54 protein-coding genes, 6 tRNA genes and 1 other RNA gene (1 of these 61 cut by a window edge) are annotated in these 57,671 nt (G+C 42.0%); 30 read left to right on the forward strand and 31 right to left on the reverse strand.

The window, feature by feature from the left end; all coding sequences use genetic code 11:
* Positions 1 to 92: 92 nt before the first annotated feature.
* Both FTT70_RS00555 and sdsA read right to left on the reverse strand, forming a co-directional pair.
* Positions 93 to 2,153, reverse strand: coding sequence for a site-specific recombinase (locus tag FTT70_RS00555; protein WP_004972279.1), 2,061 nt, complete (start codon positions 2,151 to 2,153; stop codon positions 93 to 95).
* A 12-nt stretch (positions 2,154 to 2,165) separates the two neighbouring features.
* Positions 2,166 to 3,143 carry an All-trans-nonaprenyl-diphosphate synthase gene (sdsA, locus tag FTT70_RS00560; protein ID WP_104853134.1) on the reverse strand — a complete coding sequence of 326 codons (978 nt, stop codon included), beginning with the start codon at positions 3,141 to 3,143 and terminating at the stop codon, positions 2,166 to 2,168.
* A gap of 472 nt (positions 3,144 to 3,615) precedes the next feature.
* Between sdsA and rplU the strand changes: the two genes are divergently transcribed.
* The 8 genes from rplU to FTT70_RS00600 all read left to right on the forward strand — a co-directional run bounded on the left by rplU (position 3,616) and on the right by FTT70_RS00600 (position 10,216).
* Positions 3,616 to 3,927, forward strand: a complete 312-nt coding sequence (gene rplU / locus FTT70_RS00565; protein ID WP_004972275.1) for a 50S ribosomal protein L21 — start codon at positions 3,616 to 3,618, stop codon at positions 3,925 to 3,927.
* A 19-nt stretch (positions 3,928 to 3,946) separates the two neighbouring features.
* Positions 3,947 to 4,201 (forward strand): 50S ribosomal protein L27, encoded by a 255-nt coding sequence (gene rpmA, locus FTT70_RS00570; protein WP_004760935.1) that lies wholly within the window; start codon positions 3,947 to 3,949, stop codon positions 4,199 to 4,201.
* A gap of 230 nt (positions 4,202 to 4,431) precedes the next feature.
* Entirely contained in the window at positions 4,432 to 5,130 is a 699-nt protein-coding gene (gene lolA / locus FTT70_RS00575; protein WP_180095954.1) for an outer membrane lipoprotein chaperone LolA, read from the forward strand.
* A 131-nt stretch (positions 5,131 to 5,261) separates the two neighbouring features.
* A complete protein-coding gene (locus tag FTT70_RS00580) occupies positions 5,262 to 5,600 on the forward strand; it encodes a hypothetical protein (RefSeq protein ID WP_004972270.1) in 339 nt (112 codons plus the stop codon).
* Between the two features lie 420 nt (positions 5,601 to 6,020).
* Positions 6,021 to 6,818, forward strand: coding sequence for an RsiV family protein (locus tag FTT70_RS00585; RefSeq protein WP_180168175.1), 798 nt, complete (start codon positions 6,021 to 6,023; stop codon positions 6,816 to 6,818).
* Between the two features lie 120 nt (positions 6,819 to 6,938).
* Positions 6,939 to 8,210, forward strand: a complete 1,272-nt coding sequence (serS, locus tag FTT70_RS00590; RefSeq protein WP_104853137.1) for a serine--tRNA ligase — start codon at positions 6,939 to 6,941, stop codon at positions 8,208 to 8,210.
* Between the two features lie 63 nt (positions 8,211 to 8,273).
* Positions 8,274 to 9,644, forward strand: a complete 1,371-nt coding sequence (gene cysG, locus FTT70_RS00595; protein ID WP_004972262.1) for a siroheme synthase CysG — start codon at positions 8,274 to 8,276, stop codon at positions 9,642 to 9,644.
* Between the two features lie 92 nt (positions 9,645 to 9,736).
* Complete coding sequence (locus FTT70_RS00600) at positions 9,737 to 10,216, forward strand: tRNA (cytidine(34)-2'-O)-methyltransferase (protein ID WP_004972260.1); 480 nt, start codon at positions 9,737 to 9,739, stop codon at positions 10,214 to 10,216.
* 194 nt (positions 10,217 to 10,410) lie between these two features.
* On the opposite strand, the gene FTT70_RS00605 is transcribed toward FTT70_RS00600, so the two are convergent.
* The 6 genes from FTT70_RS00605 to rpoD form a co-directional block, all read right to left on the reverse strand.
* On the reverse strand, positions 10,411 to 11,805 hold the full coding sequence (locus tag FTT70_RS00605) for an APC family permease (protein ID WP_131260687.1): 1,395 nt from the start codon (positions 11,803 to 11,805) through the stop codon (positions 10,411 to 10,413).
* A 267-nt stretch (positions 11,806 to 12,072) separates the two neighbouring features.
* On the reverse strand, positions 12,073 to 13,257 hold the full coding sequence (locus tag FTT70_RS00610) for an iron-containing alcohol dehydrogenase (RefSeq protein WP_019837059.1): 1,185 nt from the start codon (positions 13,255 to 13,257) through the stop codon (positions 12,073 to 12,075).
* A gap of 1 nt (position 13,258) precedes the next feature.
* Complete coding sequence (locus tag FTT70_RS00615; protein ID WP_026438100.1) at positions 13,259 to 13,792, reverse strand: hypothetical protein; 534 nt, start codon at positions 13,790 to 13,792, stop codon at positions 13,259 to 13,261.
* A gap of 75 nt (positions 13,793 to 13,867) precedes the next feature.
* Entirely contained in the window at positions 13,868 to 14,524 is a 657-nt protein-coding gene (gene lipB, locus FTT70_RS00620; RefSeq protein ID WP_004972253.1) for a lipoyl(octanoyl) transferase LipB, read from the reverse strand.
* A 152-nt stretch (positions 14,525 to 14,676) separates the two neighbouring features.
* On the reverse strand, positions 14,677 to 14,970 hold the full coding sequence (locus FTT70_RS00625) for a YbeD family protein (RefSeq protein WP_004972250.1): 294 nt from the start codon (positions 14,968 to 14,970) through the stop codon (positions 14,677 to 14,679).
* Between the two features lie 113 nt (positions 14,971 to 15,083).
* Positions 15,084 to 16,970 carry an RNA polymerase sigma factor RpoD gene (gene rpoD / locus FTT70_RS00630; RefSeq protein WP_004972247.1) on the reverse strand — a complete coding sequence of 629 codons (1,887 nt, stop codon included), beginning with the start codon at positions 16,968 to 16,970 and terminating at the stop codon, positions 15,084 to 15,086.
* A gap of 373 nt (positions 16,971 to 17,343) precedes the next feature.
* Between rpoD and FTT70_RS00635 the strand changes: the two genes are divergently transcribed.
* Positions 17,344 to 17,553 carry a PA3496 family putative envelope integrity protein gene (locus FTT70_RS00635; RefSeq protein ID WP_004972246.1) on the forward strand — a complete coding sequence of 70 codons (210 nt, stop codon included), beginning with the start codon at positions 17,344 to 17,346 and terminating at the stop codon, positions 17,551 to 17,553.
* A gap of 68 nt (positions 17,554 to 17,621) precedes the next feature.
* Complete coding sequence (locus FTT70_RS00640; RefSeq protein ID WP_004972244.1) at positions 17,622 to 18,146, forward strand: YecA family protein; 525 nt, start codon at positions 17,622 to 17,624, stop codon at positions 18,144 to 18,146.
* Between the two features lie 105 nt (positions 18,147 to 18,251).
* On the opposite strand, the gene FTT70_RS00645 is transcribed toward FTT70_RS00640, so the two are convergent.
* From FTT70_RS00645 to FTT70_RS00665, 5 genes are all read right to left on the reverse strand, one after another.
* A complete protein-coding gene (locus FTT70_RS00645) occupies positions 18,252 to 18,794 on the reverse strand; it encodes a hypothetical protein (RefSeq protein WP_131260684.1) in 543 nt (180 codons plus the stop codon).
* 225 nt (positions 18,795 to 19,019) lie between these two features.
* Complete coding sequence (locus tag FTT70_RS00650; protein WP_004972241.1) at positions 19,020 to 19,436, reverse strand: ABZJ_00895 family protein; 417 nt, start codon at positions 19,434 to 19,436, stop codon at positions 19,020 to 19,022.
* Between the two features lie 48 nt (positions 19,437 to 19,484).
* The gene (locus tag FTT70_RS00655; protein WP_004972240.1) at positions 19,485 to 20,099 is read right to left on the reverse strand and encodes a DedA family protein; all 615 of its coding nucleotides are present in this window, start codon (positions 20,097 to 20,099) and stop codon (positions 19,485 to 19,487) included.
* 75 nt (positions 20,100 to 20,174) lie between these two features.
* Positions 20,175 to 20,462 carry a hypothetical protein gene (locus tag FTT70_RS00660; RefSeq protein WP_096901025.1) on the reverse strand — a complete coding sequence of 96 codons (288 nt, stop codon included), beginning with the start codon at positions 20,460 to 20,462 and terminating at the stop codon, positions 20,175 to 20,177.
* Positions 20,463 to 20,804: 342 nt separating this feature from the next.
* Positions 20,805 to 21,737 (reverse strand): rhodanese-related sulfurtransferase, encoded by a 933-nt coding sequence (locus FTT70_RS00665; RefSeq protein WP_180061200.1) that lies wholly within the window; start codon positions 21,735 to 21,737, stop codon positions 20,805 to 20,807.
* Between the two features lie 218 nt (positions 21,738 to 21,955).
* On the opposite strand from FTT70_RS00665, the gene FTT70_RS00670 reads away from it, so the two are divergent.
* Complete coding sequence (locus tag FTT70_RS00670) at positions 21,956 to 22,441, forward strand: DUF1289 domain-containing protein (protein WP_180005774.1); 486 nt, start codon at positions 21,956 to 21,958, stop codon at positions 22,439 to 22,441.
* A 96-nt stretch (positions 22,442 to 22,537) separates the two neighbouring features.
* Here the strand turns inward: FTT70_RS00670 and panD are convergent, their stop codons facing one another.
* The 11 genes from panD to FTT70_RS00725 form a co-directional block, all read right to left on the reverse strand.
* Positions 22,538 to 22,918: an aspartate 1-decarboxylase gene (panD, locus tag FTT70_RS00675; RefSeq protein ID WP_004972232.1), complete on the reverse strand. Its 381-nt coding sequence runs from the start codon at positions 22,916 to 22,918 to the stop codon at positions 22,538 to 22,540.
* A 146-nt stretch (positions 22,919 to 23,064) separates the two neighbouring features.
* Positions 23,065 to 23,646, reverse strand: a complete 582-nt coding sequence (gene pth / locus FTT70_RS00680; RefSeq protein ID WP_004972230.1) for an aminoacyl-tRNA hydrolase — start codon at positions 23,644 to 23,646, stop codon at positions 23,065 to 23,067.
* Between the two features lie 18 nt (positions 23,647 to 23,664).
* Positions 23,665 to 23,961 (reverse strand): 50S ribosomal protein L25, encoded by a 297-nt coding sequence (gene rplY, locus FTT70_RS00685; protein ID WP_004972228.1) that lies wholly within the window; start codon positions 23,959 to 23,961, stop codon positions 23,665 to 23,667.
* A 101-nt stretch (positions 23,962 to 24,062) separates the two neighbouring features.
* Positions 24,063 to 25,016: a ribose-phosphate pyrophosphokinase gene (locus tag FTT70_RS00690; RefSeq protein WP_004972226.1), complete on the reverse strand. Its 954-nt coding sequence runs from the start codon at positions 25,014 to 25,016 to the stop codon at positions 24,063 to 24,065.
* Positions 25,017 to 25,052: 36 nt separating this feature from the next.
* Positions 25,053 to 25,127: transfer RNA gene (locus FTT70_RS00695), tRNA-Gln, on the reverse strand.
* A 93-nt stretch (positions 25,128 to 25,220) separates the two neighbouring features.
* Positions 25,221 to 25,295 (reverse strand) — tRNA-Gln (locus tag FTT70_RS00700).
* A gap of 19 nt (positions 25,296 to 25,314) precedes the next feature.
* A tRNA-Gln gene (locus FTT70_RS00705) sits at positions 25,315 to 25,389 on the reverse strand.
* 27 nt (positions 25,390 to 25,416) lie between these two features.
* A tRNA-Gln gene (locus tag FTT70_RS00710) sits at positions 25,417 to 25,491 on the reverse strand.
* Entirely contained in the window at positions 25,490 to 26,320 is an 831-nt protein-coding gene (ispE, locus tag FTT70_RS00715) for a 4-(cytidine 5'-diphospho)-2-C-methyl-D-erythritol kinase (protein ID WP_179994698.1), read from the reverse strand. The genes FTT70_RS00710 and ispE overlap by 2 nt, the downstream gene beginning before the upstream one ends.
* 19 nt (positions 26,321 to 26,339) lie before the next feature.
* The gene (lolB, locus tag FTT70_RS00720; RefSeq protein WP_004972223.1) at positions 26,340 to 26,918 is read right to left on the reverse strand and encodes a lipoprotein insertase outer membrane protein LolB; all 579 of its coding nucleotides are present in this window, start codon (positions 26,916 to 26,918) and stop codon (positions 26,340 to 26,342) included.
* Between the two features lie 3 nt (positions 26,919 to 26,921).
* Entirely contained in the window at positions 26,922 to 28,637 is a 1,716-nt protein-coding gene (locus FTT70_RS00725) for a tetratricopeptide repeat protein (RefSeq protein ID WP_180168176.1), read from the reverse strand.
* Between the two features lie 78 nt (positions 28,638 to 28,715).
* On the opposite strand from FTT70_RS00725, the gene hemA reads away from it, so the two are divergent.
* On the forward strand, positions 28,716 to 29,990 hold the full coding sequence (gene hemA / locus FTT70_RS00730; RefSeq protein ID WP_104853143.1) for a glutamyl-tRNA reductase: 1,275 nt from the start codon (positions 28,716 to 28,718) through the stop codon (positions 29,988 to 29,990).
* Positions 29,991 to 30,058: 68 nt separating this feature from the next.
* Here the strand turns inward: hemA and FTT70_RS00735 are convergent, their stop codons facing one another.
* Positions 30,059 to 32,029: a DNA primase gene (locus FTT70_RS00735; protein WP_096901021.1), complete on the reverse strand. Its 1,971-nt coding sequence runs from the start codon at positions 32,027 to 32,029 to the stop codon at positions 30,059 to 30,061.
* 198 nt (positions 32,030 to 32,227) lie between these two features.
* The gene (locus FTT70_RS00740) at positions 32,228 to 33,208 is read right to left on the reverse strand and encodes an outer membrane protein assembly factor BamD (RefSeq protein WP_180168177.1); all 981 of its coding nucleotides are present in this window, start codon (positions 33,206 to 33,208) and stop codon (positions 32,228 to 32,230) included.
* Positions 33,209 to 33,279: 71 nt separating this feature from the next.
* Here FTT70_RS00740 and rluD point away from each other — a divergent pair, with 71 nt between their 5' ends.
* From rluD to FTT70_RS00755, 3 genes are all read left to right on the forward strand, one after another.
* On the forward strand, positions 33,280 to 34,332 hold the full coding sequence (gene rluD / locus FTT70_RS00745; RefSeq protein WP_004972212.1) for a 23S rRNA pseudouridine(1911/1915/1917) synthase RluD: 1,053 nt from the start codon (positions 33,280 to 33,282) through the stop codon (positions 34,330 to 34,332).
* Between the two features lie 71 nt (positions 34,333 to 34,403).
* Positions 34,404 to 35,147, forward strand: a complete 744-nt coding sequence (gene pgeF / locus FTT70_RS00750; RefSeq protein WP_167845845.1) for a peptidoglycan editing factor PgeF — start codon at positions 34,404 to 34,406, stop codon at positions 35,145 to 35,147.
* Between the two features lie 39 nt (positions 35,148 to 35,186).
* On the forward strand, positions 35,187 to 35,756 hold the full coding sequence (locus FTT70_RS00755; protein ID WP_004972210.1) for a flavodoxin family protein: 570 nt from the start codon (positions 35,187 to 35,189) through the stop codon (positions 35,754 to 35,756).
* Positions 35,757 to 35,834: 78 nt separating this feature from the next.
* Here FTT70_RS00755 and smpB read toward each other — a convergent pair whose 3' ends face one another.
* Positions 35,835 to 36,311 carry an SsrA-binding protein SmpB gene (smpB, locus tag FTT70_RS00760; RefSeq protein WP_004972209.1) on the reverse strand — a complete coding sequence of 159 codons (477 nt, stop codon included), beginning with the start codon at positions 36,309 to 36,311 and terminating at the stop codon, positions 35,835 to 35,837.
* Positions 36,312 to 36,490: 179 nt separating this feature from the next.
* Here smpB and coaD point away from each other — a divergent pair, with 179 nt between their 5' ends.
* The 4 genes from coaD to FTT70_RS00780 all read left to right on the forward strand — a co-directional run bounded on the left by coaD (position 36,491) and on the right by FTT70_RS00780 (position 37,802).
* Entirely contained in the window at positions 36,491 to 36,982 is a 492-nt protein-coding gene (coaD, locus tag FTT70_RS00765) for a pantetheine-phosphate adenylyltransferase (RefSeq protein WP_004972207.1), read from the forward strand.
* A 1-nt stretch (position 36,983) separates the two neighbouring features.
* A complete protein-coding gene (locus FTT70_RS00770) occupies positions 36,984 to 37,247 on the forward strand; it encodes a YfhL family 4Fe-4S dicluster ferredoxin (RefSeq protein ID WP_004972206.1) in 264 nt (87 codons plus the stop codon).
* Positions 37,248 to 37,274: 27 nt separating this feature from the next.
* An RNA gene (gene rnpB / locus FTT70_RS00775) (RNase P RNA component class A) lies at positions 37,275 to 37,652 on the forward strand.
* A 73-nt stretch (positions 37,653 to 37,725) separates the two neighbouring features.
* A tRNA-Met gene (locus FTT70_RS00780) sits at positions 37,726 to 37,802 on the forward strand.
* Positions 37,803 to 37,840: 38 nt separating this feature from the next.
* Here FTT70_RS00780 and FTT70_RS00785 read toward each other — a convergent pair.
* Positions 37,841 to 38,254: a hypothetical protein gene (locus FTT70_RS00785; protein ID WP_096901016.1), complete on the reverse strand. Its 414-nt coding sequence runs from the start codon at positions 38,252 to 38,254 to the stop codon at positions 37,841 to 37,843.
* A 193-nt stretch (positions 38,255 to 38,447) separates the two neighbouring features.
* Between FTT70_RS00785 and FTT70_RS00790 the strand changes: the two genes are divergently transcribed.
* A tRNA-Met gene (locus tag FTT70_RS00790) sits at positions 38,448 to 38,524 on the forward strand.
* 143 nt (positions 38,525 to 38,667) lie between these two features.
* Here FTT70_RS00790 and FTT70_RS00795 read toward each other — a convergent pair.
* The 3 genes from FTT70_RS00795 to gltA all read right to left on the reverse strand — a co-directional run bounded on the left by FTT70_RS00795 (position 38,668) and on the right by gltA (position 42,634).
* Positions 38,668 to 40,293, reverse strand: coding sequence for an NAD+ synthase (locus FTT70_RS00795; RefSeq protein WP_167845846.1), 1,626 nt, complete (start codon positions 40,291 to 40,293; stop codon positions 38,668 to 38,670).
* A 355-nt stretch (positions 40,294 to 40,648) separates the two neighbouring features.
* Positions 40,649 to 41,164: a hypothetical protein gene (locus FTT70_RS00800; protein ID WP_004972203.1), complete on the reverse strand. Its 516-nt coding sequence runs from the start codon at positions 41,162 to 41,164 to the stop codon at positions 40,649 to 40,651.
* A gap of 195 nt (positions 41,165 to 41,359) precedes the next feature.
* Positions 41,360 to 42,634: a citrate synthase gene (gltA, locus tag FTT70_RS00805; protein WP_180168178.1), complete on the reverse strand. Its 1,275-nt coding sequence runs from the start codon at positions 42,632 to 42,634 to the stop codon at positions 41,360 to 41,362.
* Positions 42,635 to 43,791: 1,157 nt separating this feature from the next.
* Here gltA and sdhC point away from each other — a divergent pair.
* The 10 genes from sdhC to pgaA form a co-directional block, all read left to right on the forward strand.
* Positions 43,792 to 44,190 carry a succinate dehydrogenase, cytochrome b556 subunit gene (gene sdhC / locus FTT70_RS00810; RefSeq protein ID WP_026438062.1) on the forward strand — a complete coding sequence of 133 codons (399 nt, stop codon included), beginning with the start codon at positions 43,792 to 43,794 and terminating at the stop codon, positions 44,188 to 44,190.
* Positions 44,190 to 44,555, forward strand: coding sequence for a succinate dehydrogenase, hydrophobic membrane anchor protein (gene sdhD, locus FTT70_RS00815; RefSeq protein WP_004972200.1), 366 nt, complete (start codon positions 44,190 to 44,192; stop codon positions 44,553 to 44,555). Before sdhC ends, sdhD begins: the two co-directional genes overlap by 1 nt.
* Before the next feature lie 12 nt (positions 44,556 to 44,567).
* Positions 44,568 to 46,466 (forward strand): succinate dehydrogenase flavoprotein subunit, encoded by a 1,899-nt coding sequence (sdhA, locus tag FTT70_RS00820; RefSeq protein ID WP_180168179.1) that lies wholly within the window; start codon positions 44,568 to 44,570, stop codon positions 46,464 to 46,466.
* 14 nt (positions 46,467 to 46,480) lie between these two features.
* Positions 46,481 to 47,191: a succinate dehydrogenase iron-sulfur subunit gene (locus FTT70_RS00825; RefSeq protein ID WP_004972196.1), complete on the forward strand. Its 711-nt coding sequence runs from the start codon at positions 46,481 to 46,483 to the stop codon at positions 47,189 to 47,191.
* An 883-nt stretch (positions 47,192 to 48,074) separates the two neighbouring features.
* On the forward strand, positions 48,075 to 50,897 hold the full coding sequence (locus FTT70_RS00830) for a 2-oxoglutarate dehydrogenase E1 component (RefSeq protein WP_096901045.1): 2,823 nt from the start codon (positions 48,075 to 48,077) through the stop codon (positions 50,895 to 50,897).
* A 16-nt stretch (positions 50,898 to 50,913) separates the two neighbouring features.
* Positions 50,914 to 52,128: a 2-oxoglutarate dehydrogenase complex dihydrolipoyllysine-residue succinyltransferase gene (gene odhB / locus FTT70_RS00835; protein ID WP_004972191.1), complete on the forward strand. Its 1,215-nt coding sequence runs from the start codon at positions 50,914 to 50,916 to the stop codon at positions 52,126 to 52,128.
* A gap of 60 nt (positions 52,129 to 52,188) precedes the next feature.
* Positions 52,189 to 53,622, forward strand: coding sequence for a dihydrolipoyl dehydrogenase (lpdA, locus tag FTT70_RS00840; RefSeq protein ID WP_131260672.1), 1,434 nt, complete (start codon positions 52,189 to 52,191; stop codon positions 53,620 to 53,622).
* A gap of 174 nt (positions 53,623 to 53,796) precedes the next feature.
* Complete coding sequence (gene sucC / locus FTT70_RS00845) at positions 53,797 to 54,963, forward strand: ADP-forming succinate--CoA ligase subunit beta (RefSeq protein WP_070153939.1); 1,167 nt, start codon at positions 53,797 to 53,799, stop codon at positions 54,961 to 54,963.
* 11 nt (positions 54,964 to 54,974) lie between these two features.
* Positions 54,975 to 55,868 (forward strand): succinate--CoA ligase subunit alpha, encoded by an 894-nt coding sequence (sucD, locus tag FTT70_RS00850; RefSeq protein WP_004972185.1) that lies wholly within the window; start codon positions 54,975 to 54,977, stop codon positions 55,866 to 55,868.
* A 279-nt stretch (positions 55,869 to 56,147) separates the two neighbouring features.
* Positions 56,148 to 57,671 carry the 5' portion of a poly-beta-1,6 N-acetyl-D-glucosamine export porin PgaA gene (gene pgaA, locus FTT70_RS00855; protein WP_180095968.1) on the forward strand. It continues 879 nt past the right edge of the window, so 1,524 of the gene's 2,403 nt are visible here — the first part of the coding sequence; it begins with the start codon at positions 56,148 to 56,150; the stop codon falls past the right edge of the window.

A 57,671-nucleotide genomic window follows, 5' to 3' on the forward strand; every position in this document is an offset into this window, starting at 1 on the left:
ATAAAGTGTACTAGTCAGTACACTTTATTTCAAGCCAATGTAAATGAGAAGAATTTCTTTTTTTGTTACTTTGTGCGCAATGTAAATGTGCACTAAATTTTAGCATTTCGTTCAGTATTTGAGGATGAATCGTCATCCACTGTAATTGGTTGTTTCGGTGGCCAAAAGAAATCACTTGGACGGGTTAAGAAGTGAGTCAGCACCAATTTTGCCAAAGGTTTCCACTGTTCAAAACGTACCCGACGCGCACGCAATGCCACAATAATGGTTAAAGTAAAGCTGACAAATAAGTTGGTTAAACCAATTAGCAGTACGCCTAAAAAGGACACAATAATCAGGCCAATTTCAGGTGAGCCATTAATATTCATTAAACCCTGAATAAAGTTGGCAGAAGCGAAGGCAATGTGGCGAATATCAATCGGTAAACCCAAAATATAACCCAGTGTGGCGGTACTGCCGAGCATAATCCCGAACAGGAAATTACCTGCCAAAGCCCCTAAGTTTCGTTCTATATAATTGGCAAATATATTGAGACGTTCTTGCCCGAGTAGCTTTTTTAAATGCAGATGGGCTTTTAGGCGTGGCCCGACTTTACGATACACGGCCATGTTATCGAAATAACCTGCAATCAAACCAGACAGAAATAAAAATACCCCTGCAATGGCGGCATGTGGAATGGCAAGTGAAGTAAACGGATTCAAGTCGTGCAGCATATTGGATGCTTTGGCATGTGACATCAACGGTTCATGCAACATGGCATCCCAACTAAAAGCAATTAAGGCTGCGACTGGAATGGCAATCGAGATATTGCCCAAAATGGCGACGAACTGCGTGCGGATAATATTAATAATTAAGGCAGCAAGTTCGGCAATTTGTGCCATTTTAGAGCCTTTACGATGCTGTACCGTAGAAGCCAATGCTGCAGCAGTCATTGCGGGTTGTTTGGTGGCAACAGTAAAGTGCAAGACATGAATCAGCATAAAACCAAATGAATAAATCATGCTGTTGATGATGGCCTGCATCATCGGAGCGAGCACTAAACGCGAGGCGAGGGTTTTTAAAGTCGCCATCGTGGCAATTAAAACACCTGCACCTGCCGCAGCTTTATACATGCCCCAAAAGCCGTCTTTGTCGGTACTTACATAATGCTCACCCGTTTTACTAGCATTTTCAGTGACTTGTAAGGCAATTAACTCACTGTTTTCTGCAAGCAAGGAGCGTACACTGCGTTCGCTATACAATGCCGCAGTTACATCTACCAGTAATTGTCCTGCCGAAACATAACGGACTTTGTCTTGCGCCACGATTAAATTTAGCAACAGCTCAATCCGCTCTAAACATTGTTCCAGTAAAGACAATAAATAAGTCAGGCTGATACTGACGCCAGTACGTTTAGTCGCACGACGAATTTTACTGCTGACATCATGACATTGGTCAATCATTACCAAAGCTTGAGAGGCATCGGGTGGTTGAATGGCACTGATTTGATCGTGTTGTTGATCGGCAACTTTATAAAGCTGAATAAACTCGTTGATTTCGCGGTTTTGTGCCAAAAAAGGTGAATCATATTCACTTAGTTCAGGATAGGCACTAATAAATTCAGGATATAAACCAATGCCGCTGACCCGATATGACAGCACTGTTAGAGCTTTAATAATTTCACTGCGAATCAGGCGTTTTTGTGTTTGTCCGCCATGTCCGCGATTCAGTAAAGTAAATAATTGCTGCCATTCGGTATCTTCAATATTGTCGAGCCAGTATTTATCACTACGTAGTGGAAAAACTCGACGGACTAAATCTTGCAGTTGGCTTTCATCATTAATCAGCGGTAAAAAGTGCGCGCCCAAACGCTGAAACAACTGATTCCAAAAACCATCGAGCGATAAAATTCCCGTGTCGGCATATAAACTGGTTTGTTTGTATTGATTGATTAGACGTAAAACAAAATGTTGCAAGGTTGAGCTGGCATCGGGTGTCAGCAGCAAGGCTTGTAAGAAAGCTTGAAACTTTTGATGAGTTTCTTCTAAATCTTGAGTGTCACTAGGACGGATACGATTGACCAGTTCAATCAGCAGATTTTCATCCAGAACAGCTTTTGGTGTATCCAGCTGTTCTTGCATTTTTCTAAATAAATCGTTGAGTTTTATATGCATAAGCTGCTTAAATTATTGAATGCGATGTAAAGCCAATAAGGCTAAATTCTTTAAGGCCTGACGATACTCCGAGTCTGGCAGTGCTTCTAAAGCGGCAATAGCGGCTTCTGTTTCTTCTGTGGCACGTTGGCGGCAATAATCGAGAGCGCCAGAGGACTGCACAATGGCAATAACCTGATCGAGGTCAGAAGTACCACCTGTCGCAATACTGCGACGAATAATTTGGTGTTGTTCGCCAGTGGTATTTCTTAATGCAGAGATTAAAGGCAAAGTTGGTTTGCCTTCCATTAAATCATCGCCAATATTTTTACCTAATGTTTCAGCGTCTGACGTGTAATCTAAAATATCATCAATAATTTGGAAGGCATTGCCAAAGTGTCCTGCAAATAAACGCAACGGCTCGCGGTACTGTGGCGTGCCTGTTAAAATTGCTGCACCTTCGGTGGCAAGTTCAAATAAACGTGAAGTTTTGCCGTGAATAATGTCTAAATAAATTTGTTCTGTGGTGTCGGGTTGATGCTGTGCCTGTAATTGTAAAACTTCACCTTCGGCAATTTCACAAGTCCCTGTAGAAAAGTCTTTCAGCAATACCAAATCGTTTAAATCGACCAATAAGTCAAAGGCGCGGGAAATTAAAAAGTCACCGACTAAAACCGCTGTTTGGTTATTCCAAGTGGCGTTAGCAGTAGGTCGACCACGACGTAAACCAGACTCATCCACCACATCATCATGCACCAAAGTTGCGGTATGCAGCATTTCAATAATTGCAGCCAGTTTACGTTGACGCTCTAAATCTTCTGCACCACAAGCTTTGGCAGCAAGTAAGCACATAATTGGACGCATGCGCTTACCGCCAGCTTCGACCACATGCTTACTAACCGCCATCACTAACGCGACTTTAGAGGTAATCCCTTCATTAATAAATGTATCCATCGCGGCAAAATCAGAAGCAACAGGGGCGAGAATGTCTTGCTTAAAGTCGATGGTCATGTGAAGAGAAACCTCAATAATATTGAATGACAACTTAGTTGAATCAGTTGTAACTTATGTTACAGCCAAGAAAACTGCTTAAGTCTGCGAAAATAACGCAATGAATGCAATAGTTAGGCACCTGCCAAATGCTGTAATTGTTAATTCTACTAGAAAACGAAGTCAATAACTTTGTGGGTAAATTCAGTTATTTGCTCAAGTTGGGCATGATTTTAACAAGCACAGCAGTTTACGCCAACACAATCTGTCTGTATTGATTGATCCATTGAATATGGATGAGGCTGCAGAAAGTCATTTACGCGGCTGGGTATTAAATAATCAACCTTGTTGTGCAATAATTGCCGTAAATGGCTTGTTGTTTGTGCGAATATCGCTTAAAATCTTTGCCCTTGAATAACCCCCAGTGGCGTTCGTTTTAAGATCGATATATCCCTTTATCGGCACGACGACACGGGCATGTTTGGAGTACATTATGTACGCAGTAATCCAAAGCGGTGGTAAACAGCACCGTGTTGTTGAGGGTGAAACCCTTAAAGTTGAATTATTGAAAGCTGAAACTGGCGCAACTATTACGTTTGATGACGTATTAATGGTTGTAAACGGTGACAACGTTCAAATCGGTGCTCCAGTTGTTGCTGGCGCTAAAGTAACTGCAGAAGTGGTTGGTCATGGTCGTCACGACAAAATCCGTATTGTTAAAATGCGTCGTCGTAAACACTACCGTAAGCAACAAGGTCACCGTCAATGGTTTACCGAGTTGAAAATTACTGGTATTGCAGGCTAATCACTAGGAGTAAATAGACATGGCAACTAAAAAAGCCGGTGGATCGACTAAGAACGGTCGTGATTCGAATCCTAAGATGTTAGGTGTTAAAGTTTACGGTGGTCAAACTGTAACTGCTGGTAACATCATCGTTCGTCAACGTGGTACAGAATTCCACGCTGGTGCAAACGTAGGTATGGGCCGTGACCATACTTTATTTGCTACTGCTGACGGCGTAGTAAAATTCGAAGTGAAAGGTCAATTTGGCCGTCGCTACGTATCTGTTGAAGCGTAAGCTGAAATAGTGAAAAAACCCACAAGTGATTGTGGGTTTTTTTATGCTTGTATGATGGAAAATTAGGGTCAAAGGATAACTTTTAGTTCTTCATCATGATGGATAAATTTCTACATTTTATATTAATAAGCATACAAAACTTCTTATTTTCTATCATATTAGCGCCAGAAATTGGTTTAAGATGGGACATCCAAAACATTGCGATTGAGCAAATATAAAAAGGTGAATCTATGAATATGCTTCGTAAAACGATGTGTGCTGTGGCATTGGGTGCAACCACTTTAGCGCCAATCATGAGTACTACAGTGTTTGCTGCGCCAGTGGCAGCATCGGAGCAACAAGCGACAGCAAACCTTGTTAAACAATTGAATGGTATTAAAAGTTTTACCGCCAATTTTGAGCAAACCACAAAAGTTAGCAACAATGGCAAGGCTTTGCCAAACCGTGGTTTATCGGCACAGCACATGAACCAGAATTTTAAAGGGGTTATGAAAGTTGAGCGTCCGGGTAAATTCTTTTGGGAAACCACCAGTCCAGCCAAACAAACAATTGTGACTACGAGTAAAACCGTATGGATTTATGATCCAGACTTACAGCAAGCGGTACGCCAAAGCCTAGATGATCAAGTGGCAAATACGCCTGCGTTGTTGCTTTCGGGCAATACCAATCAAATCATGCAGTCGTATCGTGTGACCCAGCCGAATAAATCAAAAACCTATTACACCTTATATCCAAAAAGTGATGATGGCGTATTTCAAAGTTTAACCATTAGTTTTGGTGCACGTAACGCGCCAACCTTAATGATTTTGCAGGATTCATTGGGACAAACCACGCATGTGCGTTTTAACAATGTGAAAGTCAATGCCCAAATTCCTGCATCGACCTTTAACTTCACACCGCCAAAAGGTACGGACATTATTGATCAATAATCGAATGCTTCCCTACGTTGTTTTTTAAGCATAATTTGCTGTCCCTTTCTAGCCTTCTCCCACAGGGAGAAGGCTCTTTTAATCCCAATTTGGTTTATCGCTCATAATTTTTAGCTTATGAAAGGACTCTGATGTCAATTTTACATAATAAAAAGTTTGTAAATCAGCAAAACACCGCGAATGGTGAGGTATCTGGCTCAACAGTTTTTTACTATAAACAAGTAGGGGAAACAATTGAAGCTACTTATTCTGGCGGAAGTATTAGGCAAGGGCATCTGTTGGGAGTCATGACTTCAGTAGATACATTTAGTATGGTTTATCATCATGTCAATCAGTTAGATGAACTACGTATTGGTCAATGCAACTCAACTATCATTTTGGATGAAAACGGAAAAATCAAATTGCTTGAACGTTGGCAATGGTTAAATGGTGATTGTTCAACAGGTGAGTCTGTACTTGTAGAAATTTAATCCGATTATTTAGGTTTTAATCATAGATTTTTAGTTGAAGCATTTTCAATACAGCGGAAATTTATTTGAATATTCTTCCTGAGAAATCCACAATTTCTGTGGATAAATCTCGGGATAATTCATATTTTGCAGTATGCGGGATATAGATTGAGTCATCACAGATCATTATTTTATATTAAGGATTTGTTATCAAAATTTTGATTTATAATGAAAAAATAAAAATAATCACGCAAAAATTTGAGTAGTAATTTTAAACAGTTTTATCCACCGATTATTCCGTTACACAACTGCTCTAGGATTGAACAGCAAGAGTTATCTATAGTCTTGACTAATTCAATTGAAGCAATTTTATCGCAAGATTTGTGCAGGTTTGCATTTCTAATCATTGGACTTTATGAATCGTGGTAGAAGGGGAATTTAATGCAATATTTAAAATCACAGGTGTTTTTGGGTGCTGTCGCTTTAAGTTCGGTTCTGTTGTTGACTGCATGTCAGCCAAAGAGTGAGGCAACTTCTAAAACCGAAACTGAGCAAGCTGCGCCTGCATCTGTCACAGCCGAGATTCCTGTGATTCAAGCTAAAGTGGTGGCGCTTAAATTGCCACAACAGCAAATTTGTGATGAAGAAGGCTGTACTGCTTACGATATTCAGACAGTAAAAACCAATGTGGCGTGGATTGATGAATATTTTATGCAGCGTTTGCAAAAGGCAGACCCAATTGCATTTTCAAAAGCTGCGGCATCAACTGAAACGCCAAAGGTAGAAGAAACTGATCCTATGCGGCTGAGTCAGAGTTCAAGCTATGTGCGATATATCGGGCAACATGCCAATTTAGCGACGTTTAGTTTGCAAAGCTACAGTTACCCTGCGGGTGCGGCGCATGGTATCCATCACCAAGAATTTGTGACTTTTGATTTAAAACAGAAAAAGCGTTTGGCGTTGCAAGATATTATGCTGCCCAATACGGAAGCCAAAATGACCGAAGAATTGTTTAACCATAATTATAATTGGTTAAATGAACATGATATTTCCCGTGAAAAGTTTAAATTGAGCGATAATTTTTATTATGGCGCTAATGGTTTGGTCTTTGTCTATCCGTTGTATGAATTAGCATCTTATGTAGAAGGTATGCCTGAGTTGATTCTGCCTTACTATGCGACGGAAAAATTAATTAAGCCTGAATATTTGCCAAGTTTGCCGCAGTATCCTAGCCAATAAAATTGCACAAAAATACGCAGAGATTGCTGTAATAAGGTGCAGCCGTGAATCGGGTTACTGTATTTTTTAACCCGAAGCGCTTACACTATAGCCAGTTTTTTTCTTATTCCAAGATTGGCTATGATTGACCCGAAATTACTCAGAAATAATATTGAGGCTGTAAATTTAGCCTTGGCAAAACGTGGTGTGCAATTAGATGTGGCAGAGTGGGCAGCACTTGAAGCACGTCGTAAAGAATTGCAATCTAAAACCGAAGCATTACAGGCAGAGCGTAATTCGGGCGCAAAACAAGTCGGTCAGATTAAAAAAGCAGGTGGTGATGCTTCTGAAATTATGGCTCGCATGGCTGCTATTGGCGATGAAATCAAAGCCGCTGAAGTGGCTTTGGCAGAGTTACAAGATGAGTTAGAAGCTAAATCATTGTCTATTCCAAACTTGCCAGATGAGTCTGTGCCTGAAGGTAAAGATGAAGCTGATAATGTGGAAGTATTGAAATGGGGCACACCACGCCAGTTTGATTTTGAAATTAAAGATCATACCGACCTTGGCGAAATGATGGGTGGTTTGGAATTTGAAACTGCAACCAAATTAACAGGTTCTCGTTTTAGCGTTCTGAAAGGGCCATTGGCGCGTTTACAACGTGCGATTACACAGTTCATGTTAGATACGCATACTGTTCAAAATGGTTATACCGAAGCGTATGTACCGTATTTGGTCAATGCAGATTCATTGCGTGGTACTGGTCAGCTGCCTAAATTTGAAGAAGATTTGTTCAAGCTACAAGGTGAAAAAGAATACTATCTAATTCCAACTGCCGAAGTTCCAGTAACCAACTTTGTGCGTGATGAAATCATTGATCCTGAACGCTTGCCATTAAAATATGCAGCGCATACCCCTTGTTTCCGCAGCGAAGCAGGTTCTTATGGTCGCGATACTCGTGGTTTAATCCGCCAACACCAATTTGATAAAGTCGAAATGGTGCAGATTGTAAAACCAGAAACCTCAATGCAGGCTTTAGAAGAATTGACTGGACATGCAGAAGGTATTTTGCAGGCACTTGGTTTACCGTACCGTAAAATTATTCTATGTGGTGGCGATATGGGCTTTGGCGCAACCAAAACCTATGACTTAGAAGTTTGGGTGCCAAGTCAAAACACTTACCGTGAAATTTCATCATGCTCAAACATGGGGGATTTCCAAGCGCGTCGTATGAAAGCACGCTACCGTGCCGACCAAAAGAAAACTGAATTTGTGCATACATTAAACGGTTCAGGTTTGGCGGTAGGACGTACTTTATTGGCTGTTATGGAAAACTATCAACGTGCCGATGGTTCGATTGAAATTCCTGCAGTATTACGTCCGTACATGGGCGGTTTAGAGTTTATTGACTAAGTTGAGTGCAGGTCGACTTAGGATGAAATTGCTTACAATCAGATTTAAATATTGAGGTTTAGTGTGGATATTTTTCCAATCTCGTTAAAGTTGCAGCAGCAACCTTGTCTGATTGTGGGCGGTGGGCATATTGCTTATCGCAAAGCGGTGTTACTGGCTAAAGCGGGCGCAAAAGTTGATGTGCTTGCCCCTGAAATTGATGTCAATTTATTGCAACTGGTGCAACAAAGTCAGGGGCAGTATGTACAGGATGTTTTTAGTCCATCTACTGCGTTACGTCACTATCGTTTGGTGATTGCTGCAACGGATAACAATTTGGTCAATCAGCAAGTTTTTGCAGCTTGCGAAGCCGAAAATGTGCTGGTCAATAGTGTTGATGATCCACCACATTGCCGTTTTATGGTGCCTGCCATCATTGACCGTTCGCCTTTGGTGATTTCAGTCGCGAGTAATGGCACATCGCCTGTATTGTCACGTCAAATTCGTACACAACTGGAAAGTACCATTCCGCATGGTATGGGCAAACTGGCAGAGTTTTCAGGTCAGTGGCGTGCCGCAGTAAAACAGAAAATTGTAAATCCAGATGAGCGCCGTATTTTTTGGGAGGAGCTATATGCCAGTCCTCTTAAAGAACAGGTGTTCAACGACAATCTTGACGCTGCAAACCAAAGTATCCAACAGGCTTTAGCGGAATGGCAAACACCGAAAGGCGAGGTGTATTTGGTTGGTGCAGGGCCAGGTGATCCTGAGTTACTGACCTTAAAAGCCTTGCGTTTAATGCAGCAAGCCGATGTGGTGATTTATGATCGTTTGGTGTCTGCACCTATTTTAGAATTGTGTCGCCGTGATGCCGAAAAAGTCTATGTCGGAAAAGCACGTTCTAACCATGCTGTACCGCAAGAAGGCATCAATGCATTATTGGTGAAATATGCACAAGCAGGTAAGCGAGTTTGCCGTTTAAAAGGGGGCGATCCGTTTATTTTTGGGCGTGGCGGTGAAGAAATTCAAGAATTGTATGAAGCAGGTGTGTCATTTCAGGTCGTACCGGGCATCACCGCAGCCTCGGGCTGTTCGGCTTATGCAGGTATTCCACTGACTCATCGAGATTATGCGCAAAGTGTGCGTTTTCTTACTGGACATTTAAAAGAAGGTTCGCCTGAATTGCCGTGGTCAGAATTGGTGTATGAACAGCAAACTTTGGTGCTGTATATGGGCTTGGTTGGCTTAGAAAGCATTTGTGAAAAACTGATTGCACATGGACAACGGGCGGATATGCCTGTCGCCTTAATTTCTAAAGGCACGACCCCTGAACAAAAAGTGGTGGTGGGGACGTTGGCGGATATTGCCAGTAAAGTCGCACAGCACCACATTCAGGCGCCTACCTTGACCATTATTGGTGAAGTGGTCAATTTACGTGAACAGTTGAAATGGTAATGAATCTCCCCCAATCCCTCTTTTAAAAAGAGGGGAGTTCCTACATTTTCTAAAGGGAGCTGGGGAGGGATTGTGAAAAGTAGAGAAAATTTGTGATCCACGTTGTTTTATATGAGCCTGAAATTCCAGCCAATACAGGAAATATCATTCGTTTGTGTGCCAATACAGGTGCGCAATTACATTTGATTAAGCCATTAGGTTTTGAGTTGGATGATAAAAAGCTGAAACGTGCAGGTTTGGATTATCACGAATGGGCACGTATGCAGATTTGGGACAATCTTGAGCAATGCTTGGCTGATTTAGACAGCAAAGGCGTGGGTTTAGATGCGATTTATCCATTAACCACCAAAGGCACAGAAACACCACATACTTCGGATTTAAACCGACCTGTTGCCTTGTTGATGGGGCCTGAAACACGCGGTTTGCCAGAAGCCGTACGCATGTTGTTTCCGCAGCAGCACTGGATTCGTTTACCCATGGCAGAAAACTCACGCAGTTTAAACTTGTCTAATGCAACGGCTGTGATTGTGTATGAGGCATGGCGTCAGCAAGGTTTTAAAGCATTGCTCTAATTTGAGCATCAATTCATTTCAAATTTAATGCGATCTTTAGCATCAATGCGTACAATTGATAGATAAAAAGCTGAGACAAAACTGTACTCAGCTTTTTTGTTTTCGCTATTTTGCTGATTTAACGCTGCAATCCATTTGAGGCATAAGAAAAGGCGCATAAAGCGCCTGATCTTAAAGTTGTGATGCTATTTGTCTTAGCGATCATCAAACTCATTGTGCTGCGGAGCAGGGTGTTTAAAGCCTTTGGTTTTATAACCGAGGTATAAAACCCCAAACATCGCCCACCATAAGCCATACTTCAATGAAGTTTCATCGACTTCGAGCCATAAAGCAAAGACTGCAATAAAGCCGCACAACGGTACGATCACAAAATTGAGAATGTCTTTAAAGCCTTTGGTGCGACCATCACGTAGCGCATAACGTGAAATCACCGATAAATTCACAAAGCTAAATGCGGTGAGGGCACCAAAACTGATTAATGAAATGACAAAATCCAAGTTCATAAAACCAGCAGTTAACGCCACAGCACCTACAATTAAAATATTGTATGAAGGTGTATAGCTACGTGGGCTGATATGACCAAAGATTTTTTTGTTAATCACGCCATCACGACCCATCACGTACATTAAACGCGAAACGCCTGCATGAGCCGAAATACCAGATGCCATTACCGTTACAATAGCAAAGGCAAGCACATAAGACTGGAACAGCGAGCCGCCTACCAAGAGCAGAATTTCTGGCTGCGTTTCTGCAATATTTTTAAAGTAGCTGCCCGGTTCATTTGGGAAGAAAATCTGCATGAAATAGGTGCTGACAATAAAAATTACACCCGCAATTAGCGCAGTTAAGAACATTGCCTTCGGTAAGGTTTTTTCAGTGTCTTTGGTTTCTTCTGCAAGTGAGCTGAGTGAGTCAAAACCTGTAAATGAGAAGCAGAGTAGGGTTGCACCTGTAATCAATGCGCCTACCGAAGTAAGTTCATTCCAGAAAGGTTCTAAGCTCCATAACTGATAGCGTTGCTCGGCAGTGATTGGACCATCGGCATTGAAACCTGCCTGAAGTTTGGTGTACATCATCCATGTAAATACGCCAATGACCACCAACTGTACCAAAACGATCATACTGTTAAAGTTGGCGACAAAACGCGCGCCACGCAAGTTGACACCCGTCATAAATGCCGTGAGTACCACCACCCAAATCCAGTGATTCACATCAGGGAATAAGGCTTCCAGATAAATCACCGCCAAGATGATGTTGACCATTGGCGAGAGTAAATAATCTAGCCAAGATGACCAACCCACCATAAAACCAACGTTGGGGTGAATCGATTTTTGTGCATAGGTATACGCCGACCCAGAAGAAGGATAACGACGAATCATGTGACCATAACTTAAAGAAGTTAAAAGAATGGCAACCAGTGCAAAAATATAAGATGTGGGTACGTGAAAATGACTTTCTTCCGATACTAAGCCGAAAGTGTCGAATAACGTCATCGGTTGAATGTAGGCTAAACCAATAATAATAATGTGCCAGAGTCCTAGCGTTTTTTGCAGTTTAGCTGCCGATTGAGTCCCAGAGATATTTGTCAACGGCGTTATCCTCTTAATCGTTGATCAAGGATCAGTCATGTTTGTTCAGGATTGTTTGAGACGAACAATCCCCCCTACATAAAAAGTAAAAACGCGCCAATCTACTCCATAATGACGTGCTTTGTCAGTATCTTTGCTTTCTTTTTTAGCAGAAAAAACGCCATATTGATGAAAAAACATCAGACGCAGCAGTCTACCAATGAAAAGCCCGATGTTTAGAAAAACATCAGGCTAGATTTTCGGCTATGTTCGCCTATTTTGTAGGAATTACCAAGCCTTTTTTAAGATAGCTTTGAGTTCTTCTAAATTGGCTTCTTTCGGGTTGTAAATAATCGAACCATCGTTCAGGGCTTTTTCAGCGACTTCATCTAATTGTGCTTCGCTGACTTTACCAGTTTCTTGTAAAGTGCGTGGCAATTTAGTCAGTGCATATAAGCGGTCACGAATGGCTAAGAGTGTCGAAATGGTTTTATCGGCACGTAAATGTGCAGGGGTTTGTGCATAGACGTCTGCGCCAGCCAAAGGTAATAGTAGCTCGGCAATTTTATCGGCATTGACGTCTTTGTTGTATTCCAACACGTATGGCAAGAATAAATTCATGCACAGTCCATGTGGCAAATGTGCCACAGCACCCAAGGCATGACCTAAGGAATGCACCAACCCGACCATAGAGTTTGAAAACGCAATCCCCGCCATAGTCGATGCTTGTGCCAGTTCCAAACGGCCTTGTTCATCGCTTGGGTTGTCTAATACATTGAACAGGTTATTGCTGATTTTTTTAATTGCTGCAGTGGCATAAGCATCAGAAATTGGGTTGGCTGCCATGCAACTATAAGCCTCAATGGCGTGCGTCATGGCATCCATAGCCGTCATTGCTGTTAAATGTGGTGGCAAAGTTTGCGTCATACGCGGGTCTAAAATGGCTGCATGTGGCATTAAGTAATACGATGCAAATGGCATTTTGACGTTCTTTTCTGTGTCGGATACCACCGCAACCATAGTCACTTCTGAACCTGTTCCAGATGTGGTTGGAATCACAAAAAAAGGTTTCAGTGGGCGTGGTAAGTTATGCGCACCTGAATATTGCAATAAGTCATCACCGCCCTCGCTGACTAAAATATTGGTGGCTTTAGAAGTGTCAATTACTGAACCGCCACCCACCGCGATAATGGCATCACAGTTATTTTCACGGTACAACTGTGCCGCACGACGCACTGTTGCCACACTTGAATCTTGCGGGACATCATCAAAAACATAGCCAATCACGGCATCGGTAGATTCAAAAGCCGCTTCAATCGGTGCAAGCAAATTGTTGGAACGCACACCTTTGTCGGTAATGATCATTGGGCGCTGCGAACCGAGTGTCGCCAATTCAAACGGAATATGTTCAAGCGCTGCATGACCTGCAATGACTTTGACTGGGCAAAAAAATTCGTAATAAGGCTTCGCCATGTTATGCACTCCGTTTGAAATAAGATTGGGCAACTTTTAGATAGATATTGGCTGCACCTGATAGTTTTTCTTTTAAGCTGAGTTCAGTCGGATATTGTTTTACCGCCAGTTCTGCCAGTAATTTAGGCAAGATCAGTGCTTCCATTTTATTCAGGCAACGTACCAAGCGAATTGCATAAGACACATCACCATCAGCAATCATGCGGTCATGCGCAAAGGCCTGTGCGGTACTTTCCTGAAATGAAAACACTAAAAATGCATGATTTAAGTGTTTGAAGGTAATGGTTAAATCGGGTTTTTGTGCCGTATTCTGTAACAGTTCTAATTGATGATCTGCAGTGACTTTGGCAACAAAGGCTGGACCATTCGGAAAAACTTTCATAGACAACACAAAGTTGCTGGGGAATTTTGCAACTTCCTGTTTAATTTCTTCATCGACCTGACTTGCCATGACTAAACCTCTGCCAATCACATCCATCATGAGTTTGACATAGGCCAGTTGCAAAGCGGGTTTCACAGATTTAGTTGAAATCACGCGCTGAATCCCTGTGTTATAAATCATTATTTAGAGTAAATACTCTATTTTATTTCTTATTGAAAAGAAAGCCATTTATACGTGAATGACTTGAACGTCATTAAAGTAACCGCTGTTTTGTAAAGTTTCAATGATATCTGCGCAGAAGTTTTCAAAATGTGGATAGTCATTGACTAAATCCATCACACGTACCATTTCCAAACCTGCATAGCCGCAAGGGTTGATACTTTGAAAACCAGTCAAGTCACAATCAATATTGAGGGCTAAACCATGATAACTACGGCCTTTACGAATTTTAAAACCAAGTGAGCCAATTTTCCGTTCATTGACATATACCCCCGGTGCATCGGCTTTGGCATAGGCTTCAATGCCGTATTTTTTAAGCAGCTCAATCATCAAGTTTTCAGCATAAGATACCAAAGTACGGACATTCCAGCCTAAACGGTTCAGGTCAAACATGAAGTAGGCGACCAATTGGCCTGGGCCATGCCATGTGACTTGACCACCACGATCAGTCTGTACCACAGGAATATCTGTCGCCATTAAAATATGTTCGGCTTTGCCTGCTTGCCCTTGGGTCAGTACATTTGGATGTTGCAAAATCCAGAGTTGGTCAGGGCTGTCTGCATCACGTTGTTCAGTCCAGTCTTTCATTTCCTGAAAGCGAGCTTGATAGTCAGTCAGGTCATGATATTGACGAATAATCAGGTTTGGCCGTTGTGCAGTATCCACAGTGATGCAGTCCTATCCATAAAAGCAAGAAATTGATTTTATTATACGAAAATGTGGCGGCTGTAGGGGATTTGTGGATTGAATAAGATTTTGGCAGCGCAGAAACAAAAAACACGCCCGAAAGCGTGTTATTTGAAAATCAATCTACAAAATTACAATGCAGTTTTAATCAGTGGGCAAGCTGCCAAATCTGCATAAATGGCATGCACTTGTTCCAATTCTTCAAAACGCAATTGTGCTGTAATTGAATGATACTTGCCTGTGCGTGATGGGGTAATGCTGATGCTTTGTGCATCAAACTCAGGGAAGTGCTTCACTAAAATTTCAAGCACAGCAATACGCAGTTCATCACCCGCGTCACCAATGAGTTTAATTGGGTAATCCATTGGAAACACCCAAAGATGCTCTTGTAGTTCACGAGATGGGGTACGGTTGAATAACGTCATAAGCGTGTGTCTCTATCTCTATATCAAACGCCTGCATAGGGCAGGCGTTTTTTGTCTTGTTGAATAAATGAGGCTGAATTTAAAAATTTCAATAGCTCATTTATGCAGCAATCTTAGTCATTTTCCAAGAACGAGCGTAAGTGTTCAGAACGAGAAGGGTGACGAAGTTTACGTAAGGCTTTGGCTTCAATCTGACGGATACGTTCACGGGTCACATCAAACTGCTTCCCAACTTCTTCCAAAGTATGATCGGTTGGCATATCAATACCAAAACGCATTTTCAGAACTTTGGCTTCACGTTCAGTCAAGTTTTCAAGCACTTCACGGGTCGCTTCTTTTAAGCCTTCAGAGGTTGCCGCATCAACAGGTGAGGTGATGTTGCTGTCCTCAATGAAGTCACCCAAATGTGAATCTTCATCATCACCAATTGGCGTTTCCATAGAAATCGGCTCTTTGGCAATTTTCAGAACTTTACGAACTTTAACTTCATCCATTTCCAAGCGTTCGCCTAATTCTTCTGGAGTCGGTTCACGACCCATTTCCTGAAGCAATTGACGCGATACACGGTTGATCTTGTTAATGGTTTCGATCATGTGTACTGGAATACGAATGGTACGCGCTTGGTCGGCAATAGAACGGGTAATCGCCTGACGAATCCACCATGTTGCATAAGTCGAGAACTTATAACCACGACGGTATTCGAACTTGTCTACCGCTTTCATCAAGCCGATGTTACCTTCCTGAATCAAGTCTAGGAATTGTAAACCACGGTTGGTGTATTTTTTTGCAATCGAAATAACCAGACGCAAGTTGGCTTCAACCATTTCTTTCTTCGCACGACGGGCTTTGGCTTCGCCTACTGCCATACGCTTAGAAATTTCTTTGATGCCTTTAACATCTAAGCCTAACTCTTTTTCAATGTCGGCAATTTTTTGTTGGAACGCCAAAATATCTGGACGTACTTTTTCCAAATAGCCTTTTTGGTCGGCAGGTGCTTTGGCAATGTGCTCGTCTAACCAAGCAAAGTTAGATTCCTGACCTGGGAATGAGGTACGGAATTGAGTACGATCCATACGACCACGACGCACCGCATAACGCATCACTTCACGTTCAGCAGTACGAATTTGTTCATGTGTACCACGAATCATTTCCGAAATAATATCGAATAAACGTGGCGTAAATTTAAACATCATGAATACAGTCGCTAAAGCTTCTAAAGCCTCTTGAGCTTCGGCACTTTCACGACCATGTTTTTCAATGGCAGCAATTTTTGCAAGATAAGCCTGTTCCAATTCACCAAAACGCATTCTTGCAATTTCTGGGTCTGGACCTGAATCTGCTTCAGATTCTTCTTCGGCTTCAGCTTCTTCTTCCTCATCGTCATCATCAAGTTTGACGTCTTTGGTTGGTTTGTTGCTGGTGTCTTCTTCTTTGTCTAAATCGGCTTCGTCTTCTAAAACTTCTGGAATTTCTTCATCGGTTTCAGGGTCTAAATAACCTGATAAAATATCGGCAAGGCGACGTTCGCCTGCTTCATAATCTTTATATTCTTGCAGTACCACTTGCACTGCGTTTGGCCAGTAGGCAATCGAGTGAAGTACATCGCGAATCCCTTCTTCAATACGTTTCGCAATGCTAATTTCACCTTCACGCGTTAACAGCTCAACCGTACCCATTTCACGCATATACATACGCACAGGGTCTGTGGTGCGACCAGGCTCATTTTCTACAGAGGCAAGTACCGCTGCAGCTTCTTCTTCAGCAACTTCGTCGGCAGCTTCCGCATTATCCTCGAACATTGCATCATCAGATTCAGGCGCACGTTCATGCACAGGAATACCGACGTCTTGAAGCATTTGAATAATGTCTTCAATCTGCTCGCTTTCTGTGATTGAGTCCGGGAGATGATCGTTAACCTCAGCGTAAGTTAGGTAACCTTGCTCTTTGCCTCGGCTAATCAGAGCCGCTACTTGCGAAGTAGGGGAATTCATATCGCTCATCTTTGCTTACTCTTCGTTGAATCTGTGGCAGTGAAAAACCGTGCATGATAGCACAATTCGCTTTAAATAGGGGGTGAATTGATCAATCAAGCATGATTTTAAAATGATGTTTGAATGAAGAATGTGATAGGAATATGGGGCTTCATTACTGTTTTTCAAGTCAATTTCCTTTTTGCCCGCAAAATATTTTTATGATTGGGGCGAATCTCAAATAATGATACTAACTTGTTCATAAATACACAAATTTGCCGCAATGTTGCAAGCTGTCTATGTTGCAGTTTTTTGAAAAAAATAAATAAAACTTGACAATATTTATAAAGGCAGATAAATAGCGGCTAGACCCTTCACATTTTTTCATTCTGAGGTAGTTTTAGTGTCTTCTACAGATTTTGAACTAGATGATAACTACGGTGATGATGATGTTAATTTCGATGAGGCATCAAACAAAATAAGCGCGAAAGAATCTTTAGAAAAGCGCCGTTTGATTGATGATTTACTCGCACAACGTCGTTTGGAACGTGAGCTCAAAGATTTTGATTATGATTTTGACGATGACGACGATTTTGACGATGAAGATGACTAAAATCAGGTACTGTATCTGGCATTGAAAATGCTATGCTACACCCCTAAATTGACACCGATGGATTTGAAATGACTGCTTTAGATTTAGACCTGTTAAGTGAATATCTAGATGGTGACCAAAACGAGTATGGTCTAGACTTCGCTGCAACGCATGGTTTCTTGTGTGCCATTGCAGTTGGACCTCAATTTGACCCATGGTTAAATGAATTGTTTGAAGGCAACCAAAAGAAAGTGCCTGCTGAAATTATTGCGCAAATTCAGGCTTGGTTAGAAAGCATTCGCCAAAGTTTAGCCAATGAAGAAGGCATTGAGTTTCCATTTGAAATTGAAGAAGCAGAAGTTGATTCAAGTTTGGGTGATTGGAGCGTTGGCTTTGTCGATGCGATGTTCTTAAACGAAGAAGCATGGTTTACGCCTGAATTTGAAGAGCAATTGGTTGATTTAACTTTGCCAATGATGGTGTTTAGCGGCATTGATGAAGAAGATCCACAAATGGAATCTTTCCGTCGCAATGGTCAGTTAATGGACGAAATTGCAGAAGAAATTCCTGAAAACCTGAATGAATTATATTTGATGTACCACACGCCTGATTAATGGCTTGGTTTACATATTGTGTAATATGTAATCCTCATAAAAAAAACGCACTGCGCAAATCGCAGTGCGTTTTTTATTATGGCGCTTCAATGATCATGTTACCAATTAGCGTGTCGCACGATCCCAAGCATCTTTGACAGCAAATTTAGCTTGTTCCCACGTTAAGCGTGAACTGCCTTTAATTTGCCCCCATTTGCTTCTTAGATCGGGCTCAACATCTTCGAAACGTGTGTGCGTATCATAATGTGGGCGGTTTTCATAACCAATGCGATAGGCATTTTGATAGTCACGATCATAATCTAAATCATGATAATGGTTGCGTGTTTCTGTAAAGTAGGTTGTATTTAAGCTATTGGTACGCCAGTAAGCTTCTTCTTCGGTAGGGTTCACAACTTCTGCTGCACCTTTACCTGCCAAACCACCCACTACAGCGCCTACAGCACCACCGACCACAGCACCTACTGGACCACCCAGCGCACCTACTGTTGCACCAGTAGCCGCACCGCCAACAGCACCTAAACCAGTACCGACAGGGTGTGCACCAGGTTCTCCTGTAATTGGATCGGCATTTAAGCGATCACGTTCTTCTTTTGGTAAGTTCTTAACCACATCACGGTCAATTTTTTCATTGCGTTCAAAATCTGACATTCGAATCACCTTTTTATCTTTGTATGCGTTATAGCGTTCCTATATTCATAAATCGCTATGAATAGGCTTAATCTACGCTGCTACAATGTAGGCTTATAGCCTATTCAGAATGCATTTCAGTTACAGCGCATGTCAGACGTAAATTTATGTGTGATATATCAGCCTGATGTTGATTTTAAGTGTTTGATGTTGCGGTTCAGTGTGAAATACGTACTTTAGGTAAGCTTATAAGTACTTTTTTTGATAATAACGGTTCGCATACCAACCATAGGCAACATGAAAAACTGCACCATGAATCGCAATCAAACACAGCATCACCACCGCAGCCAGTGCTAGTCCTGCTTTATCTGCAGCTTTTAAAATGGCTTCTGCATTCGGATTCATCAGCACCAAGAAAAACACAAAGAAGCTACCAATAATAATTGCCACCGCACTTGAGCCCCAAACCAGTTGAATTTTTTCATCACTGCTCGGTAAGCGTTGTTCTTTTTTGACAAAATGTCCTGCGCTAATGAATGCTGCGGCAATTAATGCAGGGAGCAAGGTCAAGCCACCTAAGTTCAGACCAAAAATCAATACGGTAATGAGTAAGACCAGCGTAATACTGTAAACCGCAGCAAAAAATAATAAATATGGTTTCATGTCTGATTTTCCCCAAAAAATTGATTCAATTGCGCAGCAACACAAGCATTAGTCACGCATTTTACGGCGATGCCTACGGTATAAAATAATTGCGATGACTAAGAGCACCAAGCCTATAATGACATGGCTGACCTGACTGAAAATTTGCTGCATCAATTGTTGGTTTTCACCAAAATAATAACCCACGCAAGCTAAAAAAGTGGTCCAAATAATTGTGCCTAAACCACTATAAAACATAAATTTCCAAAATGGCATGTGGCTCATGCCTGCAGGAATACTGATGAGAGAACGAATAGCGGGAATCATGCGCCCAAAAAATACAATCCGATGTCCATATTGTTCAAACCAATGCAGGGAGTTTCGGACGTCTTGTTCTTTAATCCATAGATATTTACCGTAGCGATTGACCCAGTGGTAAATACTTTCATGTTTGCAGCGATAACCTACCCAATATAACACTGCCGCTGCGAACAATGAGCCGATACAGCCTGCAATGATGACACCCAATAGCAGTAATTGCCCTTGCGATGCAGAATAGCCTGCAGAGGGCATAATAATTTCAGAAGGAACGGGTGGAAAAACATTATCCAGAAACATTAACAGGGCAATACCAAGGTAGCCCAGTTGTTCCATAATGGAAATAATCCATTCAGTTAAGTTCATGCAGGTTGTGCTTTAGAAAAGTGCTTCTATCCTAAGCAGTATTGGACGAACAGTAAAGTCTTGCGCAATTTAGACTTAATCAAGCTCTGCATGGGTCAGGGTATAGATATATACACGTCTTAAGCTATATGCCACAAGTATAGGAATGGCACAGAGCAGGGCGTAATTCAAGAAATGCGCTTGTAGATGATAGCCAACAAATGCCGCAATAATACCGCCTAAAATTGCACCTAAAGCCACAATAAAAGTATGAGATTCATGTTCCAAACCATCTTGCATTGTTGCGCTATGCGTAGCAGTCACAGATTTTACAGGCGTAAAACGTAGTGTGTGCATTGAATTTGAAATTGTTGTTTTAGGCATAGCGTCACTCCTGATTGCGGCATATAAATTTAGGAATACATAACGATCCTTGAATTTTGGGTTATGGGAGATGTTGAGTTTGTGCTGAACATCTGCACCAATATAGCCACAGATTTTGTGGCTTATTTTGATTGAATGCTATCACCCAATCTGGGGATATTGCGCAATGCTTGGTAAACAAGCGTTGTATTTTTATGTTCTATGTAATCTTGCGTGAAGCATATATGTAGACATAAAAAATCCCCATACTGGATGAGGACTTTTTCAATATGATTAGAGTGGTCGATACAACATCAACATGGCTTTTGTTAGACCTTGTTGATGTGTATGAGCCTGTACGGATTACAGACGTTTACGTTTAGCTGCGGCAATTTGTGATTGGCGCATACGGAAACCTTCTTTTTGTTTCTCACTGGTTTTATCAATACAGTACACACAAGATACACCGTGTTCATAGCTTGGTAATTCAACTTCTTCAGGCAGTAATGGCCAACCGCAAGCATGACATTTGGTGTTTTGACCTTCTTGCATACCATGTGTCACCGCAGTACGGCCATCAAATACGAAACATTCACCTTCCCATAAGCTTTCATCGGCTGGTGTTTCTTCTAAGTATTTAAGTACGCCACCTTTTAAGTGATAAACCTCGGTAAAACCTTCTTGCAACAATAAAGAGGTCGATTTCTCACAACGAATCCCGCCTGTGCAGAACATCGCAATTTTTTTATCTTTATGCTGTTCTAGGTTTTGTTTCACATATTCTGGAAATTCACGGAACGTTTCGGTTTTCGGGTCAATTGCGCCCTTAAACGTTCCTGCTTTGTATTCATAGTCATTACGGGTATCAATCAGAATGACATCGTCACGAGCAATCAGTTCATTCCATTCTTTCGGGTCTAGGTAGTGACCGACTAAATCACGTGGTTTTACTTCTACACCCAAAGTCACAATTTCTTTTTTCAGCTTGATTTTCATTTTACGGAATGGCTTTTCAGAGCTATGTGACTCTTTGTATTCCATTGCGGTAAAGCCTTCATCCAACAGAAATTGGTGAACTTGATCAATCGCGGCACGATCACCCGCTACAGTTCCATTAATGCCTTCACCTGCCACAATAAGAGTACCGCAAAGGTTGATTGAATTTATCAAATCTAATAAGCGTTGTTGAAGATCGGCAGGATCTGCAACTTCTTTGAATTGATAAAGTGCGGCGACAACCCAAGTCGTGGTCGCTGGCTGTTCTACAGGTGCAAGCTGTTCTACAGTAGCGTTCATGGAGTACTCCAATAGATGAAAGACAAAAATTTAAGGCGCATATTCTAACCTGCTTTGTGTGAATATGCGAGAAAACCGAGTGCGGTACATGGTTTTTAAAGCACGACACAACATTTTAAAAATGTAGCAGAACGGGGTATGATGCCACTCGTTTCAAAGAAGAATGTTGTGTTCATGTTGATGCGCCAACAGGTGTTGTTAAATATTGGAGTGTTGTGTTGAGTAAGGATCGTCAAATTGCCACTTTAACCCCGTGTGCAGGTCGTTGTTCTACGGTGTTTGGTGATGCTGTCTGTCGAGGTTGCCGTCGCTTTAACCATGAAGTGATTCGATGGAACAGCTATACGCCTGAACAACACACTGCCGTTTGGCGTCGTTTAGATGCACAGCTCGATCAGATTTTAGTGCCTATGTTGCCTTTTGCTGACCTGCGTCATGTCGAAGGGTTTATCCGCTCTAAGCGTGTGCGTTTACGAGATGATGCTTCAAAAGGGCGTAAGCTGTACCATGCACTGAAAATTTGTGAAAAAAATCGACATTTTACCGATGAAAGCGGCTTGGGCATTCACTACAAAGAAGTGCGACCTTTGTGGCAGGAGTTTGAACGTCGCGTGTTGGCGCTTGCAACCGCAAGTTATGATTTTGCATTTTTAAGGGCTGATGGTATTAGCCATAGCTTATTGCATAGCTTGCAAGATGATTAATTTGTAATTCTTGCGATTAAAGGCTAGAAAGACTTTTATTGAACCATAAAAAAACTCGCAAAATTTGCGAGTTTTTTTATTTTGTACAGGAATGGCTTAAGCCACTTGTACAGGAATACAGTTTGCAGTGTGGCTCACGGTATTGTCTGGGTTTGCATAGACCAAACGTGGTTCGTGCGCATTGGCTTCTGCTTCAGTGAAGTCACCAAAGGTTGCAATAATAATAATATCGCCTACATCGGCTTGGTGTGCAGCACCACCATTGACTGAAATGATGCCTGAGTTGTCTTCACCACGAATTGCATAAGTTGTGAAGCGCTTACCATTGGTCACGTTCCATACGTGGATTTCTTCATATTCACGAATGCCAGCCAAATCCATGAGTGTTCCGTCAATTGCACATGAACCTTCGTAGTGAAGTTCTGCATGAGTTACAAAAGCACGGTGGATTTTGCATTTTAATAAACGAGATAGCATGGTGAGCGTCTCCTTAGTGGACCTAAGATTTTATCTTATGGTTGAATTCAAACACTGCTTGCTGGATGTCAGTTCCGAGCAGAAAGCGCATTTTGCTCTGAAAATTGCGACATGGCAAGTGTGATTGTTCAACAATTGTGGATTCATCAGTTCGGTTTATAGGCATTGATTTGATTCATGGCTTGTTGTACTTCGCCATTGACCAGTAACTTGATACGACCTAATGCATGTGCAAGTGCATCATCCATTAAAGTTTGCTCGCTACTTGGTGCTTTGCTCAGTACATGACCAGACACGCGTTCTTTTGAACCCGGATGCCCAATACCAATGCGTAAACGATGGAAGTTTGGACCTGTGTGCGGCACGATGTCACGTAAACCATTATGTCCACCATGACCACCACCCGTTTTTAGGCGAATGATCCCTGGGTTCATATCCAGTTCATCATGAGCAATCAGCATTGCTTCAGGTGCAATTTGATAGAATTTGGCGAAGGGAACAACACTTTGACCAGAACGATTCATAAAGGTTGTGGGTAATAACAGACGAACGTCTTGACCTTCGATATTACCACGTCCGCTGATCCCGTGAAATTTAGGATCGGCTTTTAATGTAATGCCATATTGATCTGCAAGGCGTTCTACAAACCAGAAGCCTGCATTATGGCGGGTTTGGGCATACTCTTTACCAGGGTTGCCCAAACCAACAATCAGTGAAATATTAGCCACTAATTATACCATGAACACTTATGCGCGTTTGAAGTCAGCGTGCATAGGTGTGTTTTTAGCAGGGTGACGTTGTAACGCTTGGATTTTCACGTTTTCAACTTTGTCGCCTACTTTGATTTCTACAACTTCTTCAAAGAAAGCATTGCTTTCTAAAGCTTTTACAAGCTCACGAAGTTCTAAAGTGATTGTTACAGGCTCAGCGTCGCCACCATAAATGATAGCTGGAACTAATGCAGCGTGACGAAGGCGGCGGCTCGCACCTTTCCCTTGGTTAGCTGCTTCACGCGCTTGAGCGTTTAATACGAAGTTTGCCATGATAGACATCCTTATTTTGAGTTTAAATAAACTAGATCTGCGACCAATCTAGTGATAGAAAACCCTGCCAAGTGGCAGGGCTTTGAAAATTTAGCGCTCTATTATAGATAAGAATCGAACATTGCGCTAATAGATTCTTCGTTGTTAATACGGCGAATTGTTTCTGCAACCATACTTGCTACAGATACTTGGCGAATTTTACCAAGTGCTTGAGCTTCTTCTGAAAGAGGAATGGTGTCTGTAACAACCAGTTCATCAATCACAGAATTTTTCAGGTTTTCAATCGCTTTGCCTGAAAGTACAGGGTGGGTAGCATAAGCAACAACGCGGCGAGCACCAAAAGTTTTAAGTGCATCGGCAGCTTTGCATAATGTACCTGCAGTATCCACCATGTCATCTACAATGACACAGTCACGATCTTTTACATCACCAATCAAATGCATCACTTGTGATTCATTCGCTTTTTGACGACGTTTATCGATAATTGCAAGATCGATATCACCCATTTGTTTTGCAACAGCGCGCGCACGAACCACACCACCAACGTCTGGTGAAACTACCATGAGATTGTCGTGTGACTGTTGACGCAGGTCAGCCAATAGCGCAGGCGTACCATAAATGTTGTCTACAGGGATGTCGAAGAAACCTTGAATTTGGTCTGCGTGCAAGTCAATCATCACTACACGGTCAATCCCTACAGTGGTGAGCATATCTGCAACCACTTTAGCGGTAATTGGAACACGTGTAGAACGAGGACGACGGTCTTGGCGGGCATAACCGAAGTAAGGAATAACGGCAGTAATACGACCTGCACTTGCACGACGCAACGCGTCAGCCATCACCAAGATTTCCATGAGGTTGTCATTGGTTGGCGCACAAGTAGGTTGTACGATAAATACGTCTTTACCACGGACATTCTCGGTAATCTCTACAGCAATCTCACCATCAGAGAAGGTAGAAACTGATGCAGCACCTAAAGGAATGTGCAAGTGGCTTACGACTTTTTGAGCGAATTGTGGATGCGCGGTTCCACTAAAAACGACAAGATTGGGCATGAAGCACCCTTGGCGGTTGGTGTATGTAAGAATAGATGGCAGGGGTAGCTGGATTCGAACCAACGGATGCCGATATCAAAAACCGGTGCCTTACCACTTGGCGATACCCCTAATGCGGCAGAACTTTAATATTTTTACTGCGTTCTGTCAAGGTAAATTAACAGGATAGCGGTAATATTGGGGGTTCTGTCTAATGCGAGAAAATGGCAGGGGTAGCTGGATTCGAACCAACGGATGCCGATATCAAAAACCGGTGCCTTACCACTTGGCGATACCCCTAGATTTGATCACTGTAAGATGGCAGGGGTAGCTGGATTCGAACCAACGGATGCCGATATCAAAAACCGGTGCCTTACCACTTGGCGATACCCCTAATACAGTAATCTACAGGTGAAAGAGATGGCAGGGGTAGCTGGATTCGAACCAACGGATGCCGATATCAAAAACCGGTGCCTTACCACTTGGCGATACCCCTATTGTACTGTGAAATGTCGTAATGGAGATTCATCTAAGCTGTTCACAACGTACGCAGTACATGGTGAGTGTGCCAAAATGTCGTCTACATTCATTTCTGCAGTCACTTCAGTAAAGACACAAGCACCTGTACCTGTAAGCTTTGCTTGACCAAATTGGTCTAAATAACGCATTGCTTCATCAACTTCGGGGTATAAATTTCGTGCCACAGGCTCAAAATTATTTCCAAAGTCAGATGGCTTTATCTGATAGCCGCAGAATTTAGTGGGCTTCGTGTTTCTTGTCAATGTTTTTTGTGAAAAAAGTAGTTGAGTGCTGATAAAACAGTCAGGTTTTAACACAATATATTGTTTTGCGGCTAAGTCTATGAATGTTAACTGTTCACCAATGCCTTCTGCCCATGCATTACGACCATGCACAAAGATCGGTACATCTGCTCCGAGCTGTAAACCAAGTTCAGCTAGTTTTTGAGTATCCAAGCCACATTGCCAAAGTTGATTGACTACAATTAAGGTGGTTGCGGCATTGGATGAACCTCCGCCAAGCCCTGCACCCATAGGGATGTGCTTCTCAATTTTAATATTTAAACCTGTGACTTGTTTCGCGTAGGGTTTTAAAATTTGCGTGGCTTTGTAAATCAGGTTTTGCTCTAAATTGACACTGTTTAAACCCTGAATTTGAATGCTTTGAGTATCATTGACTTCAAATTCTAGCCAGTCGTATAAATCAATCAGTTGAAAAATAGTCTGCAATTCATGGTAGCCGTTGTCACGACGCCCAGTAATGTGCAAAAACAGATTTAATTTGGCAGGTGAGGGTACACGAATCATGGCGAAACTTGGCAAGTGATTAACGATTTTGGATGAGCATTGTAATACGGTTTTCTTGCCCTGATTCAAGTGCTTGTTTCAAAATCAGACGGTTTGGCAAACTGGCACTGTCGTTATAGCTCAAATCGACCGTCCAACCATCTTCAATAAATTGAGTCGGGCGCTGTTGGGGGTCTTTTTGAATTTGGGCATTGACCGTTGCAGGTCGGGCTTGTACCCAATCGACCAAGTGGGTGATGGGCGCTTGCCAACCTGTGGCTTGTTCTAACAGTTCTTCAGGACTTTCGGCATAAATTATCCCTGTTTTGGCACTGTTGAGGGTGACTTGTCCTGGTTGTCCGCTAATTTGCGTTTTACCAACGCCCAAAATGCCGCTCAGTTCAATATCAAACTGCTGTTGCTGCTGTACCCAAGTAAAAAAGGCACTGCCAGATTGCTGCGGAGTGCGCACACCAATTTTGCCTTGTAGGTTAAATTGATTTTCGGCTTCAACTTGCTGTGAAATGTTGGCTGGTTTTTGTACGAAAGGCTGACAACCTGTCAGTACAAGGCTACTGGTGGCAAAAAGGGTTAATCCTAATTTTGAAAATAAACGCATGAATCATTTAACTCTTTTAACTGGCTGCGGTAACAATAGCGAATTTAATTGTTGCAATTGCGGATCATTCGGATGATTTTGTTGTAATTGTTGTAACACTTGGCTGAATTTTTGAATATCGCCTTGCATATACAACGATTTTGCATAACGTGAGCCAATCGCGGCACTATGACTCAGGGCGTAAGCTTTTTCTAAAGCTTGTGCCGAAGCGGTGTAGTCATTTTGCAAATAGCTGACATAACCTAAAGTATCTAAAATAGAGGCCTGTTCAGGTGCAAACTCAAGTGCTTGTTCTACATAGCGACGTGCTTCATCCAAACGGCGATTTTGCAGTGCAAGGGTATAGGCGTAGGCATTTAAATAGGTTGGGCTGTTCGGCTCAATTTCCAGTAACTTGGTGAGCAGTTGATCCAGTTTGTCTTTTTCCTGATGTGCATCCAATAGTAAGACTTCTGAATAGATCAGGTCAGGATCATCGGGCAGGTTTTTGATGGCTTCATCTAACAAACGCAGTGCTGCTTTTTTATTATCCATACGTTTTAAAATATCGGCCTGTGCCTGATATAAAAAACTGGCATGCTGCGGATAGTTGACCCGTTCCTGCGTTAAAAAGCGCAAGGCATCGTTCAGTTTATCTTGCTGGGCAAAAATACTGATCATGTTGCGACGTGAAACCGTATAGAGGCTACCATCCACCAAACGATAATAGGCTTTGGCTGTTTCAAAGTGCTGTTTACGTTCGGCATTGACCGCTAAATAAAAATAGGCTTCGTTTTGATATTGTGCCGAATAGCGTAGCTCTACCAAATACTTTTCGGCTTTTTCGTATTGTTTTAAGTCAATACTGGTCAAACCTGCAATAAATAAGGCTTCATCTTCCGTAGGCCATTTTTTTAAAATAGCTTCTAGCTTTGTTAGCGCCAAAGTGGCTTCATTTTTTTTGACCAGATATTTGGCTTCGGCTAAACGGACTTCAAAGTTATTGTTGTGCTTACGGCTAGATTTAGCATACCAAGCTGCCGTTTCTTCTTCATTGCCAAGTACGCTCAACAAATTGGCTTTCATTAAAATATAGCCAGTGACTTTCGGGCGTTTACGCAGCGCTCGGTTAATGGTATCGAGCGCGGCTTGATATTGTCCATTTTGCGCTTTTAAACCTGCAATCAATACCAAAATAGATGGATTGTCTTTGGCTTTGCTGGTGCGCAGGGCTTGAATCAGAAATTCACGGTCTTCTACAGATTCAGGGGAAATTCCCGCCAAAATTTGTTCTAAGTCAGCCGTGGCATCAATATTTAGAATTTTATCTAAGGTTTCTGCAGCCAAGTCATATTCATGCGCTTTGAGTGCAATGTGCGCCAAATAAAACAGTGCAGGGACATCGGATGGTTCTTGTACCACCCAATGTGTTGCAATATCTAATGCGGCACGTAGGTCATTTTGTTCAATGGCAATATTCAGGGCGCGTTGTTTAATGGAAGTCGAATTGTTCTTAATTGCCAAGACCGTGTAGTTGTGTAATGCAGTTGGAATATCGCCATAAGCCAAGGCAAATTCTGCCACCATGGTTTGTTTTACCGCATTATAATTTGAATTTGCATGATAAATTTCTTCAGATGCTCTAAGATGAGCAACTGAAGCCATGCTACCGACCAGTAAGAATGTGGTAGAATATTGCTTAATTGTCGCGCCGTATGGTCGGCTATTTGTTTGACGCAATTTTTCTTGATCCAAGTAATGCTTTTTATGACACCGTTATTGCACAATAGCATAAATTTAGCGAAATGATGATCTGATATGTCTTTCTTTGCATTGGGTGTCAACCATCAAACCGCCTCTGTAGAGTTGCGCGAGCAAATTGCATTTAACCCAGAAAAGTTAAGTGCCTTACTTGCTGAGCAAAGCCAACATCCCGAACTGAATGATTTGGTGGTGGTGTCTACCTGCAACCGTACCGAAGTCTACGCCATGTCTGAACATCCAGAACAGGTGTTGGATTGGCTTGCACACGTCAATGGTATTGATGCGAAGCAATTGAGTCGTCATGTTTATCGTTATGAAAATGCACAGGCGGTGTCGCATTTAATGCGCGTAGCCAGTGGGCTAGATTCACTCATGTTGGGTGAGCCGCAAATTTTAGGTCAGGTCAAAACTGCGCTGTCTTTAGCCAAAGACTCACATACGGTTTCGCAACAACTCAACCGAATTTTTGAATATGCGTTTTATGCTGCCAAACGGGTACGTTCAGAAACTGCCGTAGGCAGCCATGCCGTGTCTATGGGTTATGCGGTTGCGCAACTGGCGTTACAAGTATTTAGCCATCCTGAAAAACTAACCGTGATGGTGGTGGCAGCAGGCGAAATGAATAGCCTTGTAGCGAAGCATTTAGCTGAGATGGGCGTCGCTAAAATTTTAATTTGTAACCGTACCCGCGCCCGCGCCGAAACTTTGGCACAAGAAATTGCGCATCGGGTTGAAGTTGAAATTATTGAATTTGATCGGTTAGCAGCCAATTTACACCGCGCTGATGTAATTTCAAGCTGTACGGGTAGTTTGCATCAGGTGATTGCTTATCCTGAAGTGAAAGCAGCGTTAAAGAAACGTCGCTATCAGCAAATGTTGTTGGTCGATTTGGCCGTGCCACGTGATATTGATCCTAAAATTGAAAATTTGGATGGCGTGTATTTGTACGGGGTCGATGACCTGCAAAGCGTGATTGATGAAAACTTGGCGCAGCGTCGTCAGGCGGCTGTGGAAGCAGAGCTAATGGTCAATCAGCTTGTGACTGAGTTGGTGACCCATCAAAAAGTTCAGCAAGCAGGTGCGACCATTCATGCTTACCGTGAACATGGCGAAAGCTTGCGTCAGGAAGAATTAAATTTGGCGATGGCGCGTATTGCCAAAGGTGAAGATGCTGCACAAGTTATGCAAGAATTTTCCTATCGTTTAACCCAAAAACTGCTGCATCCAACTTCTATTTTATTGCGTGAAGCAGCCAAAGGTGATGAGCCTGAATGTTTTGAGTTTATGCAGGAAAATTTAGCAGCGACTGCCAAACGTCGTCGCAAATAAGTAAGATTAACGTGATTTACAAAAAAGATTTTTGACGATACAAACTTAATCTAATCAGACCAGATCGCTTATTCCTCTAACAAGGTCAGCGATCTTTTTTTATCAATTTCATAAATTTGATGTTTCAAGCGCTTCATTTCTTCAATACTGCTGAATTTTTTGGAGCGAATTTTTTGCTGTAAACAGTCGTATTGCAATTTGGTCGAAAAATCCTGCGCCAATTTATCGACGTGTTCAGGAGAAGTCGTGTAATCACTGACATTGGCTTGTTGTAAAATGCGCTGTAATTCATAGTGATACGCTGAGCATGCACCCAAAATATAATATTTGGCTTGTTCAGGATCATCGGGTAGATCATCAAAAATAGTATTTAAAATATTTAAGATTTGGTGTAGCAGATGATCATTTGGAATCAGCGCACGTAACGGTTCAAAGTGAATATACAAATACGGGTGATTGATTAGAATCGCAATCACATATTCTTCGGCATCGACTTTGGTGCTAAAACTCAAAGATGCATCGTTATTGGTCTGTGCCTGCCATTTACGGTTAAAGCCTAACTTTTCACGGAAAAACTGTTGCAGCAAATAGCGATAAGAACCCGTTTTGGGCAAAAGTTCGGTCAACTGCCGCAGTTCACCCATGACCTGACTTTTGCCTTCAGGGGTACTGATATTATGGTTTTGGGTGAGATGCGCAAAGACAAAATCTGATAGCAAAGGTGCTTGATCTAATAAACGTCGGAAGTTTTCGATGCCTTCACGACGAATAAGTGAGTCAGGGTCGTGCTCATTGGGTAAAACAAAGAACTTCAGTTCACGTCCATCATTGAGCAAAGGCAGTGCAATTTCTAGTGTGCGACGTGCGGCTTTTTGACCTGCGGCATCGCCATCAAACGCGATGGTAATGCGGTTGTTTTGGCGGAATAGAATGTTTAAATGATCGGTATTACTGGCTGTACCGAGTGTCGCTACAGCACCATGAATGCCGTATTGCTGCAAGGCAATCACATCCATATAGCCTTCGACCATTAAATAATCTTGGGCTTTTTGTTTGCGTCCTTCATATAAACCATAGAGCAATTGGTTTTTATGAAACACTTCCGAATCGGGCGAGTTGATGTATTTGGGTTTGATTTCATCATTAAGTGCGCGACCACCAAAGCCGACCACACGTCCTTTGCTGTCACGGATTGGAAAAATCACCCGATCACGTAATAAATCGAAGTCACGTCCCTTGTCACTGGTACGAATTAAGCCTAGCAGTTTTAAACCTGCAATGTCTTGCGGAAAGGCTTTTTCTAAATGCTGCCAATCTTCGGGTGCGTAACCCAAGCGCCAAAACTGCAAGGTTTGTGCGGTTAAACCACGTTTTTGAAAATACTGTTGCGCGGCAGGGCTGTGCGGCAATTGCTGCTCATAATATTGCGCTATATTTTCTAGCAAGTCGTATAAGTTGCCTTCTTGTGCAGGTGTGTCCTGCATGGTGTCCCATTGCTCAAAACCTGCAAACGGGTCGGCATTGTTTTGAAATTCCGAGTTCTGAAATTCCGAGTTTGCGTATTCAGCACTTTGAAACTCGGCAAAAGGATCAAAGTCGATGCCAGAAGCTTCAAAAGTATGTTCGCTTGATGTGGTTTGAGCTGCAGAAGTTTCATTCTGGTCTTTTGCTGTTGGTTTGGGTTGAGCTATCGGTGTTGGCTTTTTGGCTTCACGTTTATAAGAGAGTTTTTTATTGTCGTGCTGATCTTTTGGGAGTTCGATGCCTGTTTGACTGGCCAAGTCTTTCATGACATCTACAAAATTGCGGTTATCAATATCCATTAAAAAACGGATGGCGTTACCATTTGCCTGACAGCCAAAGCAATGATAATACTGCTTGTCACGGTAAACGTGAAAAGACGGGGTTTTTTCCTGATGGAACGGGCAGCAGCCCGAATAGGTACGACCAGTTTTTTTTAATTTCACGCGCTGACTAATCAGATCGACAATATCAGTGCGATCTAAAATTTGATCAATCGTGTGCTGTGGAATGGCCATACGGTTTTGTCTGTTATCTCTTGGTAGTGAAAGGTTCGCCGAACAGGTTGAATACATCAGACTGTGCTGATTGACTCAATGAGTATTCTCTTTTGTATCTTTTTCTAGGACAGGAAACAAGCCCATAAAAGAACAAAGGGCAAGTATCATAACTTGCCCTTTGCATTTTTCAAAACTGAAAAATCAGTCGGAATGGTTTTATTCAGTGCTGTCGTTTTGAGATTTTGGACGATCGAGCAAGCCAAAACTCAAACGGTTGGTGAGGCTGCGTGATGGCTCTGCTTGTGCTTTAGTATCTGACTGTTGTGCTTCGGTGCTGCTTTGCGCTTCACGTCCGAAAATACCCAAAGTTGCACGGTTAATCCAGCTTGCGTCATGACGGGCAGCACGTAAATTCACGCTACCATCTGCTTTAACCAAATTTGGATAGTTCAGTTTCAACACATCAATATATTGCTGAGCTGTGGCTTGATCGCCCAGTTTGCCATAACCATAAGCCACCGTTGCCAATGCTTCTGGAATTTGTGGAGTTTGCGGATAATGCTCAACTACCCACAATGAACGCTCTACTGCAGCCACCCATGCTTTACGTTTAATGTTATAACGTGCTGCATTCATTTCGGCTTCTGCCAGTTCCTGACCAATAAACTGCATACGCTGTGCAGCATCTACCGCATAAGTGCTCGATGGATAGCGACGGATAAAATCGACAAAGTTTTGATACGCTAGTTTTAAATAGCTGACATCACGGTGCGCTTGCTTGAGCGAGGTATAACGCAACAAACCATCATAGTTTTGTTCCATATTCGCTACGCCACGTACATAGTAGACATAATCGGCTTTAGGATGCTGCGGGTTCATGCGGATAAAACGATCTGCAACAGCAATTGCGCCTTCATAATCTTTTTGCTGGAATTTTGCATACAACAATTCAAGCTGCGCTTGCTGCGCATAATCACCCGTTGGATAATAGGTTTCTAAAGCTTCAAGATGCTTAACGGCATCGGTGTATTGACCAAGATCCAGTGCTTTTTCTGCTTTTTCAATATAAACCTGTTCGCTAGATTGCGGACCAGTATCGACCACTTCTTTTTTTGGATTGCTGCTACAGCCCACAATTGCAGACGCAACGCCGAGTGAAAGAGCAAGCATTGTTATTTTATAACGTGGTAGCGACATAAAAATTCCTCTGTTAATACGGGCAATGAGCTACAATTGCGCTATTAAACCACTTTTGTCTGAATGAGCAAATGAGTCAAGCACAATCTACCCATTCCAATTTACCTGAAACTGAGTTCAATTTACTTGAAGATGCTGAGGATGCAGATAACCATACTTCAGACTCAACTGCAACACGTTTATCGTTGCAATTTCAATTGGATGACAGCCACTTAGGACTACGCATCGACCAAGTTGCAGCCATCATTTGGAGTGAATTTTCACGTGAAAAGCTAAAACAGTGGCTCAAAGACGGTCATTTGTTGGTAAATGGTAACACGGTCAAACCTAAATATAAGTGTGAAGGTGATGAGCTTCTTACCCTAGAAGTCGAGCTTGAAGCGCAAACCCGCAGCCTGCCTGAAGATATTCCACTGGATATTATTTATGAAGATGATGACATCATGGTGATTAATAAACCTGTGGGCATGGTGGTGCATCCGGGGGCGGGAAATAGCTCTGGAACTCTGGTAAATGCCTTGCTGCATCATTATCCAAAATCGGCAGAGTTAACTCGTGCAGGTTTGGTGCATCGTATTGATAAAGATACTTCGGGTTTGCTGGTGGTTGCCAAAAATCTGGAAGCACAGTTTGCCTTGACCAAGCAACTGGCGAAAAAGTCAGTTTATCGTTTATACGACTTGGTGGTGTACGGCAACATGATTGCGGGAGGCACTGTCGATGAGCCGATTAAACGCCATCCTGTAGATCGAGTGAAAATGGCTGTTTTGCCGGGCGGCAAAGACGCCGTCACACATTACAATGTTAAAGAACGCTTTCAGCATTTCACTCGTGTTCAGGCGCGTTTGGAAACTGGACGTACTCATCAAATTCGTGTGCATCTAAGTTATATTGGTTATGGTTTGGTTGGCGATCCTGTTTATACGCCACGTGTACGTGTGCCAGCAGGCGCATCGGCATTATTAAACGATACCTTACGTAACTTTAAACGTCAGGCCTTACATGCCGTCAAACTCGGTTTGGTGCATCCACGTACTCAAGAAGAAATGATGTTTGAAGCGCCGTGGCCTGAAGACTTTAAACAATTGGTAGACGTGTTACGCAGTGAAAATGCTGCCTATTAATTGTTGCATAGACAGCATTAACAAGATCAACTCAGATACGGCAATGCCAGAAAACGACTAAGGATAGATTTATGCAATTTGTTCAAGGATTACCTGCAGGTGTGTATGTTGGGCAAACCCGCATACAACATGTGCAAGCTTTAGCGACAGACTGTGCCGATGTATCTGGTTTTAATCTGGCGCTGCATGTGCAGGATGATGCATGGCGTGTGCAGCAGCATCGTATGAGTTTACTGGCAGAGTTTGCTGAATATGGGGTCGATAAAATGACGTGGATGACGCAAACACATAGCGTGTTGTGTCAGACCATTAATGAGCAAATCACTTGTGAAGCTTTAGAAGGCGATGGTTTGGTCACTCAGCGTAAAGCGCATGCTTTAATGATGATGACCGCAGACTGTTTACCTGTGGTTTTGGGCAATGCCGAAGGCACTGAGGTTGCGAATCTGCATGCAGGCTGGCGTGGTCTTGCCAACGGTATTATCGAAAACACCATCGTCGAAATGCAAAGTGCTCCAACATGGGCGTGGTTGGGTGCGGCTATTAGTCAGCCGTGTTTTGAAGTTGGGGCTGAGGTGAAACAGGCATTTTGCGATAAATATCCTGAATTAGACACGGCTTTTATTGCAGGGCAGCAGCAAGGTAAATATCTTGCTGACTTGTATGCGATCGCGCGTTTTATTTTGCAGCAGCATGGTGTTACAACGGTCTTGGGCGGTGATCAGTGCTCGTATCAACAAGCCGATGATTACTATTCTTACCGCCGTCAAGCACGTACAGGACGTATGGCAACATTCGTGTTTATGCAGGCTTAGTGTTAAACTTGACTTAATTATTTGGTTTTAAACATTCTCATGTCAGTGACTCATTCAACATCTTCTTGCGCTGCTATTCGTGTGGCGGTGGTTTATCACAGTCCTTATGGTCATACTGCTAAGGTGGCACAGCATATTGCACAAGGTGCTGCGCAAATGGATGCTCAGGTGACTTTGATGGATGTGGCTGAAATTGAATGGGATAGCCTAGATCAAGCCGATATTATCATTATGGGCTGTCCAACTTATATGGGCAGCATTACTTCGGCTTTAAAACAGTTTATGGAGCAATCGTCTAAGCGTTGGTTGGCCAGAACTTGGCAGGGCAAACTGGCGGCAGGTTTTACCAATGGCGGTGGTTTAAGTGGCGATAAACTGGCGGTGCTGCAACAAATTAATTTATTTGCGATGCAGCATGGCATGTTGTGGTCAGGTTTACCGTTTATGCCGACAGGGCGTAGTCCACACGATATTAACCGCATGTCGAGCTTTTTGGGTTTAATGACGCAGTCTGATAATGCCAGTGTTGAAGTTACGCCACCCGAAGGTGATTTGGAAACTGCAGTCAAATTTGGTAAATATTTGGTGGAATTAAAACTTAAAGACTAAGCATTTTTAGTTTTACAACTTCCATAAAAAATGCTCGATGTTGATCTCGAGCATTTTTTATGGGCGGAATGTGCAAAATTATTTGTGCATCAAACGTGCTTTATCACGCTGCCAATCGCGGTCTTTTTCAGAAGCGCGTTTATCGTGCAATTGTTTACCTTTCACCAAAGCAATTTCAAGCTTCGCTAAAGGGCCTTTCCAATAACATGCTAAAGGTACGCAAGAATAACCTTTTTGATTGACTGCACCCATCAACTTTTCAATTTCACGTCGTGAAAGTAAGAGTTTGCGGGTACGGGTCGCTTCAGGCACTACATGCGTTGAAGCCGACAAGAGTGGTTGAATTTGTGCACCAAATAAAAAGGCTTCATTGTCACGAAACAGGATATAACTTTCGGTAATAGTCATACGTCCTGCGCGCAAAGATTTGACTTCCCAACCTTGCAAAGAAAGTCCTGCTTCAAATTTTTCTTCAATAAAATAATCGTGGCGTGCACGTTTATTCTGTGCAATTGTTCCGCCCGTATTTTTTTTAACTACAGTTAGCTTCGCCATATTCAATTACTTCCAAACTTATGACTATTGTGCCTCAAACCAAGGCTTGCTGACAAATCAAAATCATCACAACTGTTGGCTAAACTGCTTTGATATTTCATAATTTGGTAGACTTTAGTTCACTAAAATTTTTTGTATTTGTTAAACTAACTTTGACAAAACCAACTAGAGCATAATGGATGTCTAAAACTCGCGTAATTTATCCGGGCACCTTTGACCCGATTACTAATGGTCATATTGACTTGGTGACACGTGCTGCAAAAATGTTTGATGAAGTCGTGGTCGCAATTGCCATTGGACATCATAAAAATCCAATTTTTACTTTGGAAGAACGTGTGGAATTGGCACAGGCATCTTTAAAGCATTTGCCTAATGTTGAATTTGTCGGATTTGATGGTTTATTGGTTAATTTTTTCCGTGAGCAAAATGCGACTGCAGTTTTGCGTGGTTTGCGTGCTGTTTCAGATTTTGAATATGAATTTCAGTTGGCAAATATGAACCGTCAATTAGATGCGAAATATGAAGCGGTATTTCTGACTCCTTCAGAGCAATATTCATTTATTTCTTCTACATTAGTTCGTGAAATTGCACGCTTAAAAGGTGATGTGACTAAATTTGTTGCACCTGTTGTGGTCGAAGCCTTTGAGCGTAAATTACGACAAGGTTGGTAGCGTGTCTTTATATATTACCGATGAATGTATTAACTGTGATGTCTGTGAACCTGTATGCCCAAATGAGGCAATTTATATGGGTGAGCTGATTTATGAGATTAATCCAGCATTATGTACTGAATGTGTAGGACATCACGAGCAGCCGCAGTGTCAGTTATTTTGCCCAGTCGATTGTATTCCGCTCGATCCAGAGCATGTAGAAACACAGGAACAATTGCTGGAAAAATATAAAAAACTGATTGCTCAAAAAAGCGCAAGCAATTAACTTATAATTTTGCTAAGATGCGCCTTCGAAGTGAACCAGACGATCGCTGCTGTGGAGGTCTCCGTGACTGAAACAGGGGAGGAAAGTCCGGGCTTCATAGGGCAGGGTGCCAGGTAACGCCTGGGCGGCGTGAGCCGACGGAAAGTGCAGCAGAGAGTAGACCGCCTTCATATGGTTTCTTTTTCGGAAGAAATTGAAGGTAAGGGTGAAAGGGTGCGGTAAGAGCGCACCGCATGGCTGGTAACAGTTCATGGCATGGTAAACCCCACCAGAAGCAAGACCAAATAGGAATCCTGAGGTACGGCCCGTACTGGATTCGGGTAGGTCGCTTGAGCGTATGAGTGATTGTACGCCTAGAGGAATGATCGTTCTCGACAGAACCCGGCTTATCGGTTCACTTCACCAAATTTTAAGCAATTGATGCGTGATAAGGCTTGACGTTGCCTAGATTACAGCAGATAATGCGCGCACAGTTTTTGGCTATGTAGCTCAGTTGGTTAGAGCACCGCACTCATAATGCGGGGGTCACAGGTTCAAGTCCCGTCATAGCCACCATTTTTCAGACCACGTTCACTAACGTGGTCTTTTTTTGTTTAAAATTTGTCTGTGCAATCTATTTGAGCTGTATCCAGTTGAATCTGCATTTGTAGGTTTTGAATTTGTTGCCAATTGGCTTGTTGATCAGAGTGAGCAAAAATTTTGGCATCGACCTGATTTAATTTTTTTAGCGAAATGTGTTGTGATGCACAATAACGCCCTACAGCACGCTCATAAGCCAGTTGTTGCTGCGCTGCAGCATTCAGTTGATGTGCCGTTAAAATCTTTTGCTGCCCTTTGGCATAAGCAACCAAGACACGTCGGTCTGCGATGCTATAACTCATTTTAGAATTAATAAATTGCGCAACATCACGCCGTACACCGTTGTAATCTACAAAAATAGGTGAAACCAAAGCGCAGGAACTTAAGCCAACAACAAGGCTACTCAGTATTATAGACTTCAAGATCATGGTTGAATTTATTCTCTTTTTTCTGTGTGACTTGATATAGATTTTGCTGCAAATATTTAAGAATCTCCGTAAGAAAATAGTAATTTGATTAAAATTAAACAAATTGCACTGTTTTTGCTTAAACTGTGAGCGTTTGTAAATTAAAATACTTGACGATGCAGGGCTAAGTTTAGATAATGCGCACACAGTTTATGGCTATGTAGCTCAGTTGGTTAGAGCACCGCACTCATAATGCGGGGGTCACAGGTTCAAGTCCCGTCATAGCCACCATTTTTATAGACTAAGCTCTCAGCTTGGTCTTTTTTTATGTCAAAATTTTAGGCTACTTTTTGCAGCATTGGTTTAATGGCAGGTACAAAAAAACCAAGCCGTAGCTTGGTTTTTTATATCTTTGTTTAAGCAATGCTTTAGCGTTAAATCCCTGCTTTCCAACCATTGACGAGCGGATAGCGACGTTCACGACCAAAAGCGCGTGAACTAATACGTGGTCCTAATGCACCTTGGCGACGCTTGTACTCGTTGCGATCAACCAATTGAATGACTTTCTCGACCATCGCGCGTTCAAAGCCTTTGCCAATGATATCTTCTTGGCTCTGATCTTCTTCAATATACGCATACAAAATCGCATCGAGCACTTCGTATGGTGGTAAAGAATCTTGGTCTTTTTGGTCAGGACGTAATTCTGCTGAAGGTGGGCGCGTGATCACACGCTCAGGAATCACAGGAGTATCGGCAATACTGTTACGGTATTTAGCCAGTTCAAACACAATGGTTTTGTACACATCTTTGAGTACCGCATAACCACCGACCATATCGCCATAAAGCGTGCAATAGCCAACTGCTAACTCAGATTTGTTACCTGTAGAAAGCACGAGGTTACCAAACTTATTCGACAGACCCATTAAGATTGTGCCGCGGGCACGGGCTTGTAGATTTTCTTCTGTGGTATCGCTAGGGCTGTTACCAAAGAAAGGATACAGCGTTTGCATAAAGCTATTTACGATCGGGTGAATTTCGGCAATACCAAAAGTCACGCCTAAAGTTTTGGCTTGCTCTGCAGCATCTTCCACACTAATTTGCGCGGTATAAGTGTACGGCATCATTACCGCTTGTACCTTATCTGCACCAATTGCATCAACCGCAATAGCAAGAGTGAGCGCTGAATCAATTCCGCCCGACAAGCCAAGAATTACACCAGGGAAGCCAGAGCGTTGCACGTAGTCACGGGTTGCGAGCACTAAACCTTGATAGATTTCTGCAAGGGTGTCTAAAGCTGGGCTAATTTCGGCAGTTTTAAAGTGCTTCTGTGCAGCGTCATATTCTGCGTAGAATAAACCTTCTTGGTAGGTTGGGGCTTGTAATGCAACATTGCCTGCTTGGTTAATCACAAAGCTCGTACCATCGAAGATTAAATCATCTTGACCGCCAACTTGGTTTACATACACCACATTGAGATGTAATTGTTTTGCCAGTTCGGTCATGGTCTGTACACGATGCTGCGGTTTACCCACTTCATAAGGCGATGCGTTCAAGACCAATGCAGTTTCTACATTCAACTGTGCCAATTGCTGCACGGTTGGCAAAGACCATAAATCTTCGCAAATCAAAACGCCAAATTTATGACCAAGGTATTCAAAAACTAAGTGTTGATGACCTTCATCAAAATAGCGTTTTTCATCAAATACAGCATAATTTGGTAAATTTTGCTTGTTGTAAATACCTAAGATGTTGCCATCTTTCATGACGGCAGCCGAATTAAAGCGCTGACCATCTTCAGTTTCATTGACAAAGCCGAAAACTAAAACAATATCTTTAATTTCACGTAATTGTTCAAATGCTTGTTGTGTGCGTTGATTCAAGCTTGGGCGCAGTAATAAATCTTCTGCAGGGTAGCCCAAAATTGAAAGTTCAGGAAAAATAATCAAATCTGCATGTTGTTTTTTCGCTTCATTTGCTTGTTCAAGCATTTTTTGCGCGTTTGCTTCGAGATTGCCAATGTGTGGAGAGAACTGTGCAAGGGCAATTTTAAAAGATTTCATTTAAATTAAGTCCTATTCCTATAGGTGTAGAATACACGTAAGTGGCTGATGATTATTGTTATAAAAATTTCAGCGCAGTGTATTGTGGATTAAACGACTGCCGAAAGGCACAAATAAAAACCATTTATTATCTAACAGATAAAGATCTTATTTTGCAGTGCAAAAATGGAGACTTTTGCTATTTTATCTTAATTTAGAATAGATGCTAGCATCGAATACACTTTATTGTCTTGTCTGCAAGAATATCATTGAAATGTGACAGAATTTTTATGCTATTTATTTGAAAAGCATTATATTTTTAGGTTGTATGATGCATGTGTTTTTCGTGAAATAAGCATGTACCAAGATGAGTGAGCTAAGTCGAGCGGTGCGGGCTGTTTAAAATAATATTGTCTATTTTTTTAAGAAAAATATCTTTGGCAATTTCACCTTGTTGCTCAATGTTGTAAGCAAAAAAAGGTTTCGCTTCAATTAAGCGATAATGATATGGATTGTAACGCTTAAAACTCAAAAAATACGCGGTTTGCAATACCGCACCACGCAGTAAGACATTGATGTGATGTTGATGCTGTAAAATGTGCGCCATCTCATGAATAAAGATCGCTTGATAGCCACGGTGTGCTTGGCTGTAGTCGGCTAGATAATGCCGATTACGCACATGAATATAGCCACAGGGTGCCATAAAAATGTGCTGTGGCTGCCAAGGCAAATAAGGGTGATTCATGACTTTGACTTGGCTGTAGTCAATCAGATTGCCAAATACAGATTGGCACAACTGTATTTCCATTGCAGTTAAGCTACGACATCTAAACTGATCTAGTTTGAGCAGTCGCATCAATAAGCTGAGAATGAATAAATGCAGTTGTAGCATAGAAATGAGTTGTAAGTAGCTGACATCAAAAATATAGCCTAAATCTGCAATGATCTAAATTTTATTTTGTGGCTTGGTGGTTGTTTGGAATAAGTAAAGCAGTAACGAGTTTTATCGGCTAAATAAAAGCAATAAAAAACCACCCGAAGGTGGTTTTTTTGTCGTGTCGTTTTACACGCTACAACGCAGACCGAATTAACGGTTGATGTCGCGTTGAGTGTGGCCAGTGTAAAGCTGACGAGGACGACCGATTTTGTAAGGACCGCTGTGCATTTCTAACCAGTGGCTGATCCAACCAACTGTACGTGCAAGTGCGAAAATTACAGTAAACATTTCTGTTGGGATACCAATCGCTTTAAGGATGATACCTGAGTAGAAGTCTACGTTAGGGTATAAGTTACGCTTGATGAAGTATTCATCAGATAACGCAATACGCTCAAGTTCCATTGCAAGTGCAAGTTGTGGATCGTTGATACCTAAGTCGTTAAGAACTTCGTCACAAGTTTGCTTCATTACTGTTGCACGTGGGTCGAAGTTTTTATAAACGCGGTGACCGAAGCCCATAAGCTTCACTTCTTTAGTCTTCACTTTTTCCATGAAGTCTGCAACGTTTTCTACAGAGCCGATTTCATCAAGCATCTTAAGAACAGCTTCGTTCGCACCACCGTGAGCAGGACCCCAAAGTGCAGAAATACCTGCAGAGATACATGCGTATGGGTTAGCGCCAGTAGAACCAGCTAAACGTACAGTTGAAGTGGACGCGTTTTGTTCGTGGTCAGCGTGAAGCGTGAAAATACGATCCATAGCGCGTGCATGAACAGGGTTAACTTTGTAGTCACGGTCTGCTGGTGTAGCAAACATCATGTACAAGAAGTTTTCTGCGTAGCTTAAGTCGTTACGTGGGTAAACGAATGGTTGACCAACTGTGTACTTGTAGCTCCAAGCCGCTAAAGTAGGAATCTTCGCGATTAAACGAATCGCTGTGATTTCACGGTGGTTAACATCTTCGATGTCTAAGTTGTTGTGATAGAACGCAGATAACGCACCAACAACACCTACCATGATTGCCATAGGGTGAGCGTCACGACGGAAACCGTTATAGAAACGTTTTACTTGGTCGTGAACCATAGTGTGGTTGCGAACTTTAGCGTCAAAATCAGCTTTTTGTTCTGCAGTTGGAAGCTCACCATTTAATAATAAGTAGCAAGTTTCTAAGTAGTCAGCTTTAGTCGCTAATTGGTCAATTGGGTAACCACGGTGTAAAAGAATACCTTTGTTACCGTCAATGAACGTAATTTTAGACTCGCAAGACGCTGTTGCCATAAAACCAGGATCAAAAGTAAAGTGACCTGCCGCCAACACATCCTTAACGTCAATTACATCTGGGCCTAATGTGCCGCTGTAAATTGGTAATTCAATTTCTTTTCCATCAAGCTGTAATACGGCTTTTTTGCCAGTTGCTTCAGACATTCAATAGATCTCCTGTCCTGGTGAATGTTGATCTGACTCGAAGTATCAATCTTTTAATGCGCAAGTCAGACGGATTAAAAATTAGCTCTAAGATTAGAGAGTACTGAAATTTTGTCAATTATACTTATGGATTAAGCAGACGACTGTTTATAGAAAAAGTCGAAAAAATTCCAGTAAAAAAATCAATAAAATCACAGCACAGCCGCCGTATCATAAGTCAAAATTTGTCGGATGTGCAGAAAAAAATCATCAATACGGATTAATTGTAAGCAATTTTAAATGCTGGTTTTGGTGTGCTATTTCTTTGGCAGGATTCAGTCCAATACTTAAATTTATCTAATTCTCATAACTTACACGTTTTTATATACACGGTAGGGTAGTCAGATTAGTTGGAATAGGCAGTGAGTCTGGTATTTAAATTCGATATTGATTGATCAAAAAATGACTGATTAAACTCCTGAAAATAGCCATAACCCATCATATTTTGATTAAGAAATGACGAAATCTTTGTTAATAAAGTGTGGTTTTGTGCCCATACAGATACAGAAAATACTGGATAAGTCATTCATTCGCATGATGATTGTCATTTTTAATATTTATTTGGGTGTTGTGTTTAAAGTAAATATAAGTTGTATAAATAGATTGAGGTATGTGCCGTCATTAAAGTTTAATCCATGATCAGGTGTACCTTGACCAAAGCAAAGTGATGGGCTGTCTGGATCTAAGAGTCTTGTGTTGTGGTTGTAAATTGCTGCAACGAAGTAGAGTGCATACATATATAGCGCTACATACTTATATATAAGTATGTGAAAACCCAAAGAACATCAGAAAAACAAAGTACAAATTTATCTTTAGTCTAAATATTCTAAAGCTGTTTATTGTGTCATTAAGAATTTTTATTTTAATAATTGATTGAAAAAACATGGGTTTATGTTTGCTTGTGTGGCTATTGATGGCGAGTGGTTTGCTTTTATACTTGTTAATGATTCTTATTTAAAGGGTTTTTAGCCAAAAAGCCGAGTAGAGTTGTTTGTATTTTAACAGTTGACGTTTTATAATTCAGTGTCGTTTTAAGGTTAGGCATGAATTTGCCTAACAATGCCAGCTTTCCTTCGAATTTATTCCAACAAACTCCGGATGGAGTTTTTACTTACAGGATGCCCGCTGTGAAAAGCAACAGACCTGTCAATTTGTCCATGGGTCAAGTTTTAGAAGTAAACTTAAAATCGCCCGTGGCTATTGCATCAATTCTACACCGTCTTTCTGGTGTCATCGTATTTTTACTCGTACCGGTACTTTTATGGTTGTTAGACAAGTCTTTGTCTTCACCTGAAGGTTTTGCTCAAGTTCAAGAAATTTTTAACGGTTTCTTTGTGCGCTTTATCGTATGGGTATTTGTAGCCGGCTTAATCTATCACTTCATTGCTGGTGTTAAGCACTTACTTGCTGACCTTGGTTTTGCAGAAGAACTGCAAAGTGGTCGCATTGCAGCTACTATTTCATTGATCTTGTCTGCTATCGGTATCGTTGCAGCATTTGTATGGATTGTAATCTAATGAAAAGTGCTACAGGTTTAACGGGTTCAGGTTCTCGCGATTGGTTTATCCAACGTATTAGTGCTGTTGTTCTTGCTGTTTATACCGTTGTGGTATTTGGTTGGATTCTTCTTAACGGTGGATTCAACTTTGAACAGTGGTACGGCTTTATGATGACATTACCAATGAAGATTATGTCTTTATTGGCAGTCTTATCTCTTGTTGCACATGCTTGGATCGGTATGTGGCAAGTATTCACTGACTATGTGACTACTCGTCAAATGGGTCCTTCAGCTTCAGGTTTACGCCTAGTGCTGACTTCAGCAGTGATTATTGCTGTTTTTGCATACGCAATCTGGGCAATCCAGATTTTCTGGGCGAATTGATAGGAAAATATCATGGGCGCGATTAACCCTAAAGAAGATTATACAAATATTCCACACCAATTCTTTGACGCAGTCATCGTTGGTGGTGGTGGTTCAGGTATGCGTGCATCTTACCAACTTGCTCAAGCAGGTTTGAAAGTTGCGGTATTGACCAAAGTATTCCCTACACGTTCACACACTGTTGCAGCGCAAGGTGGTATTGGTGCATCTCTTGGTAATATGCAAGAAGATAACTGGCACTACCACTTTTATGACACAGTAAAAGGTTCTGACTGGTTGGGCGACCAAGACGCGATTGAATTCATGACGCGTGAAGCGCCACAAGTGGTTTATGAATTAGAACACTTGGGTATGCCATTTGACCGTAACGCAGACGGTACAATTTACCAACGTCCATTCGGTGGTCACTCTGCAAACTACGGTGAAAAAGCAGTTCCACGTGCATGTGCTGCAGCTGACCGTACAGGTCACGCACTTCTTCACACGCTTTATCAAAGCAACGTGAAAATGGGCACTCAATTCTTCGTAGAATGGATTGCTCTTGATTTGATCCGTAACGAAGCTGGCGATGTACTAGGTGTGACTGCAATTGACCAAGAAACAGGTAAAATTGCAGTATTCCAAGCGAAAGCGACATTGTTTGCTACAGGTGGTGCAGGTCGTGTGTACCGTGCATCTACAAACGCATATATCAATACTGGTGACGGTCTTGGTATGGCTGCGCGTGCAGGTATTCCATTACAAGATATGGAATTCTGGCAGTTCCACCCAACAGGTGTTGCGGGCGCGGGCGTATTGTTAACGGAAGGCTGTCGTGGTGAGGGTGGTATCCTTCGTAACGATTCAGGCGAGCCGTTCATGGAGCGTTATGCACCAACTTTGAAAGACTTGGCGCCACGTGACTTCGTATCACGTTCTATGGACCAAGAAATTAAAGAAGGTCGTGGTTGTGGTCCAAACAAAGACTACATCTTGCTTGATATGACGCACTTGGGTGCAGACACAATCATGAAGCGTCTTCCATCTGTATTTGAGATTGGTAAGAAATTCGCGAACGTTGACTGTACTAAAGAGCCAATTCCTGTTGTTCCTACAATCCATTACCAAATGGGTGGTATTCCAACAAATATTCATGGTCAAGTGGTTGTTCCAGAAAGCCGTGAAACTCAAGAGTTGATTGCGAACTACAACGCAGAAACTGATACATATACAACCAACGCGGGTGACCGTGACTTTGCTAAACCAGTAAAAGGTTTCTATGCAATTGGTGAGTGTTCATGTGTATCTGTACACGGTGCAAACCGTTTAGGTACAAACTCATTGCTTGACTTGGTTGTATTTGGTAAGGCTGCTGGTCAACACATCATTGAGTATGTGACTAAGCAACATGATGGTGAGTACGAACCACTTCCAACAACTGTACTTGAAAATACTGTGAACCGTATTCGTAAACTTGACGAATCGACTTCAGGTGAAAACGCTCAAGAAGTTGCTGATGCAATTCGTAACATCGTTCAAGACCACGCAGGTGTATTCCGTACTTCAGCATTGCTTGATGAAGGTGTGAAACAAATTCTTGCGCTTGAGCCACGTGTTCGCAACATTCATTTGAAAGACAAATCTAAAGTATTCAACACTGCACGTGTAGAAGCATTAGAAGTTGAAAACTTGTATGAAGTTGCTAAAGCGACACTAATCTCAGCTGCTGCACGTAAAGAATGTCGTGGTGCGCATACGGTTGTAGACTTTGAGTTACCACCAGATCACCCAACTTATTCTTATGGTCGTCGTGATGATGAGTGGATGAAGCATACTTTATGGTTCTCTACAGATAACCGTCTTGAGTACAAACCAGTACGTTACAAGCCGCTTACTGTAGCTGCTATTCCACCTAAACCACGTACATTCTAATTGGGAGAAGTAAGATGAGTAGAGGTACTCGTACATTTAATATCTACCGCTACGATCCTGATAAGGATAAAGCACCGTACATGCAAACTTTTAAGCTTGAATTGACTGATAAGCACCGTATGTTGCTTGATGCACTTCTTGAATTGAAGGTACAAGACGAATCTTTGACATTCCGTCGTTCATGTCGTGAAGGTATTTGTGGTTCTGATGGTGTAAACATCAATGGTAAAAATGGTTTAGCGTGTCTTTGGAACCTAAACGATTTACCAGAAGTGATCACAATTCGTCCGCTTCCAGGTCTTCCTGTAATTAAAGACTTGGTTGTAGACATGAATCAGTTCTACGATCAGTATAACAAGATTCATCCGTTCTTGATCAACAACCAACCTGCGCCACCAAAAGAGCGTTTACAATCTCAAGAAGAGCGTGAGCATCTTGATGGTTTGTATGAATGTATTCTTTGTGCATGTTGTTCAACTTCATGCCCATCATTCTGGTGGAACCCAGACAAGTTCTTGGGTCCTTCAGCGTTGTTGAATGCATATCGTTTCATTATCGATTCGCGTGATACTGCAACTCAAGAGCGTTTGGCTCGTCTTGACGATCCATTCTCTTTGTTCCGTTGTAAAGGTATTATGAACTGTGTATCTGTATGTCCTAAAGGCTTGAACCCAACTAAAGCAATCGGTCACATCCGTAACATGCTTTTAGATATGGCTGGCTAATAGACTGCGTGATCAGTTGAGAAAAGCACACCTAGGTGTGCTTTTTTTTGTGCCAAAATTACGATAAAAGTCGTGTGATAAGTTGCTTGTTTTTGATGAGTACGTAAATGAAAAATGTTGCATGCAAAGAAGTGATTAAAAAGTGAGTATTTGATATTTTTTAGGTATAACTGTTGGATAAATAGACAAAAACAGCATTTAGCCGACTAAAGTTGCACACAATTGTAATCCAGTGCTGCTATTTTGTTGTAAAGCATGGGCAAATGCCAAGTTTAGCTGCAATATTTATTTTTAGGTGTTATCATGTAACGTGTAAGTGAGAGGGCAGATTGAGAGATGTGCTCTCTTTTATTTTATCTGAAATAGCGGTGTTGGACTTTGGTCTAAATTGCATCTGTTTTTTAAATAAAGCACCATATGTTAGATGAAAATAGAATCAGTGTATTTCGCCAATTTATAGGAGGTATGTGTCAAAAAAATCAATTGCATTTCTGAGATCATGTTACGATTAACAAATGACTATATCTGAAAAATGTTGAATTTTTGTACATTTTATCAACATTTTAAGTGCAAATGATGTGTTATTAAATCAGGACTATTGCAGAAAAGTCGTATTAGAAAAGCTAAGACTGAGCACTTATTTTTTCTAAAACGATTTTGCAAAAAATTGCTCGGCTTGGGTCGAGTATATAAATGAGTGATGATGCCAATGAGGGCGTTATGATTCATAAATGACATTGGGTTTTCCTAATGTAGTGATAACGCCTCATGACATATGTCAACTGGGGACTAATGTCATGTTACCAATTTGACATTATCAATCATGGGTTTTGCTTAAAAAGCATCCTGGAAAATGTTTTTGCAATAGGAAATGGGTCCACAAATGCAAGAAGTTGCTGACGCACTGCGTCTTGACACTGAACTTTCCGCTGATAGTGCAGCGTATATTGAAGAACTTTACGAGCATTATTTGACGTCACCGGAATCAGTCGGTGCTGATTGGCGCGAATATTTCGATAAATTCCCGAAGGGTGATCAACCACACAGTAATGTACGTGAGCAATTCCTTTTATTAGGTCGTAATTCAAATCGCGTTCAAGCCATTGTTCAAGGTTCAGTGAGTTCTGAACATGAACAACGTCAAATTGGCGTGTTGCAACTGATTGCTGCTTACCGTAACCGTGGTCACCAAAAAGCAAAATTAGATCCACTAGGTTTGGCAAAACGTGAAGACGTGCCAGATCTTGATCTTGCTGCACATGGTTTAACCAAGTCTGATTTAGATACTGTTTTCCATACAGGTAATTTGGAAATTGGTAAGTCTGAAGCAACACTAGGCGAAATGGTTGATGCCATGCAGGCGATCTACTGCGGTTCAATTGGTGCAGAATACATGCACATTGTTGATACCAAAGAAAGACGCTGGATTCAACAACGCTTAGAAAGCGCACGTGGTAAGTTCACATTTACTGCAGATCAAAAGAAACACGTTCTTGAACGCTTAACAGCAGCTGAGGGTCTAGAAAAATATCTAGGTAATAAATACGTTGGTGCGAAACGCTTTGGTGTAGAAGGCGGTGAATCATTTATCCCGATGGTGAATGAAATCATTCAACGTGCGGGTGCTGTTGGCTGTAAAGAAGTCGTGATTGGCATGCCACACCGTGGTCGTTTGAACCTGCTTGTGAACATCATGGGTAAAAACCCTGCAGACCTATTTGGTGAGTTCGAAGGTAAGAGCTTGCATAAAAAAGGTTCTGGCGACGTAAAATATCACCAAGGTTTCTCATCTAACGTGATGACTCCGGGTGGTGAAGTGCACTTGGCACTTGCGTTTAACCCATCGCACTTAGAAATTGTTGGACCTGTGGTTGAAGGTTCTGTACGTGCGCGCCAAGTACGTCGTAAAGACATTGGTGGTGATGATGTATTGCCATTAATCGTTCACGGTGATGCCGCATTTGCAGGTCAAGGTGTTAACCAAGAAACCTTCCAAATGTCACAAACTCGCGGTTATACCGTAGGTGGTACAGTTCACATTGTGATTAACAACCAAGTTGGTTTCACAACATCTGACCCACGTGACGCACGTTCTACTGAATACTGTACTGACATTGCAAAAATGATTCAGGCGCCAATTTTCCACGTGAATGGCGATGATCCTGAAGCGGTGATTTTTGTATCTCAATTGGCACACGATTTCCGTCATACATTCCGTAAAGACGTTGTGATTGATTTGTTCTGCTACCGTCGTCGTGGTCACAACGAAGCGGATGAACCTGCAGCAACTCAGCCAATGATGTATCAAGTGATCAACAAAAAGACCACTACACGTACTTTGTATGCTGACCAATTGGTGCAAGAAGGTGTGTTGGATCGCGCAGCAGCAGATCAAATGATTGAAGATTACCGCGCAGATTTAGAAGCGGGTAATCACGTTGCGAACGCATTGGTACTTGAGCCAAATACTAAAATGTTTGTAGATTGGTCGCCATACTTGGGTCACGACTATACAGACGTTTGGGATACAACTTTCCCTATCGAGCGTTTGAAAGAACTTGGTCAAACCATGCGTAAACTTCCAGAAGGTTTCGTGATGCAGCGCCAAGTTGCCAAAGTGATTGACGATCGCTTGAAAATGCAAACAGGTGAAATGCCACTAAACTGGGGTGCAGCTGAAACTTTAGCTTACGCATCTTTGTTGGATGAGGGTTACCTTGTTCGTTTGACTGGTGAAGACGTTGGTCGTGGTACTTTCTCGCACCGTCATGCAAAACTGCATAACCAAGTCGATGGTAAAACTTATATTCCACTTTGCCACATCAAAGAGAACCAACCACGCGTTGCAATCTACGACTCATTATTGTCTGAAATGGCAGTATTGGCATTTGAATATGGTTATGCGACGACCCTTCCAAAGAGCTTGATTATTTGGGAAGCACAATTCGGTGACTTTGCCAACTGTGCTCAAGTGGTAATCGACCAGTTCATTTCATCTGGCGAAACCAAGTGGGAGCGTGTGTGTGGTTTAACGATGCTTCTTCCACACGGTTTTGAAGGTCAAGGTCCTGAGCACTCATCTGCACGTTTAGAGCGTTTCTTACAGCTTTGTGCGGAAGAAAACATGCAAGTGATGACACCAACAACACCTGCACAGATTTTCCACGCTTTACGTCGTCAGGCGATTCGTCCAATCCGTAAGCCAATGATCATCATGTCGCCGAAGTCTTTACTTCGTCACAAGTTAGCAGTGTCTAACCTTGATGAGCTTGCAACTGGTACATTCCAGACTGTGATTGATGAAATTGACAACATCAACAAATCAGACGTGACGCGTTTGGTATTGTGTGGTGGTAAAGTGTATTACGACTTGCTTGAAAAGCGTCGTGAATTAGAATTGAACAATACTGCAATTGTTCGTATTGAACAGTTGTACCCATATCCAGAACAACGTCTTGCTGAAGTTCTTGCTTCTTATCCAAACGTAAAAGAATTAGTTTGGACTCAAGAAGAGCCGAAGAACCAAGGTGCTTGGTTATTCATCGCGCCACGTTTATATGATGACGTAATGAAAACTGGTAAACAGATTCGCATTAGTTATGCGGGTCGTGAAGCATCTGCAGCACCAGCGTGTGGTTCACCATATTTGCATGCAAAACAACAAGCTCAGCTCATCAATGACGCGCTTGCGATCGTAGCTGAATAACAGGAGATTCGAAGTAATGGCAACCGAAATTAAAGCACCGGTATTTCCAGAGTCAGTTGCAGACGGTACGATTGCAACTTGGCACAAACAACCAGGTGAAGCAGTTTCACGTGATGAAGTGATCTGTGATATTGAAACCGATAAAGTTGTTTTGGAAGTAGTCGCTCCTGCTGATGGCACAATCTCTGCAATCATCAAAAACGAAGGCGATACAGTTCTTTCTGACGAAGTAATTGCTCAATTTGAAGCGGGTGCTGTTTCTGGCGCTGCTCAAACTCAAGCAGTTCAGTCTGAAGCACAAGTAGAGCAAGCTGCGGCGAAAACTGAAGCAGGCGCTGCGCCAGTTGTTGAGCGTGCACAACCAGTTGCTGACCAAGCACCAGCAGTACGTAAAGCGTTGACTGAAACAGGTATCAATGCTGCAGACGTTTCTGGTACAGGTCGTGGTGGTCGTATCACTAAAGAAGATGTTGCAAATCATCAAGCTAAACCTGCTGCTGCAGCTGCGCCATTAAGCGTTGCGGTAGGTGAGCGTATCGAGAAACGTGTTCCTATGACACGTTTACGTAAGCGTGTTGCAGAGCGTTTACTTGCAGCGACTCAAGAAACTGCAATGTTAACAACATTCAACGAAGTGAACATGAAGCCAATCATGGAAATGCGTGCACAATACAAAGACGCATTTGAAAAACGTCATGGTGCACGTTTAGGCTTTATGTCTTTCTTCGTGAAAGCTGCAACTGAAGCATTGAAACGTTACCCAGCAGTAAACGCTTCTATTGATGGCGAAGACATCGTATATCACGGTTACTACGACATCGGTGTAGCGGTTTCTTCTGACCGTGGTTTAGTGGTTCCTGTATTACGTGATACAGACCGCATGAACTACGCTGAAGTAGAAAACGGTATTCGTGACTATGCTTATAAAGCACGTGACGGTAAGCTAGGTATTGAAGATATGACTGGCGGTACATTCACCATTACTAACGGTGGTACTTTCGGTTCATTGTTATCTACACCAATTCTAAACACGCCACAAACTGCAATTTTGGGCATGCACAAAATCCAAGAGCGTCCTATGGCGGTAAATGGTCAAGTTGAAATCTTGCCAATGATGTACTTAGCGCTTTCTTATGACCACCGTTTAATTGATGGTAAAGAAGCTGTAGGTTTCCTTGTAACAATCAAAGAATTGTTAGAAGAGCCAGCTAAACTCATCCTTGACCTTTAATTCTAAAGAATAAATCAGTGGGCTTGGAGCGATCCTCTAAGCCCATTTTTGGAGATAAAAATGTCTCAACAATTTGATCTTGTTGTTATTGGCGGTGGCCCAGGTGGTTATGAAGCGGCAATTCGTGCGGCTCAACTTGGCTTTAAAGTTGCGTGTATCGAAAAACGTATTCACAAAGGTAAACCATCTTTGGGTGGTACATGCTTAAACGTGGGTTGTATCCCATCTAAAGCATTACTCGATTCTTCACATCGTTATGAAGATACGGTTCATCACTTGGCTGATCATGGTATCACTACAGGTGAAGTACAGTTTGACCTTGCGAAGCTATTAGCACGTAAAGACAAAATCGTTGACCAATTAACTGGCGGTATTGATCAGTTATTAAAAGGTAACGGTGTTGAGTGGTTAAAAGGTACGGGTAAATTGCTTGCAGGTAAAAAAGTTGAGTTCGTTTCTCATGAAGGCGAAACTCAAGTTTTAGAGCCTAAGTATGTGATTCTTGCGACTGGTTCAGTTCCTGTAAATATTCCTGTTGCTCCTGTAGATCAAGACATTATTGTTGATTCTACTGGTGCATTAGAATTCCCAGAAGTGCCTAAGCGTTTAGGTGTGATTGGTGCAGGCGTAATTGGTCTTGAACTTGGTTCAGTATGGCGTCGTCTAGGTGCAGAAGTTGTTGTATTTGAAGCAATGGATGCATTCTTACCAATGGCTGACAAAGCTTTGGCAAAAGACTACCAGAAACTATTGACTAAGCAAGGTATGGATATCCGTATCGGTGCGAAAGTTTCAGGTACTGAAGTTAATGGTCGTGAAGTGACTGTTAAATATACCCAAGGCGGCGAAGAAAAAGAACAAACTTTCGATAAATTGATCGTTTGTGTAGGTCGTCGTGCTTATGCTGAAGGTTTATTGGCAGATGACTGCGGTATTAAACTGACTGAACGTGGCTTAGTTGAAGTAAACGATTGGTGTGCAACTTCTGTTGAAGGTGTATATGCAATTGGTGACTTGGTACGTGGTCCAATGCTTGCACACAAAGCAATGGAAGAAGGCGTAATGGCAGTTGAACGTATTCACGGTCATGCTGCACAAGTTAACTATGACACAATCATTTCAGTAATCTACACACACCCTGAAGCGGCGTGGGTTGGTTTAACTGAAGAGCAAGCGAAAGAAAAAGGCCACGAAGTGAAAACTGGTCAATTCGGTTTCGCGGTAAATGGTCGTGCTTTAGCAGCAGGCGAAGGTGCTGGTTTCGTGAAGTTTGTTGCAGATGCAAAAACAGATCGTTTATTGGGTATGCACGTGATTGGACCTGCTGCGTCTGACATCGTTCACCAAGGTATGATTGCACTTGAGTTCGTATCTTCAGTTGAAGATTTACAATTAATGACATTTGGTCACCCAACCTTCTCTGAAGTGGTGCATGAAGCCGCTTTAGCTGTAGATGGGCGTGCGATTCACGCGATTCAGCGTAAACGCAAATAACACTAAAAAGAGCGGCTTAGGCCGCTCTTTTTGCATTTGATGGTTGTATTTATGGGAATAATCATCTAAAAGTAAAGAGCATAGGAAAAACACCACACAAGGAAAGCAATATTAAAACGCAGGTTTGATATTGGTGGTGATAACTGAATAAAAGAAGTAGTAAAAGGTTAGTCAATGAATCTACATGAGTATCAAGCAAAAGCGCTATTAAAAAAATATGGTATGCCAGTACAAGAAGGCATTTTGGCAACTACAGCCGTAGAAGCCGTGCAAGCTTTCGAGCAACTGGGCGGTAAATTTGCGGTGATGAAAGCTCAGGTGCATGCAGGTGGTCGCGGTAAAGCGGGCGGCGTGAAGGTCGTAAAATCTGCACAAGAAGCAGCAGACTATGCCAACCAAATTCTAGGAACACGTTTGGTCACCTATCAAACCGATGCCTATGGTCAGCCTGTAAACAGTATTTTAGTGGCTGAAGATGTTTATCCTGTAGAGCGTGAACTGTACTTGGGTGCAGTGGTAGATCGTTCTAGCCGTCGCGTCACTTTTATGGCCTCTACCGAAGGTGGTGTTGAAATTGAGAAAGTGGCAGAAGAAACCCCAGAAAAAATTATTAAAGTAGAAGTTGATCCTTTGGTGGGATTATTGCCATTTCAAGCACGTGAAGTGGCCTTTGCATTAAAACTCAAAGACAGTCAAATCACGCAGTTTGTGAAGATTATGACAGCGGCTTATCAGGCATTTATCGACAATGATTTTGCCTTATTTGAAATTAACCCATTGTCTGTACGTGAAAATGGCGACATTTTATGTGTCGATGCCAAAGTCGGTATTGATTCCAATGCGCTGTATCGTTTGCCTGAAGTCTTGGCACTGCGCGATAAAACACAAGAAAATGAACGTGAATTGCGTGCATCAGAATTTGACCTGAACTATGTTGCTTTAGAAGGTAATATCGGTTGTATGGTGAATGGTGCAGGTTTAGCGATGGCGACTATGGATATTATTAAACTCTATGGTGGTCAGCCTGCGAACTTCTTGGATGTAGGTGGTGGTGCAACCAAAGAACGCGTAATTGAAGCCTTTAAAATTATTTTGGCAGATCACTCGGTTAAAGGCGTACTGATTAATATTTTTGGTGGAATTGTACGTTGTGACATGATTGCGGAAGCAATTATTGCAGCGGTTCAGGAAGTAAATGTGACGGTACCTGTAGTGGTTCGCCTAGAAGGGAACAACTCGGAACTTGGTGCAAAATTACTCGATGAATCAGGATTAAAACTTATTTCTGCAAACGGCTTGTCTGATGCCGCAGAAAAAATTGTTGCTGCAGTGAAAGCTTAAGGAGAATCAGGATGAGCGTATTAATTAATAAAGACACCAAAGTATTGGTACAAGGTTTCACTGGTAAAAATGGTACTTTTCACTCAGCACAAGCACTTGATTATGGAACTAAAGTGGTGGGTGGGGTAACGCCAGGAAAAGGTGGTCAAACCCATTTGGAATTACCTGTATTTAACACCATGAAAGAAGCTGTACGTGAAACAGGTGCAGATGCATCGGTGATTTATGTGCCTGCACCGTTTGTTTTAGATTCGATTGTAGAAGCAGTCGATTCTGGAGTAGGTTTGATTGTGGTGATTACGGAAGGTGTGCCAACCATCGACATGCTCAAAGCCAAGCGTTATTTAGAAACCAATGGCAATGGTACACGTTTGGTGGGACCAAACTGCCCAGGTGTGATTACACCAGGTGAATGTAAAATTGGCATCATGCCAGGGCATATTCATCAACCAGGACGAATTGGCATTATTTCACGTTCAGGTACTTTGACCTATGAAGCTGTGGCACAAACCACCAAATTAGGCTTAGGGCAATCGACCTGTATCGGGATTGGTGGTGACCCGATTCCAGGTATGAACCAAATTGATGCTTTAAAACTGTTCCAAGACGACCCAGATACCGATGCGATTATTATGATTGGTGAAATTGGTGGTACAGCAGAAGAAGAGGCTGCGGAATATATCCAGTCGAATGTCAGCAAACCTGTGGTGGGTTATATTGCAGGAGTGACGGCACCTAAAGGTAAGCGTATGGGACATGCGGGTGCAATTATTTCAGGCGGTAAAGGCACTGCGGAAGAAAAATTTGCAGCCTTTGAGCGTGCTGGAATTGCTTATACGCGTAGCCCTGCAGAACTGGGTTCTACCATGTGGCAAGTCTTAAAAGATCAGGATTTGCTTAAATAAGTCAAATTTTGAAGAGCTTGATTTTATTCTGCGCTCAATCCCCAATATTGGGGATTTTTTTATGCTGAAAAATTAGCCATACTTAAAAGATAAAGTATTTGTTATGAGTTGATTTGGTATAAATTGTGTGAGCAGGTAACATTTTGCCAAAAGTGTTGCTATCAAAGATGGGCATAATATTGCGAAATATTTCACATTAATTACATTTTGTGTGCGGAGTAGCGCGTGTTAACAAGAAGAAAGAAATTTTCAATCTATTATGTGTCTGCATTATCTTGCATGTCACTGTTTCCAACGGTTTATGCGCAAGAGAGTGTGGATCAACTGCGTGAACAAAGCATTCTTGCGATACGTTCAGGGCAAATTGATGCTGGCTTTCAGCAACTTGAGTCCTTGCTGCAGCAATATCCACAAAATCAAAAGCTTTTAGCAGATTATATTGTAACTGCGTATAGTCACAATAAAATTGGTCTGCATCAGCTGCCATACTTGAACGCTATTCAGGCAGCACAATTTCCTGAATATGGGCAAGTGAGCGCGATTAAAACTTTGCGTGATTTAAAACAATATCCTGCCGCTTTGGCGTTGGTGCAACAGTTTCAACAGTTGAAACCTGCTGAGTCTTGGCAAGTTTGGCGTGCAGTATTACATGCAGAATCTAGTCAAATTGAACAAGCCCGTCAAGACGTGAAAAGTATCCATCTAGCTACGCTAAGTGCAGATTATTTAGCACAATTGTCTTATGTTTACAGACTCTTAGAAATGCCAGTCGAAGCCTTACAAGCAGCAGAGGCATCTTTGGCGAAACAGGTGACCAGCAACGCGCAAGAACAATATGTTTTAGCACTTATGCTGAATGGGGACTCCCCACGTGCTGAAGCTTATATGCAAGAACATCAACTGAATCAAAGTAATTTAGTATTTACTGCAAAATTACAAGAACTTTCACAGAAAATTTTAAATGCAGTGCAGTTCTATAAATCTGCCAGTTATCGGAATGAGGGCGAAAAAGCCTTTTATCCTTTAGATGCTGTATTGGCAGAAATGAAAGCCTTATCTGCGGAACTGCCAGAACAAGCAGATTTACAACGCCGCTTTTATTATGAATATATCTATGCGCTAAATCAGCGTAATCGCTCTAAAGAAGTGTTGCTTGCAGTTCAACAGCTCAACATGAATCCGCAAGAGATGCCAGCTTATGTACGTCATGCCATTGCCGATGCATATTTGAAACTGCAACAACCTGCTAAGGCTGAACCGCTGTATTTGAGTTTGTTTAAAGAAAAGAATTATGTCGATTATTCGGTATACGCAGGTTTGTATTATGCCTATATCGAGCAGGAAAAATTTAAACAGGCCAATCAGCTGATTCAAGAGATGGATAAAACGCTGCCGACCTTTAGTTATAGTGATGCCAAAGGTGTAGAGCGAACCACACATTCAGATCGTTTGGAATATTTGAGTTTGAAAGGTTTGAATTATGCCTATCGAAATCAACATGCCAAAGCCGAGCAGTATTTTCAAGATTTGGTTGAACATGCACCTAGCAATGTCGCTTTCCAAAATAATTTGGCACTCATTCAGCGTTGGCGTGAAAAACCTTTAGATGCCGAACACACGGTTTCTCAATGGAACGGCATGACGCCAATTAGCCAAACCACGCAAATCAATCAGATGCAAAATGCACAGATGTTGGGTGAAATTGAGCGTTGGCGTGCCATTAATCAATATTTATACCAAACCGTACCTGATGATACTGCGGTGCAACGTAGCCGCAAAGAGTTGAATGATCGGGAACATTTT

The sequence above is a fragment of the Acinetobacter sp. YH01003 genome (genome assembly GCF_013420525.1).
GTDB lineage: Bacteria > Pseudomonadota > Gammaproteobacteria > Pseudomonadales > Moraxellaceae > Acinetobacter > Acinetobacter towneri.

Bases quoted from the DNA above. Each gene is read 5' to 3' on its own strand.
- sucC (WP_070153939.1), top strand. From the start codon at position 53,797: ATGAATCTACATGAGTATCAAGCAAAAGCGCTATTAAAAAAATATGGT.
- FTT70_RS00785 (WP_096901016.1), bottom strand. From the start codon at position 38,254: ATGATCTTGAAGTCTATAATACTGAGTAGCCTTGTTGTTGGCTTAAGT.
- FTT70_RS00735 (WP_096901021.1), bottom strand. From the start codon at position 32,029: ATGGCCATTCCACAGCACACGATTGATCAAATTTTAGATCGCACTGAT.
- FTT70_RS00555 (WP_004972279.1), bottom strand. From the start codon at position 2,153: ATGCATATAAAACTCAACGATTTATTTAGAAAAATGCAAGAACAGCTG.
- FTT70_RS00795 (WP_167845846.1), bottom strand. From the start codon at position 40,293: ATGAAATCTTTTAAAATTGCCCTTGCACAGTTCTCTCCACACATTGGC.
- FTT70_RS00645 (WP_131260684.1), bottom strand. From the start codon at position 18,794: ATGTCAGATTTTGAACGCAATGAAAAAATTGACCGTGATGTGGTTAAG.
- sdhC (WP_026438062.1), top strand. From the start codon at position 43,792: ATGCCCGCTGTGAAAAGCAACAGACCTGTCAATTTGTCCATGGGTCAA.
- FTT70_RS00640 (WP_004972244.1), top strand. From the start codon at position 17,622: ATGACTGCTTTAGATTTAGACCTGTTAAGTGAATATCTAGATGGTGAC.
- lolB (WP_004972223.1), bottom strand. From the start codon at position 26,918: ATGCGTTTATTTTCAAAATTAGGATTAACCCTTTTTGCCACCAGTAGC.
- lpdA (WP_131260672.1), top strand. From the start codon at position 52,189: ATGTCTCAACAATTTGATCTTGTTGTTATTGGCGGTGGCCCAGGTGGT.
- gltA (WP_180168178.1), bottom strand. From the start codon at position 42,634: ATGTCTGAAGCAACTGGCAAAAAAGCCGTATTACAGCTTGATGGAAAA.
- FTT70_RS00625 (WP_004972250.1), bottom strand. From the start codon at position 14,970: ATGACGTTATTCAACCGTACCCCATCTCGTGAACTACAAGAGCATCTT.
- hemA (WP_104853143.1), top strand. From the start codon at position 28,716: ATGTCTTTCTTTGCATTGGGTGTCAACCATCAAACCGCCTCTGTAGAG.
- rplY (WP_004972228.1), bottom strand. From the start codon at position 23,961: ATGGCAAACTTCGTATTAAACGCTCAAGCGCGTGAAGCAGCTAACCAA.
- FTT70_RS00690 (WP_004972226.1), bottom strand. From the start codon at position 25,016: ATGCCCAATCTTGTCGTTTTTAGTGGAACCGCGCATCCACAATTCGCT.
- rpoD (WP_004972247.1), bottom strand. From the start codon at position 16,970: ATGAGCGATATGAATTCCCCTACTTCGCAAGTAGCGGCTCTGATTAGC.
- serS (WP_104853137.1), top strand. From the start codon at position 6,939: ATGATTGACCCGAAATTACTCAGAAATAATATTGAGGCTGTAAATTTA.
- FTT70_RS00655 (WP_004972240.1), bottom strand. From the start codon at position 20,099: ATGAACTTAACTGAATGGATTATTTCCATTATGGAACAACTGGGCTAC.
- lolA (WP_180095954.1), top strand. From the start codon at position 4,432: ATGAATATGCTTCGTAAAACGATGTGTGCTGTGGCATTGGGTGCAACC.
- odhB (WP_004972191.1), top strand. From the start codon at position 50,914: ATGGCAACCGAAATTAAAGCACCGGTATTTCCAGAGTCAGTTGCAGAC.
- smpB (WP_004972209.1), bottom strand. From the start codon at position 36,311: ATGGCGAAGCTAACTGTAGTTAAAAAAAATACGGGCGGAACAATTGCA.
- FTT70_RS00740 (WP_180168177.1), bottom strand. From the start codon at position 33,208: ATGTCGCTACCACGTTATAAAATAACAATGCTTGCTCTTTCACTCGGC.
- FTT70_RS00825 (WP_004972196.1), top strand. From the start codon at position 46,481: ATGAGTAGAGGTACTCGTACATTTAATATCTACCGCTACGATCCTGAT.
- FTT70_RS00665 (WP_180061200.1), bottom strand. From the start codon at position 21,737: ATGAACGCTACTGTAGAACAGCTTGCACCTGTAGAACAGCCAGCGACC.
- sdsA (WP_104853134.1), bottom strand. From the start codon at position 3,143: ATGACCATCGACTTTAAGCAAGACATTCTCGCCCCTGTTGCTTCTGAT.
- FTT70_RS00800 (WP_004972203.1), bottom strand. From the start codon at position 41,164: ATGCTACAACTGCATTTATTCATTCTCAGCTTATTGATGCGACTGCTC.
- FTT70_RS00610 (WP_019837059.1), bottom strand. From the start codon at position 13,257: ATGGCGAAGCCTTATTACGAATTTTTTTGCCCAGTCAAAGTCATTGCA.
- rpmA (WP_004760935.1), top strand. From the start codon at position 3,947: ATGGCAACTAAAAAAGCCGGTGGATCGACTAAGAACGGTCGTGATTCG.
- panD (WP_004972232.1), bottom strand. From the start codon at position 22,918: ATGCTATCTCGTTTATTAAAATGCAAAATCCACCGTGCTTTTGTAACT.
- rluD (WP_004972212.1), top strand. From the start codon at position 33,280: ATGAGTCAAGCACAATCTACCCATTCCAATTTACCTGAAACTGAGTTC.
- FTT70_RS00650 (WP_004972241.1), bottom strand. From the start codon at position 19,436: ATGAAACCATATTTATTATTTTTTGCTGCGGTTTACAGTATTACGCTG.
- sdhA (WP_180168179.1), top strand. From the start codon at position 44,568: ATGGGCGCGATTAACCCTAAAGAAGATTATACAAATATTCCACACCAA.
- FTT70_RS00830 (WP_096901045.1), top strand. From the start codon at position 48,075: ATGCAAGAAGTTGCTGACGCACTGCGTCTTGACACTGAACTTTCCGCT.
- sucD (WP_004972185.1), top strand. From the start codon at position 54,975: ATGAGCGTATTAATTAATAAAGACACCAAAGTATTGGTACAAGGTTTC.
- FTT70_RS00755 (WP_004972210.1), top strand. From the start codon at position 35,187: ATGTCAGTGACTCATTCAACATCTTCTTGCGCTGCTATTCGTGTGGCG.
- rplU (WP_004972275.1), top strand. From the start codon at position 3,616: ATGTACGCAGTAATCCAAAGCGGTGGTAAACAGCACCGTGTTGTTGAG.
- coaD (WP_004972207.1), top strand. From the start codon at position 36,491: ATGTCTAAAACTCGCGTAATTTATCCGGGCACCTTTGACCCGATTACT.
- ispE (WP_179994698.1), bottom strand. From the start codon at position 26,320: ATGATTCGTGTACCCTCACCTGCCAAATTAAATCTGTTTTTGCACATT.
- FTT70_RS00660 (WP_096901025.1), bottom strand. From the start codon at position 20,462: ATGCCTAAAACAACAATTTCAAATTCAATGCACACACTACGTTTTACG.
- FTT70_RS00580 (WP_004972270.1), top strand. From the start codon at position 5,262: ATGTCAATTTTACATAATAAAAAGTTTGTAAATCAGCAAAACACCGCG.
- pgeF (WP_167845845.1), top strand. From the start codon at position 34,404: ATGCAATTTGTTCAAGGATTACCTGCAGGTGTGTATGTTGGGCAAACC.
- FTT70_RS00585 (WP_180168175.1), top strand. From the start codon at position 6,021: ATGCAATATTTAAAATCACAGGTGTTTTTGGGTGCTGTCGCTTTAAGT.
- sdhD (WP_004972200.1), top strand. From the start codon at position 44,190: ATGAAAAGTGCTACAGGTTTAACGGGTTCAGGTTCTCGCGATTGGTTT.